Annotated in this window: 22 protein-coding genes and 1 pseudogene; 15 read left to right on the plus strand and 8 right to left on the minus strand. The window is 67.7% G+C overall.

Features of this window, described 5'->3' with window-relative positions:
• The 4 genes from PMI01_RS22630 to PMI01_RS22645 form a co-directional block, all read left to right on the plus strand.
• A partial coding sequence (locus tag PMI01_RS22630) for a hypothetical protein (RefSeq protein ID WP_007674763.1) occupies positions 1–464 on the plus strand: 464 nt, incomplete at its 5' end.
• Positions 465–606: 142 nt separating this feature from the next.
• The gene (locus tag PMI01_RS22635) at positions 607–6,609 is read left to right on the plus strand and encodes a YadA-like family protein (protein ID WP_162136411.1); all 6,003 of its coding nucleotides are present in this window, start codon (positions 607–609) and stop codon (positions 6,607–6,609) included.
• A gap of 38 nt (positions 6,610–6,647) precedes the next feature.
• Positions 6,648–7,097 (plus strand): outer membrane protein assembly factor BamE domain-containing protein, encoded by a 450-nt coding sequence (gene bamE, locus PMI01_RS22640; protein ID WP_007674769.1) that lies wholly within the window; start codon positions 6,648–6,650, stop codon positions 7,095–7,097.
• 16 nt (positions 7,098–7,113) lie between these two features.
• Positions 7,114–7,644: an OmpH family outer membrane protein gene (locus PMI01_RS22645; RefSeq protein WP_007674772.1), complete on the plus strand. Its 531-nt coding sequence runs from the start codon at positions 7,114–7,116 to the stop codon at positions 7,642–7,644.
• Between the two features lie 138 nt (positions 7,645–7,782).
• On the opposite strand, the pseudogene PMI01_RS22650 reads toward PMI01_RS22645, so the two are convergent.
• Positions 7,783–7,986: pseudogene (locus PMI01_RS22650) on the minus strand (helix-turn-helix transcriptional regulator); the annotation flags it as partial.
• Between the two features lie 427 nt (positions 7,987–8,413).
• Between PMI01_RS22650 and PMI01_RS22655 the strand changes: the two are divergent.
• A complete protein-coding gene (locus tag PMI01_RS22655; protein ID WP_007674777.1) occupies positions 8,414–9,091 on the plus strand; it encodes a FadR/GntR family transcriptional regulator in 678 nt (225 codons plus the stop codon).
• On the opposite strand, the gene PMI01_RS22660 is transcribed toward PMI01_RS22655, so the two are convergent.
• On the minus strand, positions 9,080–9,655 hold the full coding sequence (locus PMI01_RS22660; protein WP_007674779.1) for a gluconokinase: 576 nt from the start codon (positions 9,653–9,655) through the stop codon (positions 9,080–9,082). The two genes, PMI01_RS22655 and PMI01_RS22660, sit on opposite strands and share 12 nt — an antisense overlap.
• A gap of 176 nt (positions 9,656–9,831) precedes the next feature.
• Between PMI01_RS22660 and PMI01_RS22665 the strand changes: the two genes are divergently transcribed.
• From PMI01_RS22665 to PMI01_RS22695, 7 genes are all read left to right on the plus strand, one after another.
• Positions 9,832–12,840, plus strand: coding sequence for a glycosyl hydrolase family 28-related protein (locus PMI01_RS22665; RefSeq protein WP_007674782.1), 3,009 nt, complete (start codon positions 9,832–9,834; stop codon positions 12,838–12,840).
• Positions 12,841–12,989: 149 nt separating this feature from the next.
• Entirely contained in the window at positions 12,990–16,001 is a 3,012-nt protein-coding gene (locus PMI01_RS22670; RefSeq protein WP_007674786.1) for a glycosyl hydrolase family 28-related protein, read from the plus strand.
• A 186-nt stretch (positions 16,002–16,187) separates the two neighbouring features.
• Positions 16,188–19,202 (plus strand): TonB-dependent receptor plug domain-containing protein, encoded by a 3,015-nt coding sequence (locus PMI01_RS22675; protein ID WP_007674789.1) that lies wholly within the window; start codon positions 16,188–16,190, stop codon positions 19,200–19,202.
• Positions 19,203–19,415: 213 nt separating this feature from the next.
• Entirely contained in the window at positions 19,416–20,498 is a 1,083-nt protein-coding gene (locus PMI01_RS22680) for a LacI family DNA-binding transcriptional regulator (RefSeq protein WP_035037893.1), read from the plus strand.
• On the plus strand, positions 20,491–21,786 hold the full coding sequence (locus tag PMI01_RS22685) for an MFS transporter (protein ID WP_007674793.1): 1,296 nt from the start codon (positions 20,491–20,493) through the stop codon (positions 21,784–21,786). The genes PMI01_RS22680 and PMI01_RS22685 overlap by 8 nt, the downstream gene beginning before the upstream one ends.
• Positions 21,787–21,985: 199 nt before the next feature.
• Complete coding sequence (locus PMI01_RS22690; RefSeq protein WP_007674795.1) at positions 21,986–23,614, plus strand: ABC-F family ATP-binding cassette domain-containing protein; 1,629 nt, start codon at positions 21,986–21,988, stop codon at positions 23,612–23,614.
• A 279-nt stretch (positions 23,615–23,893) separates the two neighbouring features.
• A complete protein-coding gene (locus PMI01_RS22695) occupies positions 23,894–25,024 on the plus strand; it encodes a helix-turn-helix transcriptional regulator (protein ID WP_157223840.1) in 1,131 nt (376 codons plus the stop codon).
• Positions 25,025–25,123: 99 nt separating this feature from the next.
• Here the strand turns inward: PMI01_RS22695 and PMI01_RS22700 are convergent, their stop codons facing one another.
• The 3 genes from PMI01_RS22700 to PMI01_RS22710 form a co-directional block, all read right to left on the minus strand.
• A complete protein-coding gene (locus PMI01_RS22700) occupies positions 25,124–40,981 on the minus strand; it encodes a YDG domain-containing protein (RefSeq protein WP_007674799.1) in 15,858 nt (5,285 codons plus the stop codon).
• 35 nt (positions 40,982–41,016) lie between these two features.
• Complete coding sequence (locus PMI01_RS22705; protein WP_007674800.1) at positions 41,017–42,666, minus strand: ShlB/FhaC/HecB family hemolysin secretion/activation protein; 1,650 nt, start codon at positions 42,664–42,666, stop codon at positions 41,017–41,019.
• A 591-nt stretch (positions 42,667–43,257) separates the two neighbouring features.
• A complete protein-coding gene (locus PMI01_RS22710) occupies positions 43,258–43,677 on the minus strand; it encodes a recombinase family protein (protein ID WP_051990017.1) in 420 nt (139 codons plus the stop codon).
• 370 nt (positions 43,678–44,047) lie between these two features.
• Between PMI01_RS22710 and PMI01_RS22715 the strand changes: the two genes are divergently transcribed.
• The 3 genes from PMI01_RS22715 to PMI01_RS22725 are packed head-to-tail and all read left to right on the plus strand — an operon-like array spanning position 44,048 to position 49,399.
• Positions 44,048–46,087 (plus strand): ATP-binding protein, encoded by a 2,040-nt coding sequence (locus tag PMI01_RS22715; protein WP_007674805.1) that lies wholly within the window; start codon positions 44,048–44,050, stop codon positions 46,085–46,087.
• Positions 46,087–48,420: a Z1 domain-containing protein gene (locus PMI01_RS22720; protein ID WP_007674809.1), complete on the plus strand. Its 2,334-nt coding sequence runs from the start codon at positions 46,087–46,089 to the stop codon at positions 48,418–48,420. The genes PMI01_RS22715 and PMI01_RS22720 overlap by 1 nt, the downstream gene beginning before the upstream one ends.
• The gene (locus tag PMI01_RS22725) at positions 48,413–49,399 is read left to right on the plus strand and encodes a PD-(D/E)XK motif protein (RefSeq protein WP_007674810.1); all 987 of its coding nucleotides are present in this window, start codon (positions 48,413–48,415) and stop codon (positions 49,397–49,399) included. The genes PMI01_RS22720 and PMI01_RS22725 overlap by 8 nt, the downstream gene beginning before the upstream one ends.
• Before the next feature lie 9 nt (positions 49,400–49,408).
• Here the strand turns inward: PMI01_RS22725 and PMI01_RS22730 are convergent, their stop codons facing one another.
• The 3 genes from PMI01_RS22730 to PMI01_RS22740 all read right to left on the minus strand — a co-directional run bounded on the left by PMI01_RS22730 (position 49,409) and on the right by PMI01_RS22740 (position 54,630).
• Positions 49,409–50,905, minus strand: a complete 1,497-nt coding sequence (locus tag PMI01_RS22730) for a DNA cytosine methyltransferase (RefSeq protein ID WP_007674813.1) — start codon at positions 50,903–50,905, stop codon at positions 49,409–49,411.
• Positions 50,906–50,924: 19 nt separating this feature from the next.
• Positions 50,925–51,476 carry a very short patch repair endonuclease gene (locus PMI01_RS26615; protein WP_238537105.1) on the minus strand — a complete coding sequence of 184 codons (552 nt, stop codon included), beginning with the start codon at positions 51,474–51,476 and terminating at the stop codon, positions 50,925–50,927.
• 457 nt (positions 51,477–51,933) lie between these two features.
• Entirely contained in the window at positions 51,934–54,630 is a 2,697-nt protein-coding gene (locus PMI01_RS22740) for a TonB-dependent receptor plug domain-containing protein (RefSeq protein ID WP_202948113.1), read from the minus strand.
• Between the last annotated feature and the right edge of the window lie 514 nt (positions 54,631–55,144).

Raw genomic sequence — 55,144 nt, forward strand, 5'->3', positions numbered from 1 at the left:
CGGCGGCCACGGCGCCCGCCAATGCCGATGTCTTCCGCGATCAGGCCAACAAGGTCGGCGCGCGGAGCTGCGCGAACCTCTATGAGGCGCTCGGCCAGGGCCTGACCCGTGGAGCGGCCTACTCGGTAAAGACCGAGGCGGACAAAACCGCTCCCGACGCCCACATCGTCCAGGGCGTCCTGGGCATGACCTACGACCTCCCCGACCTCAAGGGATCCGCGGGCGGTGTCGTCCTCGCCGCGCCGGGAGAGGGCGGATGCGAAGGATACCTGGTGCGCGTGGCGCCCTTCCAGAAGCCCTGCGCCGAGGTCGTGGGTCTCCTTCCGGCCGGAAGCACGGCCGGCCAGGCCCTGTCGGGCGTCTGGCGATACCAGCTCGCCGGAACCCAGGGCCAGGCGCTGATGATCCCGAGCGGTTCCACCTGCGTGGTGGTGACCCTGTCCGGGATGACCCAGCGCCGGTGAACCCCGGCTCGCAAGATCGGTCGTGCGGATAGGCGGCCCGTCCGCGCGGGACAAGTGAAGTGGGCCCAGATCGCGGCTCTCGTCGACGCCCCAAGGGGCCGGCGGACCGACATTGAGGGGTAGCGTTGCCATGGTCAGAGACATGTCGAAAGATCGCCGCCACGCCGGCTTGGTCCGCAACGGAATGGACTGCGGCGATGGGCGGGGCTGGTCGCAACGCCGCCGGCTGATGGCGGCGCTCCGCAACGCCCATCGCGTGCTCGGGCTCAAGCGCGACCGGCTGGGCCTGGGAGCGTTGGGCGGCGGCGGCGGGCTGCGTCCGGCCAGCGTGATCGGCGGCTTGGCCGCGATCATGGCGCTCGGCCTCTCCGCGCCGGCCCAGGCGCAATACCAGGCTGGCGGCGGCACGGCGGCGGCCGCCAACGCCATCGCCATCGGCGCCAGTGTCCAGGCCAATGGCCAGAACAGCGTAGCGGTGGGCGCCTCCAACAGCGCGACGGGCAACGCTTCGATCGCCATCGGCTATTCGATGGGTGTCAACGGCCTCAACGCCATAGGCATCGGCGTCTTCGCGAATGCAACCGGTGTCAACGCCCTCGCCATAGGCGGGAACGCCCGTGCGCTCACGGACGGAGCCTCGGCCTTCGGTGTCAACAGCACGGCAAACGGGGCGAACGGGACCGCCATCGGCTCCACGGCCACGGCCGGCGCCGCCGCGACGGCCGTCGGCGTATCGAGCCAGGCGACCGCCGCCAATTCCGTCGCCATCGGCAGCCTCAGCCAAGCGACGAATAGCGCCGCCACCGCCGTCGGAAACGGCGCCCAGGCCACGGGAAACAGTTCGCTCGCGCTCGGCGCGCAGGCTGTCGCGATGGGCGGCAGCACGGTCGCCGTCGGACAGGGCGCCGGCGCCGGTTCAACCGTCGGCAACGCCAGTTCGGTCGCGGTGGGCGTCGCGGCTGGTACGCTGGTGACCGGCGGACAGAACACCGCCATCGGCGGCGGCGTTCCCAGCGTCCTGAGGGGCGCCGGCTCCGGCGTCTCGGGAACGCGCAACGTCGCCCTGGGAACCGGCGACGGCGCCGTCACCTACGACGGCGCCCTGCAGGCTTCCGCGGGCAGCCTCGTCACCGGCAACGACAATATCGCGATCGGAACCAACGCCGGTATCGGCGTCAGCGGCAACGCCACGACGTCGATCGGCCAGAACGCCATGGCGACGGGGACCAATGCGGCGGCGATCGGAGCCGGGGCCAAGGCGAGCGGGCTGAACTCGGTCTATTTTGGCGCGCGCACTAGTCCCGGATCAGGCGCCATCGCGGAGAGCGCCGTCGCCATCGGCACCGATGTGACGGCGTCCCAGACCAACGCCGTTGCGATCGGGCGCCAAAGCGTGGCGTCGGCGCTCAACAGCGCGGCCATCGGTCCTGCCGCCAATGCGACGGCGCAACACGCGGCGGCGTTCGGCCCGAGCGCCAATGCCTCCGGCGACTTCGCGCTCGCCTTGGGCAATCTGGCCGTGTCAGGCGGAGTCGGTTCCGTCGCGGCGGGCTCGGGAGCCCAGAGCGCCGGCGTCTCCGCCGTGGCGCTCGGCAACAACGCCGCCGCGTCGGCCACGAACGCCGTAGCGGTCGGCCTGGGCTCGATCGCGAACGCCACCGACGCCCTTGCGATAGGACGCACAAGCCAGGCGACCGCCAGCAGTTCCACGGCCGTCGGACTTGACTCCGGCGCCAGCGGAATCGGCAGCACCGCTCTCGGCCAGGGCGCTCGAACCACCGCCCTGCGAGCCGTCGCTGTCGGCGCCGGCTCGCGCGCGTCCGGGATAAACTCGGTCTATCTCGGCTCAAGCACCTTTGCGACCAGCGCCAGTGGAGAGAGCTCCATCGGCATCGGCACGGACGTGACGGCGTCTCAGGACGGCGCCATTGCGATGGGACGCGACAGCCAGGCGACCGCGATCAACGCCATCGCGGTCGGTCTCCAGTCCTTCGCGGACACCGCCGACGCCGTCGCCATCGGCACCAGCTCGACCGCGACCGGCGGCAAGGCGGTGGCCATCGGCGCGGGGAACTTCGCCAGCGGCGACGGCGCGGTGGCGATCGGCGATCCCAACACCGCCACCGGCGACGGGGCGGTGGCCAACGGCAAGGACAACACCGCCACCGGCAACGGTTCGGTGGCGATGGGCAACACCAACATGGTCGGCGGCGGCGGCCAGGCGGTGAGCACGGCCGGCACGGCCGCTCAGGGCGCGGTCGGCATCGGCTACCAGAACACCGTCGTCGGCCAGGGCAGCGTCGCGATCGGCAACACCAGCAGCGCGCTGGCGGCCGGCGCCGTCGCGTTCGGCGACACGGCCAAGGCCAACAACGCCCGCGACGTGGCGCTGGGCTCGGGCTCGACCACCCTGGCGGCGGTCGGCACGGCCAGCACGGTGCTGAACGGCACGACCTACAATTTCGCGGGCACGACGCCGACCAGCACGGTCAGCATCGGCGCGGCGGGGACCGAGCGGACGATCACCAATGTGGCGGCGGGACGGATCAACGGCGGCTCGACCGATGCGGTCAACGGCTCGCAGCTGTTCGCCACCAACCAGGCGGTGACCACGCTGGCCAACACGGTCAGCACGACCGCCATTCACTATGTCAGCGTCAATGACGGTGGCTCGACCCAGAACAATTTCACCAACAACGGCGCGACCGGGGCGAATTCGATCGCCATGGGGGTGAACGCGGCTTCGCAGACGGCGAACGGCATCGCCATCGGCAATAGCGCTTTCAACCAAATCACGGGCGGCGCCGACCAGGCGGCGATCGCGATTGGCGTCTCGGCGCGCACCGCCCAGACCAGATCGATAGCGATCGGCGCCCAAACCGCCGCGACGGGAGTCAACTCGATCGCATTTGGCGCGGGGGCGTCGGGAACCACCTCCTATGCCATCGCCATCGGCGGCGGACCGACGACGGGGGCGGGGGCCAGCGCAACGGGTCTCGGGTCCATCGCCATCGGCGGCGGCGGCGGAACCGTGCCCACCGGCGCCCCGGCCTCCGCGACCGCGGCGCGCGCCATCGCCATCGGCCAGAACACGGTCGCCGCGTTCACCAATTCGGTCGCCCTGGGCAACAAGTCCACGACCGGCAGCGCCTCCTCGGTCGCCTTGGGCGACACCACCAGTACTGGCGCGACCGGCGTCAACGTGGCCATCGGTAATCTGAGCACGGCCAACGCCGGCACCGCCGGTGGCGGCGCGGTGGCGATCGGGCGCTCCAACACCGCCTTCGGCGACGGCGCGGTGGCGATCGGCGATCCCAGCTACGCCAGCGGCACGGGCGCCTTCACCGGCGGCGCCAACAACATCGCCAACAGCGACGGAACCACCACGGCCACGGCCGCGAACCAGGCCAATGGCGCGGTGGCGATCGGCAACGCCAACCGCGCGGTCGGCCAGGGCAGCGTGGCGCTGGGCAACGGCTCGACCGCCGGCGCGGCCGGCCTGGCCGGGAATGTCGCGATCGGCAACGGCGCGACGGCGACCGCCCGGGCCGGCGACGTGGCGCTGGGCTCGGGCTCGACCACCCTGGCGGCGGTCGGCACGGCCGGCACGACTATCAACGGGACAGCCTACAGCTTCGCGGGCACGACGCCGGCCAGCACGGTCAGCATCGGCGCGGCCGGGGCCGAGCGGACGATCACCAATGTCGCGGCGGGCCGGATCAGCGGCGGCTCGACCGACGCGATCAACGGCTCGCAGCTGCTGGCCACCAACCAGGCGGTGGAGGCCGTGGCGGGGCTGGCCGGCGATGTCGGCGAGCGGGCGGTCAAGTACGACTGGACCGACATCAACGCCAACGGCCTCGTCGATCCGGGCGAGGTCAACTACAATGTCGTGACCCTGGCGGGCGCCGGCGGCACGACCATCACCAACCTGGCCGACGGGGCGGTGAACGCCGCGTCCAGCGACGCCGTCAACGGCTCTCAGCTCCATGGGGTCAGCCAGAGCATCGCCACCACGCTGGGCGGAAGCTCGACGGTCAATCCCGACGGCACGGTGACCGGTCCGACCTACGTCGTACAGGGCGGCAACCACACGACGGTGTTCGACGCCTTCACCGCGGTCGACGGCAACCTGACCACCCTCAACAACGCGCTGACCACCATCAACAACGGCGGCGGCATCAAGTACTTCCACGCCAACTCGATCCTCGCCGACAGCCTGGCGACCGGAACCGACAGCGTGGCGGTCGGCCCGCGGGCGGTCGCCAACAACACGGGCAGCGTCGCGTTGGGCGACAACGCGGTCGCGAGCATCGACGGGGCCCTGGCCCTGGGCTCCGGTTCGCTCGCCGATCGCGCGATCGCGCCGACATCCGGCACGATCGTCGCGGGCATCGGCTTCGTGCCGTACAACACGACCGACGCGACGCTGCTGGGAGCGGTCTCGGTCGGCAACGCCACGACCAGCCAATACCGTCAGATCACCAATGTCGCCGACGGCACCCTGGCGCAGGATGCCGTGACTCTGCGCCAGCTGCAGGGCGCCATCAGCTCGGTCTCGGTGACCCCGGTGCAGTATTTCCACGCCAACTCGACGGCCCCCGACTCTCTGGCGATCGGGCTGGACTCGGTCGCGGTGGGTCCGACCACGGTGGTCAACGGCGACAACGGCATCGGCATCGGCAAGGGCGCGATTGTCCAGATGACCGCGCCGGGTGGAACCGCGATCGGCCAGAACGCCCAGGTTTCCCAGGCCGACGGCATCGCCCTGGGGACCAATTCGATCGCCAACGGCATCCAGTCGATCGCGATCGGCCCCGGCGCCAACGCCAGCTTCTCGGGCAGCGTCGCCTTGGGCGCAGGGGCGACGACGGCGGTGGGGTCGCGGACCGGTTACACCGGCTATGGCCTCGCCGCGCCGCAGAACTCGGCGGGCGAGGTGTCGGTGGGCAGCGCGGGCGCCGAGCGGCAGCTCACCAACGTCGCGGCCGGCTCGGCCCCGACCGACGCCGTGAACGTCAGCCAGCTGAACCAAGTGGCCCAGAACACCGCCAGCGCGCTGGGCGGCGGGGCGTCCTACAACCCGACGACCGGGGCCTATACCGCGCCCAGCTATACGGTCGCGGGCAATACCTACAACAACGTCGGGGACGCGCTGGGCGCCCAGGCGACGGCGGTCAACAATCTCGACGGCCGCATGACCACGGTCGAGAACCGCGTCACCACGGTCGAGAACAACGTCAGCAACCTCGGCGGCAGCGTGGCGGCCGGTCTGGGCGGCAATTCAAGCTACAACGCGACGACCGGCACGGTGACGACGAGCCTGAACGTCGGCGGGAACAACTACGGCAGCGTCAACGACGCGCTGCAGGCCCTGAACCAGACGGCGGCCGCCGGCTGGAACATCCAGGCCAATGGCGGTCCGGCCACCAACGTTCCGTCGAACGGCACGCTCAACGTGACCGGGGGCTCCAACACCGTGGTGACGCTCAGCGGCAATCAGCTGCAGATCGCCATGGCCGACAACCCGACCTTCAGCGGCGTAATCAACGCCAACGGCGGCCTCGCCGTGGGCCAGAACACCGCCGTCGACATGGGCGGCAACGTGGTCCGCAACGTCGGGGCAGGGGCGGTGACAGCCACCTCGACCGACGCGGTCAACGGCTCGCAACTGCACCAGGTCCAGCAGGTGGCCAGCAATTCGGTGCAGTATGACGCCGGCGGCCGGTCGGTGACGTTCAACCCCGGCGGCCAGGCCGCGACGCTGCACAACGTCGCCGCCGGCGTCGCGCCGACCGACGCGGTCAATGTCCAGCAGCTCAACGACGGGCTTTCGAACGCGATCTCGACGGCCAACGCCTACACAGACGCGCGGCTGCAGGGTTTCGTGGTCGACATGTCGAAGGCGCGGCGCGAGTCCTTTGCCGGGACCGCGGGCGCGCTGGCGGCGGCGGGCCTGCCTCAGGCCTATGAACCGGGCCGCAGCATGTTCGCCCTGGGCGCGGGCGCCTATGGCGGGCAATCCGCTTTCGCCATGGGTCTTTCGCGGATCATGGACGACGGCCGCACCATCCTCAAGGCGGGCGCGACCTACGACACCCAGGAACGCACGGGCGCCAATGTCGGCATCGGTTTCCAGTTCTGACCCGCGTCGTTCATTCGATCATTCCTAAGGAGGACACGATGAAAGCCCAGCGCCTCGCCCTTGCGATCCTGTCGGGGCTCAGCCTCATGGGGCCGGTCGCCGCCGTCGCCCGGGACGCTTCGACCCCATCCCCTTCGGCCGCCGCCTCGATCTATGTGGCGTCAGTCGATCCCACCGCCTTCCATGAAGTCCCGGGCGAACGCGAGAAGCTGGGCGTGACGGTCAGCCCGGCGTCCGTGCGGCTGATCACGCCGGGGGTCGACAAGTTCAGCATCTACCCCTTGCTGGGGCCGCCGCATTTCGCGGAGAGCGTCAGGCGACGGTGGAACTACGTCCTGTTCTTTCCGACCGCGCCGGGCAGCGTGGACCGGGTGCGCTGCCGGATGGAGATCCGCTTCACGCGCCCGCGCGGGCGCTACAACGTCACGGTGTCCGAAGTGGTCTGGCAGGAGAAATCCTGCGCGGACCGGGTCGCGGCGGCCAGCTGACCGGGCGAGGGGTGACATGCGATTGATCGGGGTGTTGACCGCCTGCCTGGTGATGCTTGCCGGCGCGCCCGCATCCGCCCAGACGTTCGGGCCGCCCATCACGGGCATGTGCCTGTTGTCGCGGACGGGCGCCATCAGCGCCTCGCGCGCGGGGCAGTCGATGCAGGCCCAGTTGCGCCAGATGCAGGCGTCGCTGAACGCCGAGCTGGCGCAGCGTCGCGCGTCCCTCGACCTGCAACGCCGGGCGCTCGAGGGGCGGCAGGGCGCGATCGCGCCGATCGAGTTCCAGCGGCAGTTGGCCGGCCTCAACCAGCAGGCCCAGGCGCTCGACCAGCAGCAGAACGCCCGCTTCATCGCCGCCCAGACCCGCGGCCAGCAGCAGGTCGACCGCGCGCTCAATGACGCGCTCACCCGCGTCATCACCCGCAGCGCCTGCAGCGTCGTGATGGAGCGCGACAACGCCTATGGCTGGAACAACGCCATGGACATCACGCCGGCGACTGTCCGCGACATGGACGGCGTCCTGCAAGCCGTCACGATCCAGTAGGGCGCGCGGATGCGGAAGTGAGCCCACCAACGCCCTTCGGCTAGCGCCATTGACTCTTTAGGTCGCGACCAATGTGGCGTGAGGAATATTTTCCTAGCAGCCTATTGGTTTGCGACCGGCGCCTCGCCGCGTCGCCGCCTATCGGGCGACGGACCTCAGCCCATGCACCAGGGCCTGGGCCGCGATCGCGGCCTGGGTTCGGTTGTGAACGTTGAGCTTACGCATCAACGCGGTCATATGGGCCTTGACCGTGGCTTCCGCGATGCCGAGGTCGAAGGCGATCTGCTTATTGAGCAGTCCCGAGTTGACGCCTTCCAGAACCTTCATCTGGGTTGGCGTGAGCCCGCCAAACGCCGCCTCCAGATCCCGGTCGATAAGGCGGATTTCCGTCGTGGTCATTCCTGAACCCCTCTGTTTCATCCCTACGCAGCCGCCTTGGGTGGTGCGTCGCCCGTTTGTTTTGTCCGCCGATCATGGTCGGCCGATTCAGGTCGTGTTTCCCGATGGTAACGCTATCTGTTGGACAAGTTCAAGTGCCATGGGCAATGTGAGCGTGAACATTCTGCATTATTGAGCGTCGCGCCGAAATCTGTCGTACAGGTTTAGCGGCGGACGGCGACTTGCCGTCTCGGCGATCATGTGGCGAGGATCACGCTGGCGTCATGAGGGCCGGTCGCTGTCGGCGCCATGGACGGGTGCTGACCGACAGCTGCTTTCTATGGGGAGCGAACAGCGCGATGATGGCGTCAGCCGATTTGGAGATCGATGGATGAGCGAAGGCCGCTTGGCCGACCGGGCGTATACGGGCATCGTGGAGATGATCAACGCCGACGGATTGGCGGTCGGCGATCGCTTGCCGTCCGAGGCTCGCCTGGCGGAGATTTTCGGCATGTCGCGCACCGTCGTGCGCGAAGCGCTGGTCCGACTTGCGGCCGACAGCATCACCGAGGCGCGGCGGGGGGCGGGGTCCTTCGTCAAGAACCGCCCATCCGACAAGTTGGGCGCCTATATGCCGCTCTCCGAACTGCCTTCCACGCTCGGGAGCTACGAGGTGCGCTTCGTGCTCGAGGCCGAAGCGGCGCGGCTGGCGGCGGCGCGGCGGTCCGCCGAGGAGATGGCCAGCATCGAAGAGGGCCTCCTGCAATTGCGCGCCGCGCTCCTGTCGAATGCACCGGCCCATGCCGAGGACATGGAGCTCCACCGCCGCATCGTGTTGGCCACCGCCAATCCCGCCTTTCTGATCGCGTTCGAGGCGCTTCAGCCCGACGTCGATCGAATCATGCGCGCCGGCGTCGGCATTTCGCGCTCACGACCGCCCGAGGCCATCGGCGAGATGATGCGCGAGCATGAGATGATCGTGGAAGCGATCCGCGCGCAGGACGGCGACGGGGCGGCCCTGGCCATGCGCTGGCACCTGTCACAAGGCCGAAAACGGCTAATGCCCTGACGGGCGCTCCATGCCGCCGGTTCTACCGTCGCTCGCTTCCAGCCAGGTCAGCGTGGCGTCGCGCAATTGCCTGGGCGAAGCGTCGGCGGTGAACAAGGCAGCCGCTTCGTCCGCTCCTGGACGTTCCAGCGTGGCCAATTGGCTACCCAGCAAGCTGGCTGGCATGTAGTGGCCAGCCCGGTGATCGAGGCGGCGCTGGAGCTCGTCCGGGCTGGCGTCCAGCAGGACGAACCGCGTGGGGGCCGATATCGCGGCTCGAAGACGGTCGCGATAGCTGCGTCTGAGGGCCGAGCAGGCCGCCACGGCCGTTCCGCCCGACACCAGGGTTTGGCCCATGGCGCGGCCCAACCGATCGAGCCACGGCCAGCGGTCGTCATCAGTGAGCGGCTCGCCGGCGCTCATCTTGGCGATCGCGGCCGCGTCGTGAAAATCGTCGCCGTCCAGAAACGGGCAGTTGAGCGCCTGGGCGAGAATGGCGCCGAGCGTCGATTTTCCGCTTCCGCTCACCCCCATGATGATGATGGCGACGGGCGCGAGGCTGGCGTGGCGAGGGGGCGACTGCAAGCGGCGTCCTTGGGCTGATCGGCGACAAAGGCTGTCGATAAGGTCGGCAGGCCAACCGAGCGATTGGAGATGCGGTTCTAGGGGCAAGCCGAGCGAGCGAGAACTACGACCATGGTCGTGGATGGCGGCCCGTTTCCAACGCCCTATCCGTAGTCGAAGTAACTCAGGGGAGCGGCATGAGAGTAGTCACACTGGCGGCGATGATCCTGGCATCCGCGTCCGCGGCGATGGCCGAAACCCAGTCCGTTCTTCTCGTCGCCCCCGATGATCCGCGCGCGGTCAGCGTCAAGGCCGTTGGCGACGGCCGGGCCGACGACACCGAGGCCGTTCAGCGCGCCATCGACGCCGCCCGTGACAAGACTGGCCACGGCGTGGTGTTCCTGCCGTCGGGCCGCTACCGCCTGAGCCGCAGCATTCTGGTGCCGCCGGGCGTGCGCATTTTCGGGGTCGGAGCCAAGCGGCCCGTCTTCGTTCTGGCCCCGAACACCCCCGGATTCCAGAAGGGCGTGGGCACGATGATCGTGTTCACGGGCGGCGACCAATACAGCGTCGGCCGAATTCCCGTGCCGGTTCCGACCGTGGTCGGCGCCAAGGATGAGGTGCGCGACGCCAATTCGGGAACCTTCTATTCAGCGCTGAGCAATGTCGACATAGAGATCGGCGCCGGCAATCCGGCCGCGGCTGGGGTTCGGTTTCGCATGGCCCAGCACGCCTTCCTCAGCCATATGGACTTCCACCTGGGCTCGGCTTTCGCCGGCGTCTACCAGGCTGGCAACGTCATGGAAGACGTCCACTTCCACGGCGGCCGCTACGGCATCGTCACGGAAAAGACCTCGCCGGCCTGGCAGTTCACCCTGATGGACTCGACCTTCGACGGCCAGCGCGACGCGGCGATCCGCGAGCATGAGGTGGACCTGACGCTGGTCAATGTCGCCATGCGCGACACGCCCGTCGGCATCGAGATCGATCGCGGCTACAGCGACTCCCTGTGGGGCAAGAACGTGCGCTTCGAGAACGTCTCGAAGGCCGCCGTCGTCATCTCCGCCGAAGACAACGTCTTCACCCAGGTGGGCTTCGACAACGCCGTGGCGACCAATACGCCGATGTTCGCCCGCTTCCGCGACAGCGGCAAGACCGTGGCCGGCAAGGGGCGCGCCTATCGGGTGGCCTCGTTCACCTACGGCTTGACGCTGCCGGGCCTTGGCCAGATGGGCGAGTACAAGACCCAGGCCGATATCACCGCGCTGCCGGCGCCGCCGGCGGTCGCGACGCCGGCCATCCGCCCGCTGCCGCCGGTGAGCGCGTGGACCAACGTCAAGACGCTGGGAGTCAAGGGCGACGGCGAGACCGACGACACCGCCGCGCTGCAGGCGGCGATCGAAACCCACCGCGTGCTCTATCTGCCGATCGGCTTCTACAAGATCACCGACACGCTGCGGCTTCGCCCGGACACCGTGCTGGTCGGTCTGCATCCGGCCATCACCCAGCTTGTCCTGCCCGACAACAATCCTCGCCATGCCGGGGTCGGCGCCGTCACGCCGATGATCGAGACGCCGCGGGGCGGCGACAACATCCTGTCCGGGATCGGGCTGTTCACCGGCCGCGTCAATCCACGCGCTTCGGCGCTGCTCTGGCGGTCGGGCGAGCGCTCGCAGGTCACGGACGTCAAGATCATGGGCGGCGGCGGCACGCCGACCATGGACGGCAAGCCGCTGGGCGCGGCCCAGGCGCGCAGCGGTGACCCGGTGGCGGACGGTCGCTGGGACGGTCAATATCCCAGCATCTGGGTGACCGACGGCGGCGGCGGCACGTTCGCCAATGTCTGGAGCCCCAACACCTTCGCTTCGGCCGGCTTCTACATTTCCGACACCAGCACGCCCGGCCATATCTACGAGGTGTCGGTCGAGCACCACGTGCGCAACGAATTCGTACTCGACAACGTCCAGAACTGGGAATTCCTGGCCCCGCAGACGGAGCAGGAGGTCGGCGACGGGCCGGATGCCGTCTCGCTGGAGGTGCGCAACTCGCGCAACATCCTGTTCGCCAATTATCATGGCTATCGGGTGACGCGGTCGTACCATCCCGCCGAGACGGCGGTGAAGCTGTTCAACTCGTCCGACATCCGTTTCCGCAACGTACACATCAACGCCGAGAGCGGCGTCGCGCTGTGCGGCGCGAGTGGCTGCGGGACGTATCTGCGGGCCAGCAAGTATCCCTTCGAGAACGCGATCCAGGACAAGACCCGCAAGCTGGAAGTGCGGGAGCGTGAGTTCGCCGTGCTCGACGTTTCCAGCCAGCCCACGCCGGCCGCCCAGGCCAGCGACGGGAAAGTGCAGAAGCTGGAGACCGGCTTCTGGTCGATTTCGGGCGCGACGGTGGGCGCGGACGGCGCGCTCTACTTCGTCGAGAAGCGCTTCCAGCGGATCTATCGCTGGACCGAGGCCCGCGGGCTGGAAGTGGTGCGCGACCACGCGCTGGATCCCGTGAACCTGGCGGTCGACCGGTCCGGCAAGCTGCTGGTGCTGTCCTCGTACGGCCCGCAGGGAACGGTCTATTCGATCGATCCGAACGGGCCCAAGGACCAGATGACGACGATCGCGGCGACCCCGTCGGCGCCCGTTCCGGACGCCAAGACGCTGTTGCCGGTCAACTGGTGGAACAATGGTGAGTTCAAGGATCAGTACGATCCGTCGACGGACCACTTCACCACCCTGGCCGAAATGTTCGCCCGAGACGCCGGCGCGCCCAAGGCCCAGGCGTACGTTTCGCCCGATGGCAGCCTGGTTCTGCCGGCCTTCCGCGTATGGGAGCAAGGCCCTCCCGACCATGTCGGCTGGCGCTGGTCCGACACCTTGCAGACCCACGGCCTGATCGGGGCGGGACTCGGCGAGCGCGTATTCGTCACCAACGAGTCCGAAGGCAAGACCTATAGCGGCAAGGTCGGTCCCGGCGGCGCCCTGACGGACCTGAAGGTGTTCGCCAACCGGGGCGGGGAGAGCGTCGCGGTCGACGGCCAGGGGCAGGTGTTCGTCGCCAATGGCCAGATCTTCAAATACGCGGCCGATGGCCAGCCTGCCGGGCGTATCGACCTGCCCGAGCGGCCGCTGCAGCTGATCTTCGGCGGACCAGACCGGCGCACCTTGTTCGTCCTGACCCACCATTCGCTCTATGCGGTGACGCCCTGACGCGCGCCAATCAGACACTTCAATGAGTCCCATCGCGGATCACCGGCGCCATCTCCGGTGAGACGCCCACAATCCACCCCAGACTAGTCCCGGCCTCGCGCCGGGACGCTTTTGTGAGGTTCGAAATGCAAGGCTGGGCTGGAACATGGATGGCGGCGTTCGTCCTGCTGTTGGCGACAGGCGCTCCGGCGTCGGCCTCGGTTTCAGCCTTCGCGGCGGCGCCTGACGATCCTCGCGCGATCGTGGCGCAGGGCAGGGGCGACGGCCGCGCGGACGATAGCGCCGCCCTCCAAAGCGCGATCGATGCGGCCGCGGCCAAGCCGGGCGGCGGCTTGGTGTTTTTGCCCTCGGGCCGCTACCGGATCAGCAAGACGATCTTTCTGTGGCCGGGCGTCCGCGTGTTCGGGATTGGCGCGACCCGCCCGCTGATCCTGCTCGGCGACGCCACGCCCGGGTTCCAGAAGGGCCTGGCCAACATGGTGATCTTCGCCGGCGCCAAGCTGGACCCGGCGCGGCGCGTCCCGTTCCCACCGCCCGGGAGCGTTCCCTTCAACAAGGATGTCGCCGACGCGAACCCGAACACCTTCTATTCGGCGATGAGCAACATCGACTTCAAGATCGGCCAGGGCAATCCAGCGGCGACGGCGATCCGCTTCCACGCCGCCCAGCATGCCTATCTCAGCCACATGACGTTCGACATCGGGTCTGGCCTGGCGGGCCTGTATCAGGTCGCCAACGAGGCCGAGGACCTGCACTTCAAGGGCGGTCGCTACGGCATTCTGGCCGAGAAGACGTCGCCGGGCTGGGGGTTCGTGCTGCTCGACTCGACCTTCGAAGGCCAGCGCGACGCGGGGATCCGCGAGCATGAGGCCGGCCTGACCTTGGTCAATGTGGCCTTGCGCGATACGCCGGTGGGGATCGAGATCGACCGCGGCTACGGCGATTGGCTGTGGGGCAAGGACGTCCGGTTCGAGAACGTCTCGAAGGCCGGGGTCGTCATCTCCAATGAGACCAGCGTCTATACCCAGGTCGGTTTCGAGAACGCGGTGGCCGTCAACACCCCCGTGTTCGCCCGCTTCCGCGACAGCGGCAAGACGATGCCGGGCGAGGGGGGCGCCTATCGGGTGGCGTCCTTCAACCATGGCCTGACCCTGCCTGGCCTGGGCCAGATGGGCGTGACCAGGACACAGATGAAGGTGAAGGCCGTCGCGCCGCCGCCCGGCGCGCCCGCGCCGGCGATCCGCGCCCTGCCGGCCGTATCCGAGTGGGCCAATGTCCGCGCGCTCGGCGCCAAGGGCGACAACGTCACCGACGACACCGCCGCCATCCAGCGCGCCATCGACAGCCATCGGGTCGTCTATTTCCCGACCGGCTTCTACGTCGTCACCGACACTCTACGGCTGCGGCCCGATACGGTGCTGATCGGGCTGCACCCGAGCCTGACCCAGATCGTGCTGCCTGATCGCACCCCAGGCTATCAGGGTGTCGGCGCGCCCAAGGCGCTGGTGTTGTCGGCGGCCAAGGGCGACAACGTCGTCTCGGGGCTGGGCCTCAACACCGGCGGCGTCAATCCACGCGCCACGGCTCTGCTGTGGACCGCGGGCGAGACCTCGATGGTCAATGACGTCAAGTTCCAGGGCGGCCACGGCACCACCCTCTACGACGGCGCGCATTTCAACCCGTACAACGCCAACGCCACGGCCGACGCCGATCCGGCCAAGCGCTGGGCGGGCCAGTACCCCAGCCTGTGGGTGACGGACGGCGGCGGCGGCACATTCGCCAACATCTGGAGTCCCAGCACCTACGCCTATTCGGGGATCTACATTTCCGACACGCAAACGCCCGGTCATATCTACCAGGCCTCGGTCGAACACCATGTGCGGTCCGAGATCAGTCTCAACCGGGTCGCCCACTGGGAGCTTCTGGCGCCGCAGACCGAGGAGGAGGCCGGCGAGGGCGAGGACACGGTCTCGCTGGAGATCCGCGACTCGCACGACATCCTGGTCGCCAACTATCACGCCTATCGCGTCACCCGGACGCGCAAGCCGGCGCCGGCGGCGGCCAAGATCTACAATTCCCACGACATCCGCCTGCGCAACGTGGCGGTGAACGCCGAAAGCGGGGTGGGGCTATGTGACGAGAACGGCTGCGCCACCTTCCTGCGCCTGAGCAAGTATCCGTACGAGAACGCCGTGCAGGACGTCACCAGCGGACTGGAGGTGCGCGAACGGCAGTTCGCGGTGCTGGACCTGCCGGCCAATCCGCCGCCGGTGGCGGCCTCGGTCTTCCCCGCCGGCGCCAGCGTGGAAAAGCTGGGCGACGGCTTCCATTCGTTGGGCGGCGGCGCCGTCGACGCGGCCGGAACGCTCTACTTCACCGACCGCCGCCACCAGCGCATCTACAGCTGGTCGGGCGAGCACAAGCTGTCGATCGTGCGCGACAACGCGCTGGATCCCATCAACCTGGCTGTCGACGGGGCGGGAAACCTGCTGGTGCTGTCGTCGGACGGCCGCGACGGCGCGGTCTACAGCTTCAAGCCGGGCAGCCCCGACACCGAGGTCACGGTGATCGCACCGACCCCAGCGGCCGACCACCCGGGCGCGGCGACCGTGCTGCCGGTCAACTGGTGGAACAACGGCGAGTTCAAGGACCAGCTGGATCTCCGGACCTATCAGTTCACGACCCTGGAGCAGATGTTCGCCCGCGACATGGCGCTCCCGAAGCCCAAGGAATACGTCTCGCCGGATGGCAGCCTGGTCTTGCCGGCCTACCGCGTCTTCCAGCAGGGCCCGCCTGACTTCCGGGGCCTGCGCTTCTCCGATGCGCTCGACACCTATGGCTTCACGACGACCAGGCCGGGGCAACGGGTGTTCGTCACCAACGGCTCGGAAAACAGGACCTACAGCGGCTTGGTTGGAAAGCACGGCGCCATCACCGACCTGCGGCCCTTCGCCAACCGCGGCGGCGAGAGCGTCGCGACGGACGGGGAGGGGCGTGTCTACGTCGCCAACGGCCAGGTGTTCGTCTACGCCCCGGACGGCCGGGAGTTGGGGCGCGTGGACATACCTGAACGACCGTTGCAACTGCTCTTCGGCGGCCCTGACAAGCAGACGCTGTTTGTCCTGACCCATCACGCGCTCTACGCGGTGCGGCGCCCATAGAACCACGACCATGCGGTCGCCGAGTGCTTCGGAGAAGGGCGCCGGCGCGCCCTTGACTCCGCCTGTGCCGGCGCCGGCGATCGCCCGACCTACGACCATGGTCGTAATGGTTAGCACCCCACTTGTCTGACAACTTCGCGCCAGGCCATCGCTGATGGACTCAACGAAAAACGGGAGGCTGCAGGGATGAGTGCTTTAGGTCGGACGCGACGGGGATCGCCCTTTTTGAACGTGTTGTTCGCGACGAGTGCGGTCGCGATGATCGCATCGGCTGGATCAGCCGGCGCACAAGCGGCGCAGGCTCCTGCGTCGTCGGAGGCCGCCGACTCGACCGTGGGCGAGATCGTGGTCACCGGCTCGCGGATCAGGTCCACCGGCTTTACCGCGCCCACGCCGACCCAAGCTCTGGGCCAGGCCGACCTGGAGCGTAACGCCGAGCCGAACATCTTCACGACCATCGCCCAACTGCCTTCCTTGCAGGGGTCGACGGGTGCGACCACGGGCACGTTCAGCACCTCGAGCGGTCAGCAGGGCCTGAGCTCGTTCTCGCTGCGCGGCCTGGGCCCCATCCGGACCCTGACCCTGCTGGACGGCCAACGGGTGGTTCCGGCCAACATCACCGGCGTTCCCGACATCAGCCTGTTCCCGCAACTGCTGGTCCAGCGGGTCGATGTCGTGACCGGCGGCGCCTCGGCCTCCTACGGCTCCGACGCGGTCGGCGGCGTGGTCAACTTCATCACCGACAAGCACTTCGAAGGCTTCAAGGCCAATGTCTCCGCCGGGGTCACGACCTATGGCGACGACAAGCAGTTTGTGTTGCAACTCGCGGGCGGCAAGGCCTTCCTGAACGACCGCCTGCACGTGCAGGTCAGCGCCGAATATGACGAGGAAGAGGGCGTTCCGGCCGGCGGCTTCGGCGAGGACGCGCCGGGCAGCCGCGACTGGTACACGACCGCCACCCTGGTCAATCGCGGCGTCACCAACGACGGCTCGCCGCAATACCTCTACCGCGAGCACGCCCAGGCCTATCAGTACACCAAGTACGGCCTGATCAGCGCCGGGCCGCTGCAGGGCACCGCCTTCGACAAGAACGGCAATCCCTTCCAGTTCCAGTACGGCTCGAACGGCGTGCCGACCAAGACCTCGGCCCCCTCTCCGACCGCTGGCCAGGTCATCGGCTGCTATTCGAACGGCGGTTTCTGCGTCGGGGGCGATCTGTCAGGCAACGTCGGCGTCGGCACCTCGCTGCAGTCCGAAATCACGCGGATGAACAGCTACGGCCGCATCGCCTACGACATCGACGACAACAACGAGATCTATGGAACGCTGAACATCGCGCGCGTCGAATCCGCCAACCAGCCCAATCCGGGCGGGGCGACGACGGGCCTGACGATGCAGTGCTCCAACCCCTACCTGCCGGCCTCGGTCGCGGCCGCCTGCGCCACCAACGGCATCACCCAGTTCACGTTCGGCACCAGCAACGCGCTGCTGCCGCGCAACATCTCGGTGCATCCGACGCGGACCCAGTATCGCGGCGTGATCGGCGCCGACGGCAAGTTCGCCGCCTTCGGCACGGACTGGCACTATGACGCCTACTACACGCACGGCGAGAACACGACGAACATCCACGTCAACGACATCATGCTGAACCCGCGGTATCGGCTGGCCGTCCAGGCGACCACGCTGAACGGCCAGATCGTCTGCGCCGACGCGACCGCCCGCGCCAACGGGTGCCAACCGATCAACGTGTTCGGCGGTCAGACGCCCAGCGACGCGGCCCTGGCCTACATCACCCCGAAGAACGGCCCGTATCAGCACTCGGTCCAGAAGCAGGACGTGGCCAGCATCAACTTCAGCGGCGAGCCCATCCAGGGCTGGGCCGGTCCGATCGCGCTGGCCTTCGGCGCCGAGTACCGCCGCGAGCAGTACCACGTCCAAGGCGACCCCTACGGCGACGGGTCGGCGGCCTCGCCCTATACCGCCGAGTATCCGGCCGACCCGGCTCTAAACACGGTGGGCAACAACTGGTTCGCGGGCAACTATCACTCGGGCGCCGGCAAATACAGCGTCAAGGAAGCCTACGCGGAAGTGAACGTGCCGCTGGTGGACTCCGAAGCCGCCGGCAAGGCCAACCTCAACATGGCTGGCCGCTGGACCGACTACAGCACCTCGGGCACCGTCTATACCTGGAAGGTCGGTGGCACCTGGGACACGCCGATCGACGGGATCCGCCTGCGGGCCGTGACCTCGCGTGACGTCCGCGCGCCCAACCTGTCGGAGCTGTTCGCCGCGCCGGTCACGACTACGCTGCCCAACTTCACCATTCCCTCGAACGGCACGCCCCCAGCGGGCCAACCCGCGGGACCAGGCGCGCTGACGCTCTTCCAGAACGTGATCGGCAACCCGAACCTGAAACCGGAAATCGCCAAGAACTTCACGCTTGGCGTCGTCCTGGCGAACCCGAAGTGGCTGCCGGGCTTCAGCGCCTCCGTCGACTGGTACAACATCGTGCTGGACGGCGGCATCTCCAGCCTGAGCGCTCAGCAGGTGGTCAACTTCTGCTATGCGGGTTTGACGCAGTACTGCGGCAACTTCAACCTCAACCCGGGCGCCCCCTTCGTCAACGCCCAGGTGTTCAACCTGGCCTCGATCAAGACCAGCGGCTTCGACATCGAGGCCAGCTACCGGTTCGACATCCCCAGCGTGCCGGGTCACTTCGACCTGCGCGGCCTGGCGACGAACACCCACAAGTACGTCACCAATCAAGGCTTCCCCGGCGGCTCCGTTATCGATACCGCGGGCCAGAACTCGGGCAATACGCCGGACTGGAAGGTTCTCGCCGTCCAGACCTGGAGTTCCGACCGGTTTAGCATCAGCCTGCAGGAGCGCTGGTTCAGCGACGGCGTCATCGGCGGCCAGTACATCGAGTGCGCCGCCGGCAGCTGTCCGGTGGGTAGAAGCCCGGCCGATAACAACAACTATCCGACGATCGACTACAACCAGATGAAGGGCGCCACCTATGTCGACGTGAGCGGCTCCTACGAGGTGAAGAAGGGACTGACGGCCTATTTCAAGGTCGCCAACCTGTTCAACAAGGATCCGACGCCGTCGCCGCAGACCAACACCGGTCTGGACGCCAACCCGGCGCTCTACGACCTGCTGGGCCGGTTCTACCACGTGGGCCTGCGCTACAGCTTCTAGCTTGAGCCGCCTGTTTCCTCTCCCCCTAGCCCGGGTCGGTTCGGCCACCCGCCATTCCGGCCCGGGCGCCTCTTTCTGGCCGGGCGCCCCAGGGCGCCCGGCGCTTGTGTTAGCGGGCGCGCCGCGCCCCTATTGCCGCGCGTCGGAGGCGAGCCTCCGACGATCGAACCAGCACCTCGCCGCGCCGATGGCGGACGTTGAGAAGGGTGTCCATTGAGCAGGCCAGACCGCGCCCGGGGCGCCACCATCGTCGATGTCGCGCGCTTGGCGGGCGTTTCGCGCATGACGGTGTCACGGGTGATCCATGACGCCGCCATGGTCCGGGAGGCGACGCGCATGGCGGTCCTGGCCGCGATCCGCGAGCTGAACTACGAGCCCAACCTGGCGGCCCGCAACCTCGTCATGGCCGGCGAACTGCGGATCGGGGTGATCTATTCCAATCCCAGCGCCGCCTTCATGAGCGACTTCCTGATCGGGGTGTTCGAGGAGGCCACCAGCGCCGGAGCCCGGCTGATCCTGGTGCGCGGCGAAAACGGCCAGGCCCCGGCGCCGCAGGAGTTGCAAAGGTTGCTGGGGTCCGGCGTCCAAGGCGTGGTCCTGGCGCCGCCTCTGGGCGACTCCGCCGCCTTGCGCGACATTCTCCGCGCCGCCAATCTGCCCGTCGCCGTGGTCGCCGCGGGGCGTCCGCCGACCGATGCGATCAACGTCCGCATCGACGACCGCCAGGCCAGCCGGGCCATGGCCCAGCATCTGCTGGATCTTGGCCATCGAAGGATCGGCTTTATCACCGGAAATCCCGATCAGTCCGCCAGCGCCGAGCGCCTGGAGGGCGCGCGCGCGGCGATCGCGGCGGTCGCGGGGGCTGAACTCGTCCTGGCCCAGGGCGCCTTCACCTACGGTTCGGGGCTGCGCGCCGCCGAGGAACTGCTCGATTCCCATCCGCCGCCCACCGCGATCTTCGCCAGCAACGACGACATGGCCGCCGCGGCCGTGTCGGTGGCCCACCGTCGACACCTCGACGTGCCTGGCGACCTGACCGTGGTCGGGTTCGACGACACGACCGTGGCCACCACCCTTTGGCCGCCGCTCACCACCGTGCGCCAGCCCGTGCGGCAGATGGCGGCCGTGGCCCTGGATCGGTTGATGCGCGCCCTGCGATCGGCCGGACCGTCGGCTCAAGCCGCCGCCGACTACGTCCTGGATCACGCGCTGATCGAGCGCGAGTCCACCGCCCCGCCACGACGCGTCTCCCCAATCGCGGGCGCGAAAGCTCACCAAAGGTCATCGCATGCCTGATCCGTCCCTCGACATGGAACGCGCCACCGTCGGCCGGGTGACGCGGCGGCTGATGCCGCTGTTCTGCCTGATGTATCTGATCGCCTATATCGATCGGCAGAACGTGTCGTACGCCAAGCTCGACATGGTCCACGCCCTTGGCCTCACCGAGGCGGCCTACGGCCTGGGCGCGTCGCTGTTCTTCATCGGCTATTTCCTGTTCGAGGCGCCGTCGAACCTGATCCTGGCCCGGGTGGGCGCCCGGGTCTGGTTCGCGCGGATCATGTTCACCTGGGGCCTCGTCACCCTGGCCCTGGGTTTCACCCAGAACGCGACGATGTTCTATGTCCTGCGGTTCCTGCTGGGTGTCACCGAGGCGGGGTTCTTCCCAGGCGTGCTCTACGTCCTGACCCTCTGGTATCCGCAGGCTCATCGCGCGCGGATGGTGGGTTTGTTCATGATCGCCAGCGCCGTCGCCAACGCCGTCGGGGCGGCCATCGGCGGCCTGCTGCTGGATCTCGATGGAACCCTGGGACTGGCGGGGTGGCAATGGGTGTTCCTGGTCACCGGCGTTCCGGCCGTGCTGCTGGCGCCCTACGTCCTGTGGCGCCTGCCTGATGGTCCGGCCCAGGCCCGATGGCTGCCGGAGGGCGAGAGGGCCTGGCTGGCCACGGTTCTGGCCGGAGAGCGGGGCGGGGCGGTCGACGATCATCGCGGCGCCTGGAAGGCGATCTTCGACCCGCGCGTGCTGCTGCTGGCGGGCCTCTATATCGGCATGCCGCTGGGCGCCTACGGCCTGAGCTACTGGCTGCCGACCATCGTCAAGTCGTTCGGCGTCTCCAACAGCGTCAACGGCCTGATCAATGTCATCCCCTGGCTGCTGGTCGCCGTGGCGCTGTGGTTCGTACCGCGCCACGCCGCGCGCCATGGCGCCAGCGCCTGGCACATCGCCGGACCCGTTCTGCTGGGCGCGGTCGCCCTGACCCTGAGCGTGATCGTGCCCGGCGCGGCGCTGAAGTTCGCCATGCTGTGCATCGCCGCCCCGGCGATCTTCGCGGCTCAGCCCGTGTTCTGGAGCCTGCCGCCGAGCTTCCTCAGCGGGCCGCGGGCGGCGGCCGGCATCGCGGCGATCAACGCGATCGGCAATCTGGGCGGCTTCATCGCCCAGAATCTGGTGCCGCTGGTGCGCGACGCGACGGGCAGCAACCTGGCGCCCATGCTGGCGCTGGCGGCCGTGCTGATGGTGACCAGCGTGCTGATCTTCCACGCCATGGCTCGGCTGGACAGGGCGCGGGCGAGCGCCTGGTGAGCCACCATCGTGTCGTCGCCAACGTCAGCGGTCACGATCGGCACGGCGGGAGGAATATTTTCCTAGTTCGGTGATCCAGGTCGTGGGGGCGGCGGGGCAGGGCAGGGATTTCTGTTGCGATGGCTCAATCCATCGCGCTTGGAATTGATATGGCTCTAAGGCTGGCGTTCTCCGTCCACCCGCGTTAGCAGACCGCCCCATGATCCGCCTCGACAACATCTCCAAGCAGAACGGCCACCAGATCCTGTTTATCGAAGCTTCGATGGGCATCCAGAAGGGTGAGAAGGTCGGGCTTGTCGGCCCGAACGGCGCCGGCAAGACGACGCTGTTCCGCATGATCACCGGCCAGGAGCAGCCCGACGACGGGCTGGTGGCGATCGATCCCGGCATGACGATCGGCTATTTCAGCCAGGATGTCGGCGAAATGTCGGGCCAGAGCGCGGTCGCCGCGGTGATGGATGGCGTGGGTCCCGTCAGCGCGCTGGCCGCCGAAATGGCCAGGCTGGAGGCGGCGATGGTCGATCCGGACCAGGCCGACGAACTGGACGCCATCCTCGAACGCTATGGCGAGGTGCAGGGGCGCTTCGAGGAGCTGGACGGCTATGCGCTGGACGCGCGGGCGCGCGAGGTGCTGGCCGGCCTGAGCTTCAGCCAGGAACGCATGGATGGCGATGTCGGCCTGCTGTCCGGCGGCTGGAAGATGCGCGTGGCGCTGGCCCGCATCCTGCTGATGCGGCCCGACGGCATGCTGCTGGACGAACCCAGCAACCACCTCGACCTGGAAAGCCTGATCTGGCTCGAGGCCTTCCTCAAGAATTACGACGGCGCGCTGTTGATGACCTCGCACGACCGCGCGTTCATGAACCGCATCATCGGCAAGGTGGTGGAGATCGACGCCGGCTCGCTCATTACCTATTCGGGCGATCTGGACTTCTACGAACAGCAGCGTGCGCTCGGCGAGGCGCAACGCCAGGCGCAGTACGAGCGCCAGCAGGCCATGCTGGCCAAGGAAATCAAGTTCATCGAGCGGTTCAAGGCGCGCGCCTCGCACGCCGCCCAGGTCCAGAGCCGGGTGAAGAAGCTCGACAAGATCGAACGCGTCGAGGCGCCGCGCCGTCGCCAGTCGGTTCAGTTCGACTTTCAGAGCCCGCCGCGGTCGGGCGACGACGTGATCAGCCTGCGCAATGTCCATAAGGGCTACGGCGCCCAGCCGATCTACGAGGGCCTCGATTTCCTGGTGCGCCGCAAGGAACGCTGGTGCGTCCTTGGCGCCAACGGCGCCGGCAAGTCGACGCTGCTGAAACTGGTGGCCGGCGACACCAAGCCCGACCAGGGCATGGTCAACATCGGCGCCAGCGTCAGGATGGGCTATTTCGCCCAGCACTCCATGGACCTGCTGGACGGCGAAGAGACGATCTTCGAATCCCTGGAGCGCTCGTTCCCGCAGGCGGGGCAGGGCGCGCTGCGCACCCTGGCGGGGTGCTTCGGCTTCTCTGGCGACGACGTCGAAAAACCCTGCCGCGTATTGTCAGGCGGCGAGAAGGCGCGTCTGGTCATGGCCAAGATGTTGTTCGATCCGCCGAACCTGCTGGTGCTCGACGAGCCGACCAACCACCTCGACATGGCGACCAAGGAGATGCTGGTCGCGGCCCTGGCCGATTTCGAGGGCACCATGCTCTTCGTCTCGCACGACCGCCATTTCCTGGCGGCCCTGTCGAACCGCGTCCTGGAACTGACGCCCGAGGGCGTCCATCAGTACGGCGGCGGTTATACGGAATATGTCACCCGCACGGGGCAGGAAGCGCCGGGGCTGCACCCGGGAGGGTAGCGGCATTATCGGAGCACCTTGATACCGATCGGTCGGGAAGGCCCAGATCGACCACGATCATGTCGAGCGGCGCCCGCCGAACAGACGATCGCCTGGGCGACGGGTGCGCGCGGTGCAGACGACCCCACGAGGCGTATGTCGCTACGAGTAGCGACATACGCACGATTTCTCCCGCTAGAGTTCGTTCCGCAACCGTGCTGACGTTTAGTATTCCGATCCTGGTCCGACAAAGGAATAAGCCGCGCCATGCCATGTCCGGAACCTCTCACTCCGATACTCGTGGCGGAGTTGGTCGGCGGCGTTTACGAGGCGGCGTTCAATCCGCGTCTGTGGCGCCAGTTCGTCGAGCGGATCGAGACGATCTATCCTGACCTGCGCATCACGCTCTTCAGCCATGACGGAAATGGGCCGGCGGCGGACCTCAACGTGATGGTCAATTTCCCCGAGGCGGCTTATCGCGACTATGCCGCTCACTACGTCTCCAACAGTCCCTATGTGAACTTCGTCCCGCGCAACCAGATCGGCCTGCCGACGCGCTCGGAGACGATCATCGACGACCGGGAGCTGTTTCGGACCGAGCACTACAACGACTATCTGCGGCGGCACCGGCTGGGCCACTACGGCGTCGGCATGGTGCTGGAACGCGAGCCCCAGGTCTGGACCGCACTGTCCTTCGCCGACCAGCGGGACGACGAGGCGCGCCGTGACCATCAGATGGCGCTGCTCGACCTGCTCGCGCCGCACCTGCGCCGCGCGCTCAAGCTCCGGCGTACGCTGATCGAGGCGCGATCTGCCGCCATGGCGTCCCAGGCGATGTTCGACGGATGGACCCAAGCGACCTTTGTGCTTGATCGTGACGGGCGGGTGGTGACGATGAACCGCCGCGCCGAGGCCCTGGTCGCGCATGGCGATGACATTTCCCTGAACCGCCTTGGCCGGCTGCGCAGCTTCGACGACAGGTGCAGCCGCGTGCTCGACGCCGCCATCGTCGCGTGCCATGCGATCCCCGGCGGTTTCGCGCGTGGGGACACCGATCTCTCCGGCGTGATGCTGCCGCGCCGTCACGGCGGTTCCCCGCTCCATGCGATGCTGTGGCCGATCGCTTCGGCCGCTGAACTCGGCCTGCCGATGGCGGCGGGGCAGATCTTGCTCGTCGTCTCGAACCCCGATGACACGCCGCCAACCGCCATCGCCTGGATCACGCGCCGCTTTGGCCTCTCGCCGGCCGAGGAACGACTGGCCGACGCCGTGATTGGCGGTGTGCCGCTGGCGGAGGCGGCGGAGCGACTCGGCATCCAGCTTTCCACCGCGCGGACGCGGCTCAAGAGCATCCAGGCCAAGACCGGATGTCATCGCCAGCTCGATCTGGTCCGGTTGGCGATGTCGGTGCCGCCCCTCTGGCTCGGCTAGCGTTTCGATCCGGCCAAGATTGAAACCTGGCGCTCAGTCGCAATCGCGTTGCTATGCGGATGGCCAGTCGTCCTTGGCGACGCCCGCCAAGGACTGACGTCAGCCCGGGGCGCAGCCTGAATCGCTGAGGCAGATCGGTTCGCGGTCGTAGGTGAAATTCAGGGTGGGATTCCAGTTGAGATCGTAGCCCCTGGATCCGCTCAGGTGCTTGAAGGCGTCGCCGCCATCCTGACCGCCGCTGGGCACGGGCCGGATGTCGAGCACGCCGGGGGTGAAGAGGATCTCGTAGTTGGCGCCCAGCGTCAGGGAGCCCTGGCCGATCGCGTAGGCGCCGAAACCCTCGCCCGCCGCGCGTGCGAGGCCGCCGGTGAAACCCTCGCCGGTGACCAGGGAGCCCGCGGTGATCCGATAGGTGAGGGCGGGGTCGAGCTGGCCGAACAGCTTGGTCTTGTCGTCGGCGCTGATCGCGACCTGACGGCGCAGGATGTCGGCCAGCAGCGTCGAGGGGACGCCGGCCAACTCATAATTGTCCGCGCCCGAGCCGGTCAGGGCGACGCCCGCGATGGCGACGGTCTTGCTCGTCCCGGCGTTGGCGTCGGCGAAGCTGTAGGAGCCCGCCGCCACCGAGGCGTCGTCGCCGGCGATCAGGCCGTTGAGGCTCATCGAGCCCGTGGCGGCGGTCGTGCCGTCATAGGTCTTGTTGTCGACCGCGATGCTGACGGTCACCGTCTTGCGCAGGATGCCGGCCTGGGTCGTTCCGAGCGGGGCGATCTCGTAGTTGTCGGCATCGATCCCGACCAGGGTGGCGCTGGCGGTGACGGCCTTGTTCAGGCCCGCATTCTTGTCGGCGAAGCTGTAGGTCGCGTTCACCGCGGCGTCGTCGCCGACGATCACACCGTTGATGGTGAGCGCGCCAGCGGTGGCGGTCGTGCCGTCATAGGTCTTGTCGTTGGCGACGAAGGTCCCGGTGAGCGCCTTGCGTGCGATATCGGCGAAGTCGGTTCCGACCGTGACGTTGTAGTTGCCGGCGTCGGCGCCGCTGATCTGCGCATTGGCGACGGAGACTACCTTCGAATGGCCGGCGTTCTTGTCGGCGAACAGCAGGTCGCCGGTGATCGAGAGGTCGTCTCCGGTCAGCACGCCGCTGAGGCCGAGCGTGCCGGTGGCCGCCGTGGTGGCGTCATAGGTCTTGTCGTTGGCCGTCACCATCGCGCTGATGTCCCGCCGGAGGATGTCCGCCCGGGCGGCGGCCAGCGGGTCGAGCCTGTAGTTGCCGGCGTCGTCGCCCGAGAGCGCGGCGCCTGAAGCGCTGACCACCTTGTCCGTCCCTGCGTTCTTGTCGCCGAAGCCATAGGACGCGGCGGCGGACACGTCATCGCCCGCGACCACGCCAGTCAGGGCGATCGCGCCGGTGGCTGTGGTCGTGCCGTCGTAGGTCTTGTTCTGGGCGTTGACCGTGCCGGTGAGGGTCTTGGGATCAATGACCAGCGTGCCGGTTCCGAAAGCGAAGGCGTAGTTGAGGTCCGACAGCAGCGAGCCGAGCGCAGCGCCGAGGCTGTAGGTTCCGACGTTTTTGCTGGCGGCGCCGGTGATCAGGGCCGAGCCCGACCAAGCGTCCGCCGCGGTGTCGCCGTTGATCAGGCCCAGGATGGTCGCCGTCAGGGTCGGGGTCTGGCCGTTGTAGGTCACCGTCCGGCTGTCCGGCGTCACCGTCAGGACGGGCTGGTAGGCGTGGACGAAACGGTTGTCGGCGTTGATCTGACGGCTGAAGCCGCCGTCGAAGTCGTAGCTGGTTCCGTAGAAGCTCCTGCCGCCCAGGCCACCATAGGTGTCGCCGGCAGTGGAGCCGGACGGATCGTTGAAGGCCTGGGTGTAGATCAGCCAGCGGCCGTTGGGCGCCTGCACCGCATCCGCGCCGCTCTGGTTGGTGAAGACGCCGTTCGAGGCGAGGACAACCGCATCGCCGGAGGCGCTGGAGCGGACCGTACCGGTCGAGGCGATGGTCATCGTGTCCGACTGGATCGTCACGGCCTTGGCGCTGTCCACCGTGCCGACGATGCTCAGCGCCTGGCCGACGTTGAGGAAGACGTCGCCGCCGGCGTTGGTGAAGTCGCCCAACTCGGCGATCCGGTTGTCGGCGCGCAGGTCCGCGCCGTCGTCGGAGGACCCGGTCAGCCGCTGGGCGACGATGACCCCCGCGCCCGACTGGGTGAGGCCGCCGTTGACGGTCCGCAGGTCCACGGTCTGACCAGCGGCGTTGATCGCCCCCACGATGTCGACGCCACCGGCGCGGACGCTGCGATAGCCGAAGCCGCCGGTGGCGACGTCGACCGCGCGGATCACCGCGATGTCGTTGGCGCCGAGCAGGCTGACGGCGTCGCCGGCGTTGAGGGTCAGGCCGGCGGCCTTGAGGCCGGCGTCGCTGGCCTGGGTGACGCCCCCGCCGGCGGTCAGCGAGGCCTCGCCGGTGACGTCGATCCGCCCATTCGGTCCGGCGAAGGCGATGGCCCCGGCGGCGTCGATGGTCAGGCCGCCGCCGATGAGACCGTTGGTGAGCGTGACGTCGGTCCCGAGGACCCGCGCATCCGTACCGGCGTCCAGACGACCGATGGTCAGTCCGGCTGCGGGCCCTTCGACATCGACGCGGCCGCTGGCGGCGTCGATCGCGCCCACGGCGAAACCGCCGTTGCGGATGGCGATCCCGACGTCCCGGGCGGCGGAGACCGAGGTCAGGGCGTCCGACGTATCGAGATGGACGAAGGCGTCGCCGCCGGCGCTGGCGATCCGGGCCGTGGTTGTCGATCCGGCGGAGGTGAAGACGTTCGCGGCCGTGACGTCGCTGGCTAGGACGCTGCCGAGGACGGCATTCCCGCTGGCGTTCACGAGCAGTTGGTTGGCGCCAGTACCGAGGAGGTGAGCCTCGCCGAGGACGGCGTCGCCACCGACGGCGTTGATGGAGATGGCGTCCTTGGCGGTGACGGAAGCCACCGTGACGCCGCCGGCGCCGGCGTCCAGATTGACGTCGCCGTTCGAGGTCAGTCGCGCATCACCGGTCAGGGCGCCGTCGCGAGCCTCGATCCGGATTTCACCCTGGGCCGCGATCGACCGGCCGGTCATGTCCAGGTCGCCGAGCGTGTCGATGATGGTGTAGTTCTGAAGCGTGGAAGGGGCGCCGAACTCGTCCTCGAGAAGCGGGTTGAGGACGTCGCCGAGGAAATCCTGGGCCGTGATGCTGTAGCTGCCGCCGGTGACCTTGGCGCCGACGGGGGAGACGCCCGCGCCGGTCTCGATGGACCCGGCGGCGACCTCGACGGCGATATTGCGGCCGGACAGCTCGCCGATGGTCAGGTCGCCGGTCCGAAGGTTGACGTTCACGTCGCCCCTGACGGCGCTGATCGCGGCGAACTGGCCGACGACGTTGTCGAGGTTGACCACGGCGTTGCCGGACACCGAAGTGACCACGATGCTCCCACAGCCGCAGACGCCGCTGGTCCCGGAATTGGCGCCGGTGATCAGGCTCTTGGAGTCAGCGCCGAACGTGGCGTTCAGGGCGGCGGCGAGGATGATGCCGTCGCCGCCTCTCGCGCCGCGCAGGGTGGCGTTGCCCGCTATGGCGCCGACTTGGAGCCGGCCGTCGGCGTCGGCGAAGTCGACATGGGCGTCGCCGCCGAAGGCAAAGAGTCCAATATCGCCATTCGCGGCGGTGGCGCTTCCGATCGTAAGGCCGCCGTCGAGCGTCTGGGCGTTGGCGTCGCCGTTCAGCGCGGTGAGCGTGCCGAGCGTCGCGGCGCCATTCGCGACCGTGACGTCGACGTTGGCGCCCCGCATCAGGGTCAGGGCGGTGTCGGTGTGGTCGAGATAGACCCCCGCATCGCCGTTGCTAGCGGTGACCGTGACAGTTCCGGCGCCGCCGGCCGCGCGGGTCAGGACGTTGTCCGTGCTGATGCTCGCATAGTCGACGGCGCCCAGGATCGCGTCGCCGCCAGTCGCCGAAACGGTCAGGTCGCCCGTCACGCCGGTCAGGGAGGCCGCGCCGAGCCGGGCCTGGTCGTTCGTCGCCGCCACGATGATGTCGCCGCCCGACGTGGCCGCGCCGACGTCGGCCGCCCCGTTCGTGGCCGTCACCAGGACGTTGCCGGAAGCCTCGGCGTAGCCTTCGACGGTCACCGATCCGCCCGTCAGGCCTATGGCGCCGCCATGGGCTGTCGCGGAGCCCACGGTCAGGGCGGAGCCCGAGGTGACGGTGACGTCGCGGGCGGCGTACAGGCCCTCGACGTCGATGTCGGAGCCGCCGTCGATCCGCACCGACCCGAAGATCGACTGCGCGCCGCCGCCGGTGATCGCATGGGCGGCGTTGATCTGGATGTCGCCGTTGTAGGTCAGCATCCGGCCGGTGAAGTCGAAGCCGCCGGGGCCGGCGCCGGTGATGGTCCAGGTTCCGGCCATCGCGCCGGTGGGGCTCAGCGCCCCCGCTGAGAACGTCCCGCCGCTGAGATTGTAGTCGTTCGTTACCACCAGCGTGCCGACCTCGACGAGGCCGGTTCCGGCGTCGAGCGTGACGTCGCCGTCGGCGCCGACGGCGTTGGCGGCGATGCCGGTGGCGTGGATGGTCAGGTTGCCCTGGCCGGTCGGGTCCGCCCCGGCGACCAGCGCCGCCGCGCCCGTACCGTCGACGATGTCGCCGACCGCGTTCAGGGTCAGGTTGCGCTGCGCCGTGACGTTGGCGTTGAGGGTCAGGGCGCCGGCGGTGTCGTTGATCAGGATGTCGCGCGCCAGGCCGGTGAAGCCGAAGGCGCCCAACAGGAAATCCCGGCCGGTCAGGGTGTAGTCACCGCCGCCGATGCTGACGGCGTCAGGGTTCACGTCGCCACCGGTCGCCTTCAGCACCACGTTGTGGCCGGTCACGGCCCCGGCCAGGATGTCGCCCGTGTCCGCCACGATCGTGGCCGTGCCGGTCGCGCCGCCCGCCGTGAGCGTGTCGATCTTGCCGCCGATGGAGGACAGGAAGACCCCAGCGTCGCCGCCGGTCGAGGTGACGCTGATGGTTCCCGCGCCGCCGGAACGGATCAGGCCGCTGGGGTGCAGGAGACCGATGCCGGCCTCGTCCCGAGCGCCCAGGAAGGCGTCGCCCGAGGCCGAGATCGCGACGTTCTGCCCCGTGCCTTCGCCGTCGCTGGCACCGGTCAGGATCAGGTTCCAGAGCTGCGCCTGGCCGTCGGTGGCCGTCACCGTGACGTCGTCGCCGGCGACGATGCTCCGGATCTCAATATCGCCCGCGGATGCGGACACGTCGACGTCCCCGTCCGTGCTGAGCGTGCCGCCGGAGAAGACGCCGCCGGCGCCGGCCAGGCGGATCAGCCCCCCGGTCGTGATGTGGTTCAGGGTCAGGAGACCGGCGGTGGTGCTGACGATCACGTCGCCCGTGCTCGTCGCTCCCAGCACGTTCAGCGCCCTGGCGTTGGAGAAGACGACCGCGCCGGTCGCGCCGTTGGCGATGGCCACCCGGTCGACCTGGTTGGCGCCGATGAGATCCAGGCCGGTCGCGGCTTCAAGATTCAAATCATGAGCGGTGATGACGCCGCCGCTCTGGGTGATCGCGCCGCCGTTCGACCGCAGCCCGGCGTGGCCGCCGACGCCGGTGACGTTGATGTCGCCGGTCAGGGCGAAATCGTTGTCGTCGGCGAAGGCGAAGCTGGACGGCGCGCTGACCGCGCCCAGGTGGTCGATGTCGTTGCCCTGGGCGCCGTCCAGGGTGATGGTCGTCCCGGCGCTGAGGTTCAGGGTCCCGGCCTCGATGCGGCCGACGCCTTGCCCGATGCCGCCGCTGCTGGTCAGGGTGACGCTGTTGGCGGCGCCTGTCTTCAGCAGCCCGTGCAGGACAATGTCGCCGGCGTTGCCGATGTCGATGTTTCCGGCGGTGGAGGCGATATCGCCCACGGCGCCGGTGAAGCGGGTCAGCCTGTAGTCTCCGGCCGCCAAGCCCTCCACCACATAGGCGTCGATCTGGCCCGCCGTCTGGGCGATGTCGCCATTGGTCGAGGTCAGCGAAACCACGCCCGATGCGTCCGTGACCGAGACGTCGCCCGTGATCTCCAGGTCGCCGCTGTTGACGAGGGTGAACATCGCGCCGCCTGCGGACGCGGCGCCGAGCACATCGATGTGGTTCTGCTGGCTAAGGACGATGTCCTGGCCGGCGCTGACGATCAGGGTCCCGGCGCGCAGCCCGGCGTTGGTCTGGCTGACGCCGCCGGTCGGGCCGGCCTTCAGGGTCAGGGTTCCTGGCGTCCAGATGTCGCCATAGCTCGCGGGATCGAGGGAGAAGCCGCCGACATCGACGTAGGTGATGTTCCCGGACTGCGACTTCAGCTGGGTGATCGAGTCCAGGTCGTTGCCCTGATCGAGGATGATGTCGCCATTGGCCTGGGCCGACAGGGTGGTCCCGGTGATGACGGCTCCGATCGACTGGGTGACGCCCGCGCCGGCCTTCAGCTCGACCCCGTTTGTCGCGGTCAGGTCGCCGGCGATGTTCAGGTCGCCGCTGCTGGCGAAGGCGATCCGGCTCGCGTTGATCGGGCCGACCTGGTCGACATTGTTGGCCAGGTCGCCGAGCGCGAAGGCCCCGCCGGCGGAGCCCTGGATCCGACTGGCGCTGATCAGGCCGATTCCCGATTGAGTCAGGTCGCCGCCGACATCGAAGGTCGCGACGCCGCTCATCGACACCGGGCCGCTGAGGCTGACCGAGTCGGCGTCCCGATAGGTGAAGTCGCCGGAGCGGACCGTGACGAGGTTGAGCGTGTCGACGTTGTTTCCGGCCTGCCCAAGGGAGACATCAAGCTCCGCGTCCACGGCCAGCGCGCCCGCGGTGATCGCGCCGCCGGTCTGGTTGATGCCGCCGTCGAGGGACGACAGCACGATCTGATCGCTGACGAGATTTCCGGCGATCGAGAAGCTGTCGGCGTTGTTGAAGAAGATCCTGTCGCCGGCCGACAGGTTTCCGAGCGTCGTCACCACGTTGGCGCGGGTGAAGTTGAGCTCGCCCGCAGCGCTGGCGTTGAGGGTTCCAGCCGTGATGACGCCGACGTTCTGGTTGATGTTTCCGGCGCCGGCGGAGAGCGTCATCACGCCGCCCGCGAAGATGTTGCCGTCCAGGGAGAAATCGGTGACGTCGGCGAAGCGGAAGTCGGTTCCGGCGAAGCCGGCGGCCAGGCTGCCGATGTCGTTGCCAGGCCCGCTGAGATCGATCCGGCCGTTGGCGAACAGGCTGAGCGCGCCGGCGACCACGGAACCGCTGCTCTGGGTGATGTCGCCGCCCGCCTGCAGCACGACGGCATTGCCCGAGGTGATCAGCCCCCCGATGTCGAAGGAGCCGCCGTCGCGGAAGTTGAAGTCGCCTGCGCCCGAGTCGACGGCGCCAAGGGTGTCGACGTCGTTCACGCGGGCCAGGCTGATGCCCTGCGCTGCGGTTCCGGAGAAGGCGGCGGCGACGATCGCGCCGCCGAACTGCTGGATCGACCCCGTGTCGGAGTTCAGGATCAGCCCGCCGCCGGCGTTGACGGTGTCCTGCAGGGTGTAGCTGGCGGCGCCGCGGTAGCGGATGTTGCCGCCGGCGGCGAGGGAACCGAGCTGGCCGACCACGTTGGCGCTGTTGAACAGCAGGTCGCCGGCCGAGGTCCCCCGCAGGCGGTTGGCGGTGATCACGCCGCTCGTCTGGACGATGTCGTTCCCGTCCGCGCCCGCGCCGTCGGAGACCAGCTCGACCGTCTGGCCGACAGCGTTGATGTCGCCGGTGATCTCGAAGCCGCCCATGTCGCGGTAGGTGACCCCGCCGCCGGCGCCACTGAGGCCCGCCAGGACCCGGATGTCGTTCTGGCCGCCGAAGAACTCCAGCCCCGTGGCCGCCCAGGCGGTCAGGCTGTCGGCGACGATCCGGCCGGTCGAGGCGGTCTGGGTGATCCTGCCGGTGTTGGACCTCAGGGTGACGGCGCCTGTAGCCGTGATCACGTTGGCGGCGAAGGAGTCGCCGTTGGCGAAGCTGACGTTCGCGCCGCTCAGGTTGATCGTGTCGACGTCGTTGTTCCCGTTGGCGGCGATGTTTCCGCCCGCGGCCAGGGAGAGCGTGCCGGCGAAGATGTAGGCGCCGGCGTCCTGGGTGATCGAACCCGCCCCGGCCGTCAGCGACACGCCCCCCGACGTGGTGATCACGCCGCCCAGGTTGAACCCGTCCGCATCGACATAGGCGATGTTGCCGGACCCGGTGAGCGAGAGGGACCAGATGGTGTCGATGTCGTTGGTGCTGCTGGTCAGGCTGAGGTCGTCTACGGCGCCGGCCCAGAGGTTGCCGGCGATGATCGCGCCGCTGCTCTGGGTGATGGCCCCGCCGGACGACAGGAAGAGATTCGTCGCGGTGATGTCGCCGGTCAGGTTGTAGCTGCCGCCGCTGTTGATCCTGACGGCGCTGCCCGACAACGTTCCGAGATCGCCGAAGAGGTTGCCGAGTTGCTGCAGCGTGACGTCGCCCGTGGTCGAGGTCGCGTTCAGGGTTCCGACCGTCAACGCGCTGGCGGTCTGCTCGATCGTGCCGCCAGAGGCGAGCGACAGCGTCCCGTCGACGGCGATGGCGCCCGTCAGGCTGAAGCCGTCGGCATCCCGAAGGCTCATGTCCCCGGTGACGTCGACGTCGCCGAGAGCACTGATGTTGTTCGTGCCGTCCAGCGCGACGGACGTCGCCGTCAGCGACAGCGTGCCGACATTCAGATTGCCCGAGCTCTGGGTGATCGCGCCGCCGGCGGTCAAGTCCGCCGCCTGGGCGTTGAGCATGCCGCTGATGTCGAAGCCGTCGATGTCGTTGAAGATGAAGGACGGGCCCGCGATGATCGTCCCCAGCGCATCGACGTCGTTGGCGCCGCCCAGTGTCACGCCGGTCCAGCCGCTGAGCGCGAGAATCTGGGCGGTGATCGTCCCGCCGGCCTGCTGGGTGATCCCGCCCGAGATCGAGGTCAGGCTCACGAACTGGCTTCCCCCGGCGGTGATCGCGCCGATCAGGTCGAAGCCGTCGGAGTTGGTGAAGCTGACCTGGCCGCTGGTCGTGTTGCTCACCGTCCCGAGGGCGCCGATGTCGTTGCTCAGGTTGTTGAGCGCAATGCCGGTGACCGCCGCGACGTTCAGCGTCGCGCCGGTGATCGCGCCGACCTGGGTGACGGCGCCCGTGTTCGAACGAAGGCTGATCGAGCCGCCCGCCGTGGCCCCGCCCACGCTGATCGAGCCCGTGTTGCGATAGACGATGTCGTCGCCAGCCGTGAGGAGGACGCCGCCGCTGACGAGGTTGGCGCGGTCCAGATCGAGGCCGCCCGTGGCTTCCGCGTCGAGGCTCGAGGCGGTGATGACGCCGCCGGTCTGGTTGATCGAACCGGCCCGGGCGTCCAGCACCACCGCGCCGGCGTTGACGGCGCCGGTCAGGTTGAAGCCGTCGACGTCGTTGAAGGTGAAGCCGCCGCCGGCCGTGACGACGCCGAGGTTGTCGACGTCGTTGTCGCGGTGGAGCGTGATGGCGCCGCCCGCCGAGAGGTTGAGCGTGCCGGCCTCGATCTGCGGGAAGAAGATGTTTCCGGTCTCGGAGATGCCGCCGGCCGTCGAGGTGAGGCTGATCGTCTGGTTCAGCGCCCGGATGGTGCCGTCGATCAGGAAGCCGTTGGTCTGGCCATAGGCGACGTCGCCGCTGCCCAGGTTCATCAGGCCGAGGATTCGGGTGGCGTTGTTGCCTGCGTTGGTCAGGTTGATGCCGGTCTCGGCCCAGACATTGAGTCCGCCGGCGGTGATGTCGCTTCCGGCCGTCTGGGTGATGCCGCCGGTGGCCGAGGTCAGCAGGACGTTCAGCGTCGAGGTGATGTCCCCGTCGATCAACAGGTCGCCCAGGGTGCGGAAGCTGAAGTTGTGGGCGCCGACATCGATGACGCCCAGTTCGGCGACCTGGTTCACCTCGCCCAGGATCGCGCCCTGGGTCGTCGTCACGCTCAGCCGTCTGGCGGTGATGATGTTGCCGGCGTTCTGGATGATCCCGCCGTTGGCGACGTTCAGCGTCACCCCCTGACCCGCCGCGCTGATGGCGCCGTTCAGATTCACCCAGCTGCTGTTGGTGAGGTTGATGCCGCCGCTGGCGGTGTTGGTCAGGTTTCCGAAATTGGTGAAGGTGAGGCCCTGGGCACCCTGCGAGATGCCGTTGGCGGCCTGGATGTTCAGGGTGTCGCCGGTCGAGGCGCCGCCGCCGTCGATGACGACCGCGCCGGTCGAGGTGATCGTGGCGGATCCCGTGGTGTTGACCCGGATGTTCAGGTCGCTGACCGCGTTGAAGGAGGCGTCCTGCGCGGTCAGCCAGGTGGCGCCGCTGACGCTGTTCGCGCCCGTCGCCGTCAGGGCGCCGTCGGTGTCGATGGCCAGGTTGGCGGCGGTGATGGCGCCGCCGGTCTGGGTGATGGCGCCGGGATTCACCAGCACCATCGTCCCGCCGACCGTGAAGTCGTCGGTCAGCTCCAGCGCGCCGGAGGACAGGCCGAGGCCGTGCACGGCGGTGAAATTCCCGCCCGCGTCGATCCGGCCCAGCCTGGAGACGAAATTCTGGCCCAGCGTGACGTCGCCGCCGGCGCCGAGCGCCAGGGTGTCGGCGGTGATCGTCCCGGACTGGGTGATATCGCCCGTGGTCGAATAGAGGCTGACCGTGCCGGCCGCGCTGATCGTCGGTACGACGAGGTCGCCGACCTGACGGTAGAGGAGGTCGTTGCCCGCGCTCAGGGCGCTGATGGCGTTGATCTGGTTGGCGCCGCCCAGCAACAGGTCGGCGCTGGCCATGGCGTTGATGTCGTTGGCCGTGATGATCCCGCCCGTCTGGGTGATCGAACCACCCTGGGCGAGCATCACGACCTGACTGCCGGCGGTGATGTTGCCTGTCAGGTCGAAGCCGGTGACGTCCCGGAACAGGAAGCTGCCGCCGGTGCTGATGACGCCCAGGCGGTCGACGTTGTTGCCCTGGTTCAGCGTCAGGGTGCCGGCGGCGCTGGCGTTCAGCGTGCCGGCCTGCAGGAACGATCCCGAGTTCTGCGTGATGGCGCCGTTCAGCGACGTCAGGCTGACGGTCTGACCGGCGGTGAAGACGGGGCCGCCGATCTGGAAGCCGTTCGTCTGACCGAAGGCGAAGCCGCCGCTGGCGCTCTGCGCCCAGGCGAGTTCGTTGACCGCATTGCCCGCGTTGGTCAGGGTGACGCCGTTCGCGGCGATCACCTGCAGGGAGTTCGAGGTGATGTCGCTGCCGGCGGTCTGGGTGATCGAGCCGGTGTTCGACCTCAGGGTCACATCGAAACCGTTGGCGGTGATGTCCCCACCGACGACGAGGGCCGAGTCGTTCCTGAGGAGGATGTGGCCGCCGGCGGTCACCGTGCCGAAATTGGTCACGGCGTTGGCGTTGTTGAACCAGATGCGGCCGCCGGCCGCCAGGTTGACGACATTGGCGGTGACCACGCCGCCGGTCTGCTGGATCTGACCCGTGTTCGAGGTCAGGCTAAGGTCGCCGCCGCCCGTGTTCACGTCGCCGGTCAGGTTCAGGTCGCCGACATTGGTGATGGCGACGTTTCCGCCGGCGGTCACCGCGCCGAGGCTGCCGAAGACGTTGTTGCGGGTCGCGCTGATCCCGCCGGTGGCCGACAGCGATAGGCTGTCGGCCGTGATGACCCCGCCGGTCTGGTTGATCGCACCCTGGGTGTTGGTGATCGACACCGCCTGACCCGACGCCGTGACGTTTCCGGTCAGGTTCATGTTCATGGCGTTGCTGATGGCGACGCCGCCGCTGGTCGTGTTGGTGATCAGGTCCAGATTGCTGATGTTGTTGGCGCCGAAGCCGCTGGCCGTCAGGTTGACGCCGGTGACCGCGCTGGCGTTCAGCGTGTTCGTCCAGAGCTGGGCGTTGGCCGCTTGCGTGATGGCGCCAGTCGAGGACAGCGAAACGGTGTTGGCCGAGACGGTGCCGTCCACCGACAGATCGGTGGTGGTGTTGAGCGTGAGCGCGCCGTTGCCGATGACCGTCGAGATCAGGCGCCGGATCACGTTGGCGCCGCCGAGCGTGATCGCGCCGCCGGTCACCCCGCGGAAATAGCCGACGTTGAGGACGCCGGAGGTCTGGGTGACGCCCCCCGCACCACCCGCGACAAGCATGACCCCGCGGAACGTGCTGTTGGCGGTGATGTCGCCCTGGATGTCTAAGCCGTCGACGTCGCGATAGACGATGTCGCCGGTGACGCTGCTCAGGCCGCCGATCGTCGAGACGTTGTTGACGCCGTCGGAGAGCGTGATGTTTCCGGCGGCGCTGGCGACGAGCCGGTTGGCGGTCATCGCGCTGAATCCGGTCTGGGTGATCGCGCCGGTGTCTGACGTCAGCGTGACGGTCCCGCCCGCGGCCCCGACCAGATAGTCCAGCACGATGTTGCCGACGTTGCGCAGGGTGATGTTGGCGCCGGTCCCGCTGGAGAGCTGGTCGGTTTCAAGCCGGCCGACCACGTCGATCTCGTTCGCCCCGGTCAGGCTGATCGCGCCGTTGGTGATGATGTTGAGGCGGCCCGTGTCGATCCTGCCGCCGCTCTGGGTGACGCCTCCGTTCGCGTACAGGCTGACCGACACGCCGGTGATGTCGCCGGTCAGGTCCATGCCGCCGCTGTAGGTGTTCAGCAGGATGCTGCCGCCGGCGGTGATGTCGCCGAGCGACGCGATCGTGCCGTTGAGATCGATGAAGCCCGCCGCGGACGCCGTCAGGCGCGAGGTGGCGACCCCGACGCCGGTTGTGCGGATGTTGCCGGTGTCGGAGATCAGGGTGAGCGCGCCGCCGGAGCTGTAGCCGCCGCTGATCACGGGGTTCATATCGATCGTGCCGAGGTTGCGCAGCGTCAGGTCGCCGGCCACGTTCAGGTCGTAGATCGTGTTGAAATTGTTCGCTTCACCTAACGACACATTGCCGCCGGCGGTCAGGGACAGGGCGTTGGCGGTCAGCGTGGCGCCGGCGGCCTGGCTGATCGTGGTTCCCGCCTCGAGGCTGATCCAGCCGGAGGTGATCGGACCGGCGTTCAGATTGATCGCGCCGGTGTTCGAACGGAGATTCACCGCCCCGCCCGCGACGGAGGCAATGGACCCGTTCAGATTCACGTCGCCGACATTGCGGAAGCTGACGTTGCCGCCGCTGCTCGTGAGATCGCCGAGACTGTCGACCGCGTTGCTGTTGTAGAGGGCGATGTTGCCGGTCGCGGAGGCGGTCAGCGTATCGGCGGTGATGATCCCGCCGGACTGGTTGAGCCCCCCCGCGACGTCCGTGATCGACACCGACTGGCCCGCCGCGGTGATGTTGCCGACCAACCCGGTGTTGGAGCCGCTGTAGTTGGCGATGACGATGCCGCCGCTCGTCGTGTTGGTGATCGTCCCCAGGTTCTGGACGCTGTTGACGAAGATCGGCCCGACGTTCGGCAGGCTGATGCCGGTGACGGCGCTCAGGTTCAGCGTGTTCGCGACGACGTAGCCGGTGCTGTCCTGGTAGATTCGGCCGCCGGAGGTCAGCGACAGCGCATGGTTGGCCGTGACCGGCTGACCCATCGCAAGGTCCGTGGTGGTGCGGATCGAGACGTCGCCGGCGCCCGAACTGGTCGCGACGAGGCGCCGGATCAGGTTGTTGGCGCCGTCGATGATGATCGAGCCATTGGCGTTCGCGCCGAAGAAGCCGACGTCGAAGGTCCCGGAGACCTGGGTGATGGAGGCGCCGGCGCCGACGGTGCGCAGCACCACGCCCGTGCTGGCGCCGGTGGTGATGTCGCCCTGGATGTCGAAGCTGTTGGCGCTGCGATAGAGAATGGAGCCGCCGGTGCTGGCCAGGCCGCCGATCGTCGCGGCGGCGTTGGTGGCGGTGTTGAGCTGGATGGTCCCCGCGGCGCTCGCGGTCAGCCGGTTGGCCGTGATCGCGCCGCTGTTCTGGGTGATGGCGCCGGACGTGGAATACAGGTTCACATTGTCGCCGGCCGCGTAGATGTCGTCGGTCAGGACCAGAGCGCCGGCGTTGCGGAAGGTGACGTCGCCCGTTCCGCCGACCGCCAGGCGGCCCAGCTGGCCGACCAGGTTCTCTCCGCCGAGGTTCAGGCCGGTGTCGGCCACGGCCGTGAATGAGGCGGCCGTGATGACCCCGCTGTTCTGGGTGATCGCGCCGTTGAAGATCTGGAACGACACCACCCCGCTGCCGGCGACATTTCCGGTGAGAGACAGATTTCCGTTGCTGATCAGGATGAGGTCGCCGGACGTGCTCGACAGGCCGGCGATTTCGTCGATCTGGTTGCCGACCCGATTGAGGTTGATCCCGGTCGCGGCCTGGGCGGAGAGCCGGTTGGTGTTGATGAGGCCGTTGGACTGGGTGATCCCCCCGGCGAGCGAGCTCAGGGTGACATTGTCGGCGGTGATGGCGCCGGCGAGGTTGACGTCGAGCAGAGAGCGATAGCTGAAGTCGCCCGCGCCGGCGGTGATCGTGCCGAGGTTGGTGGTGTTGTTGGCGGCGATGCCGAGATCGATTCCGCCGTTGACCGCGCTGACATTCAGCGTGCCGACCTGGATGACGCCGGAGCCGGTCGCGCTGATCGAGCCCGTCAGGGCGGTCAGACTGGCCGTGCGGGCGCCGCCGCCGAGGTGGAAGATGTAGTCGTCGATGACGAAGCCATGCCGGTCGACGATGTCGATGCCGTTGGCGCCCTGGGCCTCGACATAGCTCAGAAAGTTGAAGTCGTTGTCCGTATTGGTGAGGGTGACGTCCCCGCCGGCTTCCGCCCTGAGTCTATTGGCGGTGATCGCGCCGGTCTGGCTGATGCTGTCCCACTCCGAGTTCAGCCACACTCGTCCCGTGGCGTTGATCTCGTCGACCGCGATGTTGTTGGACGCCCGCATGGTGACGTTGTTGGCGGTCAGGGTCGAGGTCGTGTTCTGGGTGATGCTTCCGTCGAAGCCCATCGGCGTGTCGGCCACGCCGTTGGTGAAGCCCGAGCCGGCGCTCAGCACGATGTCGCCGTTCTCGCCGGACGCGGTCGTGGCCGTGACGTTGCCGCCCAGCAGGATGCTGGCCGCGATGCTGCTCTTGGACACGACGGCCGCGAACATCTGGTTGGCGTTGGTGGTCCCGTTCAGGGTCAGGCCGGGCGTTCCGGCCGAGCCGTCGCTCTGGGACGGCACCTGGAAAGTGATCAGGTCGAGGTCGTCCGCGCCCGTCGGCGCGAAGGTGACGTTGTAGTTCTCGGCCGAGCCGTAGACGACGTCGCCGCCGTCGGCGCCCGTAAGGGTCGAGCCGGCCGCGGTGTTGACGATCGGCGCGATCAGGGCCAGCGTCCCGCCGTGGGTGGTGATCTGGGCGCCGCTCGCGACGCTGACGGTGCTGTTCGTCGGCGCGCCGGTGAAGGCGAAGTTCATGTCGCCGTCGAGGAAGTCCGTGTCGGTCAGGCCGCCGGTCGAGGCCAGGAAGCCGCCGGTGTTGATCCGGGCGTTGGCGCCGATCATGACGCCGCCCGAGGACAGGATCCAGACGTTGCCGCCGGTGCTGCTGCAGGTGGCCATGCAGCCGTTGACGACGCCGTCGATCGAGGCCGAGCCCGTCACGCGGTTGAGCACGATGTCGCCGCGGTTGTCGAAGTGGAAGTTCAAGGTGTCGGCCGAGGTGACGCCGAGGCTGGTCCAGTTGACGATCGACCGGCTGGCGCCGAGCGTGATGTCGGTGACGCCGCCGCCCGAGGCCACGCCGACCGCGCCGCCGTTGCTGGCGGTGGAGGTGACCGTGCCGACCCCCGTGACCTGGGCCAGGGCGGAGGTTCCCCCGATCGCGACGGCGATGCCGAGGCCGGCGAGCGCGGAACGGCTCAGCAGGTGAAGGCGGCGGTTCCGGACGGTGGCGGACGGACGGGTCATGGCGGGCCTTTGGCGCGGAAACGGCGCCGGGTTGGCTAGAACAGAGCGGCGGAAAGCGAGACGAGGACGCGGGAGGAGGGCGTGTCGCCGTGGGCGAGCGGATCGTCGAAGGGCTTGGCCCAGGCGAGGTCGAGGCTGACGCGCGGGGTGATCTGGGCGCGGACGCCGACGCCAGCCGAGGCGAGGTCCAGCTTGTTCGCGCCGGGGCCGATGTTGGTCAGCTTGGCGGCGTCGTAGAAGGCGTAGGGCCGCCAGACGGCGCGATCGTGGAAGAGGCGTAGCGGCGTGGTGGTCAGCTCGAGCGAAGCGGCGATGGCGCGATCGCCGGACGCGGCGGACGGGTCATAGCCGCGTCCGATCGACAGGTTGCCGACCGAGAATTCCTCGTAGGACAGCAGCGGGTCCTGGGTGAACTGCCCCGAGAGGGTGGCGGTGGCGTAGATCGGTCCGATCAGTTGGCCGCCGGCCTGAGCCTCGGCCCGCCAGACCAGGGCGTCAGGCACGCCCTGGAAACGCGAGGCGGTGAGTTCGCCATATCGCGAGGCGCCCAGGCCCGTGGTTCCCTGGCGCACCTCGAAGGAGCCGGTCAGGGCCGCCGAGCGGTCGGCCAGCGCGCGCGGAGCCCAGTGGCCGTCGAGGCGGGCGAAGAAGACCCGGACATGGTCCTCCGTCAAGGTGGCGACGCCGCCGCCGAAATCGACCTGCTGGTCGACCCAATCGAGGCCGACACCAAGGTTGAGGTTGTGCCGCCGATGGCGGACGATCGGATAGCTCAGCCGGGCCGAACCGGCGAAGCTCTCGCCCTCCAGCTTCAGCGAGGCCACCGCGTCGCCGGGTCGGGTCCAGGCCCAGGAGCCGGACAGGTCCAGGGCCAGGCCGCCGCCGCCCAGCTTGACGTGCTCCGTGGCCTGGATCACCCGCTGCTCGTCGCTGCCCAGGGTCCAGTAGCCGACCAGGCTGGTGCGCTCGCCCAGCGACGTGAAGCTGTTGAAGTCGATGCGGGCCAGGCCCAGTTCGCGGCCGATGGTCCTGGAGCCGTAGTTCTGGGCCTGGACAGAGCCGTCGAACGCGTCGCGGCTGACGGCGATGTCCAGGTCGACGGCGCCCTGTCCGCCGGGCGCGGGTTTCAGCGTCGCCTGGACGCGGACGCCCGGAATGTCGCTGGCCAGCAGCAGGTAGCGCTGGGCGACGTTGAGATCGAACGGCGCCATGCCCTTGAGCTGGTCCAGATAGCGCGCGACCTGCTTCTGGGCCGGACCGACGTCGCCGTGATAGGTGACCGAGGCGATGCGGGCCTCGACGACCTCCAGCACCAGCCGGCCGTCGTTGATCCGCTGCTCGGGGATGGTCACCGAGGCCAGGACGCCGCGCCGCAGGTACAACGCCGAGACGCGGTCGCGGATGTCGCAGATCGCGGCGATGGGGATTTCACGCCCGATCTCGCGCGCATAGGCGGGGGACAGTTCTTCCGGGGTCAGGGCCAAGGCCCCGGCCACCGCGCCACGAACCTCCACGTTCCGGAGCGTCAGTTTCAGGTCGCTGCCAGCGAACGAGCAGGGCGTCTTCTCGACGTTGTCGAACAGGTCGCCGCGCGGCGCGGCCGGGATCGGCGAGGCTCGCGCCGGATCCAGCTCCTCGCGGGATGGCAGGGCCACCTGGGCCAAGGCGGGGGCCGCCAGCGCCATAGAAGCGGTAGCGCACGCGGCCGTTACGGCGCGGCGAAGAAGAAGCGATGCCACCTAGATCGGCCCCCAAAGGTTCGCGGGATCAAGCCACGTCCCTGATTCCGTCCCGAAACTACGGTTTCCGAACTTCGGTTCGCAGCCCCCATATGGGGGTCATCATCGGGCGTTTGGTGGACGCGTCCGGGAGGCCAACGACCGTTGGGAAACCGTCGTTCGTCATGGTGTGGTGAGGCATGGGGAAGGAGGCGTCGGGGCCACCGGCGGAGTGAGCGTTCCTGATGATCTTGTTTCGGAAGGCGGCCAGCGCCTTTGGCTACGATCGCGGCGGCGCCGCCGCCGGTATCGTTTACCTCAAGCAGCAAGCCATGAGTAGGAATATATTCCCATTCATGGCTTGAGTTGCGATCGGCCGTTTGTGAAAGTATTCAGAGGCTTATGACGCAAACGGGGTGGCGACTTTCATAAACCCCTTTCAAAATCTGGATGCCTAGAAAGCCGTTTTTGATGCCTCTGGGACGGATTCCAAAATTGACTTCAAAACCCGCGATTGTCCCCAAACTCGCGAAAACTGACTCCAAAATCCGCGACTAACTATTTCCCCTTTTTTGAGCTGCCGCGCCTCGAACTGGACCCACTCCACCTCGGCCATCGCCACCATGACGTGGAAGAAGAACCGCCCGCCGACGAGCCGGTGTCGATGCCGTCCGTCAGGTTCGCGAACTGAATGCCGAGCTTTTCCAGCTGCGCGGTGAATTCCACGAGCTGACGCACCGAGCGTCCCAGCCGATCCAGCTTCCAGACCATGAGGGTGGCACCAGCACGAAGATGCGAGAGCGCGTCCGTCATCCCGACCCGATCACCGCGACCGCCGCTCGCATGGTCCTTGAAGATCCGGTCGCAGCCGGTCTTGGTGAGCGCATCGATCTGGAGGTCGAGACGCGTGCATAGCCGATGATTATGTTCGGACAGCTTGAAGCAGGCCCTGGTGGTCCAGATCTGACTCAGAGGCAACCTTGGGAAGTTTCGCTTTCGAGCAGCGCCGGAGCATCGGATCCGTGCGGATGTTGTCAGCTTCACTGCGCCGGCCAACGTCATTCGAGCTAGACGCGGCGCAGTGGAACGGGCAGGAGCGGCCCAGGCGTGCTCTGTCCTTCAAGCGTCGTCGCTTCCCGTCGGATGTCTTTCGCTACACGATCTCGCTCTACTTCCGCTTCGTGACGAGCATCCGGAGTTTCGCTGTCATGTTAGTACAGGGACCGGAACGGCGTGGGTCCGGGTACTGGAAAAATGCAGTTTTTCATCGTGGCTGTTGCTTAGCCAAGGTTGAGCTGCCAGCTATGAATTTCAGCCGGCCGGCGCCGGACTGGGCGAAGAGGGCCTGATGCGATTTCTGATCCTGCGCGTGCTGACGCACAGCGAACTCGGGATGTTCCATGAGTACCGGCGGCAGGGCAAGGAAGGCTCAAAGCAGCGGGCCATCAATTTCGACGGCGAAGTTGTCGATCGCGTTTTTCCGTCGGCCCTCGACACCGACCGGATCGAGCTCGATCTGCGGCTGATCACCGACGACGGCGTCGCGGAAGTGCGCCAGTCTCTGAAGCGCCAGGACAAGAACTGGCGCCTGGAAGGGCATTGCCCGCGCGACGTCATCTACGACTTCGTGGAGCCTGGCTGTCTGTTCGCCATGGAGATCGATGCAGGCGGCCGGCCGGCCGCAGGGTCCTGGGCGGTGTTTCCGAGGGACAGCGAGGTCACTCGGGCCGTCCTGGGAGACGGTGCCGCGGGTGGACTGGCCAGCGCGGGAATGATTGCGCTCCATGAGAACGAAGGCGCCCACATCGGTCGCCTGCTGGCCAGCGCTGAGCCACGGTTGTTCAGCTTCTGGGCGGGGGAGGAAGTCATGAGCGAGCATGCCGAGATCGGGCGCGGGAATGTCAGACTGCCCCCCAACCCCAAGCGCCTCATCAGGGCCCTGGGGAGCGTCGGACACACGCTCGCCAGCGCGGTCGCCGACATCATCGACAACTCCATCAGCGCAGACGCCACGCGCATCGACATCACGTTCAGGCCTCCGGACGAAGGTCACGGCCGCTGGATGACCATCGCCGACAACGGCGAGGGCATGGACTGGCCGCAGCTGTCCGAAGCCATGCGGGTCGGCAGCGACAGTGAGTACGACGACAACGGCCTGGGCAAATTCGGGTACGGTTTGAAAGGGGCGTCGTGGTCCCAGACAGACATCTTCACCGTAGCCACCCGCAAGGCGGGCGGCGAGGCGCTGCATCTGACCTGGGACGCCGACAAGATCACCGACTGGGAGGCCAACAGCGATCCGCTCGAGCCCTGGGAGCAGGAGATCACCGCGATCAGGGATCACGGAACGGTCGTCTTCTGGAAGGACATGCGCCCCCCCCTGACCGCGCCGGAAGCCAAAGGCATTTCTCCGTTCTCCGCGGAGGAGGCCACGCTCGAGCGGCATCTGGCGCTCGTCTTTCACCGATTTCTTGAGGGAAAGGCGCTGGGCCGCAAGAAGATCGTGATCCAAATCAATGGCCGGGCGATCGAGCCCAACAACCCGGTCGGTCACCCGCTGGCCGTGCCCTATGATGCCAAGCCTCTGCGCGCGCACCTGCCCAACGGCGAGGATGCGCCGGTTCAGGTCCAGCCTTTCCTGCTGCCGACCGAGGACGAACTGACGAACTATCACCAGCCTCTGGGCGGCTCGGAAGCGGTCCGGCGCGCCGCCGACCTGATCGGACTGCACGGGCGACGCAACGACACCCAGGGCCTGTTCATCTACCGCAACGACCGCCTCATCAAATGGGGCGGATGGCACGACATCTGGACCACCAACGAGGAGAAGACGAAGCTCGCGCGCGTTGTGGTCAACTTCGACCCGCGTCTGGACGACGCGTTCCAAATCAACATCAGCAAGCAGATCGTGCACCTGCCGGCGACGCTGAAAGCCGAGATCCGCAAGCTTGCGGAAGTCGTTCGCAAGGAAAGTTTCGCGCGCTTCGGCCGTGGCCCGAAAACGCTGCCTCCGCTCGCCCCGCCCGCGCCACCGTCGGGCAATCCCACCGTCCCGGGCGCCCCCGGCGCACCGGCTGGTCCTACCAGAGATCCGGACGACACCGCAGGCGCGCCGGGTCCGGGTGTCAGCGCGCCGCCTCCTCCGCCTCCGCCGACACCGCCCCCCCGGGTCACGCTGCGGACCGTCACAACATCCAAGTTCGTCTGGAAAGTCGGTCTGGACCTGACCGGCCGCAGCCTGCAGGTCAGCGATCTGGATCCCAGCCTTTCGGCCCTGGCCAAACGCCTTGCCAAGGATCCGGAGGCCGCATCCATGTTGGCCGATTTCCTGGAGCGCCTCGACGGTCTCGACGTGCAGGCCGGGCTGATAGAAGCACAGGCCGACTGATGTCCTCCGTCCGGATCGTCGGAACAGCTCCATTCACGCCGAACTGGACCGACCGCCTCGCAGCGGAGCCGGGCCCCAACTGGCGCCGGCTGGAGGCGTTGCTTCGAAGCGATCCCAAATGGCGACCCCATCAGGTGGATTCGGTCGCGACCGAATCCCTGCGGATCCTCCGCCAGCTCCGCGACCCGGCCGCCACGGAAACGTTTCAGGGACGTGGTCTCGTCGTCGGTTATGTCCAGAGCGGCAAGACCGCGAACTACACCGCCGTGTCGGCCCGGGCGGTGGACGCCGGCTATCGGCTGATCATCGTGTTTTCGGGAATTCATGACGCCCTGCGCAGTCAGACCCAGCAGCGCCTGTCCCATGAGCTTGTCGGCGACGGTGAGGACTGGACCCTTCTGACGGCGCCCGATGCCGATTTTCAGGACCCTCCGATCGAGCTTCTCGACAATCCCGGCGCGTTTCTGATCGTCGCCAAGAAGAACGTGCCGGTCCTGGAAAAGTTGGATCGCTGGCTGGTGGCCGCCGGCGAGCGGCTCGGCGCCATACCGACCCTGGTGATCGATGACGAAGCCGACCAGGCCTCAATCAACACCCGCGGAAATCGGCGTGTGGATCCGGCGGTGTCCGAGGAGGAGCCGCCCCGAGAGGCCGCGCCTTCCCGAACCAACGCGATGATCCGTTCAGTCCTGAGCCGTCTGCCCAAGGCCACTTACGTCGCCTACACCGCCACGCCGTTCGCCAACATCCTGATCGATCCTTTCGCCGTGGACCGCGAGGTGGGAGAGGACCTCTTTCCCAAGGACTTCGCGGTCCAGCTTGCACGACCGGACGGCTACACGGGCACCGAAGAGCTCTTCGGCGTGACCGCCCAGGGGCGTGACGTGCTGCGGATGGTGCCGGATGCGGACGTAGCGGTACTGAAGACGAAGCGCACGCGCAGACCGGTCCAGATCGACCTGGTGGGCCGGAACGAACTGCTGCCCGAGTCGCTGGCGGACGCCCTACTCAGCTTCTGCATCGCCGGCGCCGTGCGTGAACTCCGACCGGGGTTCGCGGGCAAGCCCCACACCATGCTCGTGCATGTCAGTCCCCGCATCCAGGACCAGTCGCGTATCGCCGCCGCCATTCGCGAGCAGTTGGACCTGTGGATCGAGGCTGTTCGCCAGGGCCAGGATCTGAGGCCACTGCTGCGCCAGGCGCTCACCAGCCACATGACCGGCGTCGAGCTTCCGGCGGACGAGGATGCCGTCCTGCAGGGTGCGGTCTCGGTGCTCCGTCAGCTGGAGATCGTCGAGCTCAACAGCGCCACCGGCGAGAACCTTGAGTATGATATCCGGCCGGCGCGTCACCTTGTCGCCGTCGGCGGCAACCGTCTGTCCCGCGGTCTGACGCTGGAAGGCCTGACCATCTCCTTCTTCCTGCGCACGGCGACCATGGCCGACGCGCTTCTGCAGATGGCCCGATGGTACGGTTTCCGGACGGGATATGAGGATCTCATCCGCATCTGGACGACTGATGGCATCGCGCGCTGGTTCACCGAGCTTGCGCTCGTCGAGCAGTCGTTGCGGGACTCCATCGTCGCCCTCGGCCAGGCAGGACGCCGTCCTGACCAGATGGGCATTCGGCTGCGCGCGCACAGTGAATTGATGCTGACTGCCCGCAACAAATCGGCCAACGCCCTCAGTATCCAGGATTCCTGGTCTGGGGAGCACCCGCAGACGGTTCTGCTGCCTCTCGGTGACCCGGGTCGGCTGACCGCCAACCGCGCGCTGGCCGAGCAGTTCGTCTCGAGCGTCGTGCCGAACTTCGCCATTGCCGGGGGCTGGCTCGCGCAGGATATCCCCGCCGAGATGGTCTGCGGGTTCCTTCAGGCTTTCCAGGTCCATAATGAGGCCGTTGCGTTCCGGCCCGAACGGCTGGTCCCTTGGATCGCACGCCGCTCGGCCGCCGGGGAGCTGACCGACTGGAACGTGTTCCTGGCCGGCTCGGCCCAGGGGGCGGCAGCCCGGATCGGAGGCCAGTCTCTGGGTCTGGTCACCCGCTCGCGCGTCAGTCGCGAGAGCATCGGTATCCTGATCGATCCACGGCACGAGGGCGTCGACCTCCCCGGCGGACCGGACGCGTACCGGCGGCCGAGCGGCGCCTACGATGCGGAGCTGATGCGCGCGGCCCGATCCGAGACCCAGGGACTGCTGATCCTCTACCCTCTCGACCCCGCGCCGTTGGGCGTCGGTGGCGTCGACGCCGTCATCGGCCTAGCGCTGAGCCTGCCCAGAACCGCCGACGCCTCGACCGCTTGGGTGGTCAATCGCGAGCTGGTCGATGACTGAGCAGCCCTCCGCCCAGATCTGGACACAGCTGCGCGCCGATCGCCCGCACGTCGAGGACCGGCTGACGCTGCAGGCCGTGATGCATGGTGACGAGGAGACCGCGATCAGCATGGGCGTGGATCATGTCGGCGCGCTGCATTTGCTGATTCCGGTAAGCCGCGCCCCAAGCTCGGGCGAGCCGCCGGACCTGAACGGCCTTAAGGTCCGCCACCGACTTCTGGAGACCGGCCGCTATCTGGACCTGGTCGCCGCGCCATCACACGAGGCGGTGTTCACGCCGTTCTGTCGCCAGGTGATCGAGGCGGTCCATCTGCAGCGGCGTGAGCCCTGGGCGGCGGTGGCCGCCACGATCCGCGCGTGGCAGTCGGCTTGGCGGCAGAGCCGCGAGTTCATGGACAAGGCCACACAGGTCGGGCTGGTCGGCGAACTTTACATTCTGCGCCACCTGATGATCGCCTGCCTGGGCGCCCAGGCGGTCTATCACTGGAGCGGACCTGATCGTGAGCGGCACGACTTCGTCAGCGAGCAGCTTCATATCGAGGTCAAGACCACTCGCCGAAGCCGCCACGAGCATGAGATCTCGCGTGCCGACCAGCTGACCCCGCCAACCGGCGGGCAATTGCTGCTGGCCTCGGTGCAGCTGGAGGAAACCATCGGCGGCGATACGAGTCTGGCGACTCTCATCGACGACATCACCAGTCTGCTCCGCACCGACGCTGCGGCTCTGGACACGTTCCTGGCAAAGCTGTCGGCTCTGGGATGGACCGATGAGATGCGGCGCTCAGGCGAACTGGTGAGGTTCGCCCTGAGGCACGTCGCCATCTTCGAGGTCGATGAGGATTTCCCACGACTGCCGGACGACTTCGATCCGCCCTCGGGCATCGTCGCCATCCGCTACACGATCAGCCTCGCCAACCTGCCGACACTCGACGTCGGGGAGGTCTCGGAACTGGTACGCCTTTCCGCCCGTCCCGACTGAGTCGGCTTCTCAGTCTTTCTCTTCTGTCCTTGCCATCGTCGGAGCGGCCGTCCCGGCCGCCGCCTTGAGGTCCTCATGGATCACGGTGGCCAGCGCATAGGCCATCAGCGGGGGCACCGCGTTGCCGATCTGCTTGAAGGCCGGGTTCATCGTTCCGCTGAATTTGAAGCCGTCGGGGAAGGATTGCAGGCGCGCGGCCTCCCGCACCGAAATCGTCCGGGCCTGATCGGCGTCGTAATGGATGTGCGAGTAGGTGTCCTTGCCCAGATGGGCCATCAACGTGCGCACGGGAAAATCCGGCCGCAGCTTCCACCAGCGATTGGGGAACTTCGTGGTGTCGTAGGGCGGGACGATCTGACGGACGATCTCATCGAACGCCGTTGTGCCCTCGGCGACACCTTCGGCCTCGGCTCTACGCCGGGCGATCTTCATTCCGGTGGCGTGGGCTTCGGGATATTCCGCGCCGGGACGCATTTCGGCGAACACCAGATGATCCCGCGGCAGCGCCCGGATCACGTGGTCGGACACCCCCTCGGCGGATTCGAACCCAGGCCACTGGCGCATCGTCTGCGCATAGCCGCCGAGGCTGTCTGAACTGCGGTAGCTCTCGAACTGGTCGAAACGCCGGGGGCCACGCCTGACCGAGGACCCGAGGATCGGCGGCAGGTCTGAGAGCGCATCGGTGGCGGTCACCGGGAACGGCAGGCTCTCGTCGCCGAGGTCGGGCGCGACATAGCCGGCGCTGCCCTCACGATTGACGTAGCGCAGCGCCACCGCGCGGGTGCCGGCATACCCGACCGGCAAGTCGAAGTGATGCGTCGCCTTCGGGAAACGGATCGGAAGGCCCAGTTCCTTGCGATAGGCCACGATGAAAACCCGGTCGCGCATCTGGGGCACGCCGTGGAAGGCGGCGTTGATCAGCGAATAATTGGCCACGTAACCCAGAGCTTCCAGCGCCTCGACGATTTCCTCGGCGACGTTGTGATGGGCGTAGTGGAGAATATCGGGGACGTTCTCGATCAGCAGCGCTAGCGGCCGGAAGGCGCGGACATAGGTCAGGTAACGCAGATAGAGGTTGCCGCGGGGGTCGACCTTGAAGGCCTGTGGATGGTCAGCGACCTCGCGCAGTTTGGCCCGACCCACGCGAGCGTATGCCTGACAGGGCGGCCCGCCGACGAGCACGTCGACCGAGTTTTCTAGCGAGCCGAGCTGCAGTTGCTCGACTAGGTCACGCGGCTCGACCTTCGTCATGTCGCGCGGCGCGGCGTGCGCAGCCAGCAGATCGGTATCCAGGTGACCGTGGAAATTCAGAGCGTGGGTGAGCGCGGCCTGCGGGTCGATCTCCAGCGCGCCGTCGATGCGGAAACCCGCCTTTTGAAATCCAAGGCTGATGCCGCCAGCGCCTGAGAACAGGTCGAGCACCCGCGGAGCTTCGCCCCGCGCCAGCCGTTCGAGCTTGGACGCGAGGGCGGCTTCAGTCCCCGGCGATCCAATGATCGCGTTCATAGGCTCCGGCCTCTCGTTATCATCGAGACGTCGTCGACGAAATCTCGTCCGACTCAGCCCCCTCCTGAGCCTGACTACCACGTCCTGAAGGTCCTGCCTGGCTGCCTAGCCCCAGGAATATCATCAACCGCGAGGCCAGCGCCTCGCGATCGCGCATCTCGCATTCCCAGACCGTGAGCACAGACCATCCAGCGTCCTCGAGCAGCGAAAGGTTTCTCGCATCCCGGGCGATATTGGCCTCAAACTTGGCTTCCCACCAGGCCTGACGTGCCTTTGGCGTCGTTGTTTTCGAGCAGCCGTGCCGATGCCAGTAACATCCGTGGATCTGGATGATCTTTCGTCGCCCGGGAAAGACGATGTCCGGCCGGCCGGGAAGGCCGCGCCCTTGCAGGCGATAGCGATAGCCCAGGCCATGCAGGAGCCGGCGGACGATCATCTCAGGCTTTGTGTCACGGCCGCGGATGGCCGCCATGTTGCGACGGCGCGCTTCAGGGACATCGTCGAAGATTGCCGCGCTCATCGGGTTATTGGCCGGTCCGTTTAGCCCGTTCAGCGTGATGCGCCTGGCCATTGCCATGTCTTCCGAGTCTGCAACGCCTCAGGCGATGCGGGTGATACTACCTAACCTAGATCCTTTCCCGAAAGCGCGGTTGGTTAGGTCCCATCCGGACCAATAAGGTCGTAATGTAAGGTGTCGGCGCTGCAACTGGTGTAGGGGAGGACGGCGACCACGGCGATTAGGCCCTGGAGCTTGTAGTTGTAGATGACCGTTTATGAAATAATTCAACCACTTATGGCGTGAAAGAACCGCTTTTGAAATATGGGCGTCCAAGCAGCTGTTTGTGACGCCTGGCCGACGGTCTCGAGATGGTCTGGTCGGCGAAGGTCGTGTTCCCAGAGCCGGCCCAATGGCGGCTCTTGGCGCGACCTAGCCAACCACTCGGACGTCAGGATCGAGGGCAGAGTAGGGTCGATTACTACTTTCGCGGCCGCGCCAAGCGCTTGCCGACGTGCTGGCCTCCCGAGGCTCACTGGAACGCAAATCGCATCCCAAACCGGAGAAGGCGCCCCAGATAGTCGTAATAGGTCGGATTGGTTGACAAGCCGCCCGAGGCGATGATCACCGGATCCCGATCGAGCAGATTGGTGATATTCAGGAAGGCCTCCGCAGGCGTCGACGCCAGACGGACCTTCTTGGTTAGATTGAGATCGGCATAGACCGCGCCCGCCACCCTGTTGGCGTTGATCGTCGGGTGGGCCGTGGTCGAGGCCGGGCAGCCCGAGGAACAGACCACATAGCTGTTGTCGATCGTGCCGGCGCTGACGCCGCGCGCCACGGCGGTCGCCGTGAAGCCGTCGTTCTCGTAGATCGCCGCCAGCCGATAGATCCAGCGCGGCGCGCCGCTGCCGTGGGCGCCGGCGCTGTCGGTGGGCGCATCGATGCCGTTGTTGATGTAGTTCTTGATGTAGTGCGTGGCGCTGAAACGCAGGGTCAGGTCGCCCGGCAGCTTGGGCGCAATGGCGTCGAGCGGCGTGCGATAGGTCGCCGCGACGTCGAACGCCTTGGCGTGGGCCCGCGCGAAATTGAAGGGGCTGAGGTTCACGCTCAGCTCGGGCGACGCGCCCGGCGTGCGGGTGAAGGCCGCGCAGTATTCCTTCAGCCCGTCATGGCAACGGTTGACGATCGTCTGCGAGTAGACCTGCCCGATAGCGTCCCGGACCTGGATGTCGAAATAGTCGAACGACGTCGTGAAGCCGGGCATGAAGCGCGGCTGGACAATGACGCCGGCCGTCCAGGTGTCGGCGACTTCCGGCCGGAGATTGGGGTTACCGGTGGTGACCTCGATGAATGGCGTCGCGGCGTTGCCGTTGAACGGATCGTTGAGGCTATTGGTCCGTGACGTGCCGCGTTGATAGAGCTCGTTGAGGTTCGCCGCGCGAATGTCGCGCGAGCGCACCAGCCGGAACCTCAGATCATCGATCGGCCGATAGGACGCGCCAAGCTTCCAGGTCGTGACATAGCCGGACGTGCTGTAGTCCGTGCCGCGCACGGCGCCATTGAGGTCGATGCCCGCGCCCAGGGGCACGGCGACCTCGGCATAGGCTTCCTTCACCGTGTAGTGGCCGAACGTCGGCAGGAAGTTCCCGACCGACCATCCCGACCGATACTGCGCCTCCACGAAGCCCGAGACGGCTTCACGGCGATACTCCGCGCCGGTGGCGACCGACATCGGGCCCGCCCAGGTGGAGAACGGATCAAAGGAAAGATTGAAGCCCGCGGTCGTCTGCGCGAAGCGCTGGCGGCGATAGGGATCGCCCAGCACGTAGTCGATGGCGGCGGCCGAGGCGACGCCCACGCCGAGACGATTGAGCGGCGCGCAACCGTTCGTGGGATCGGTCAGGGTTGAGCGGCAGACGATCGCGCCGCCCGGCGCGACGACCGCATCGGTCGCCAGGGCCAGGCGCGAGGTGTTGAGGATGTTGCGCAACATCTCCGTGATGTCGGACTGGCCGTACTGGGCATAGGCGTCCCAGCGGACATCGCGGCCGAACGCATCGAACCGGCCTTCGCCGCCGACGGCGAAGCGCTGCACGCGCCGGGTGTTGTAGTTCTTGCGGTAGGGAAAGTCCTGCGCGGAGGTGCCGAGCGTCACGCTGGTGACGCCCGCGAGCGCCGTCGGCCCCAGCGCGGCCACCAGATAAGGATTGCTCGCCGACAGGGTATAGGAAGAGGTCAGCGAGGGGCCGGCGTTTGAGACGGAGCGGTTCCAGTTGTAGGCGGCCTCGCCGAACAGGGTCACCGTGTCGGTGAGCGCGAAGCTGACGCGACCGAAGACTCCGCGCCGGTCGTCCTGAGGATCAAGGCCGATCCGACGATTGCCGTCCGCCAGCGCCCAGTCGCCGCCGACGGTCGTGGTGGCGTTGGAGAGCGCGCCGTAGTCGTAGCGGTTCACGCTGCCGCCTGGACCGAAATAGAGGCCCCTCAGGCTGTTGGCCACGGCCCCGGCTGAGCTGTTGATGATGCCGCCCGGCAAGGTGTTGTTCGTACCGGCGTTCGTCACCACCAGGTACTGCGGCTGGCCGTTGGGCGCCGTGTAGTTCGGATTGGTGAGGAGACGGTCGCCGTGCTGGTTCCAGTCGCGATCGACGTTGAAGATCCCGTCGCGATGGGCGTACTCGCCGCTGACCATCACGTGACCGCGCCCGCCCGCGAAGCGTTTGCCGCCCGCGGCGCTGACCAGATAGTTGCGGCCGTCGCCATGCGTCGTGCCGCCGCCCTCGACCGTGGCTTTCAGACCCGTGAAGTCCTTGACGAGGATGAAGTTGACGACCCCCGACACGGCGTCCGAGCCATAGGCGGCCGAGGCACCGCCGGTGACGATCTCCACGCTTTTGACCAGCGCCTGGGGCACGTTGTTGACGTCGACGGCGCCCGTCACCGACGAGCCGACCGAGCGGCGGCCATCCACCAGCACCAGGGTGCGCTCGACGCCGAGATTGCGCAGATTGAGCGCGTTGATGCCCGCGAGGCCATTGCTCAGATAAAGGCGCGTGTTGGCCGGACGTAGGCTGCCGGCCACGGCCGGGATCTGGTTGACGTAGTCGGCCAGATTGTTGGTCGGGGCCTGGGTGCGGATTTCCTCCTGCGTCACGACGGTCAGCGCAGTCGGCGATTTGTAGCCGTCGCGAGCGATGCGCGTGCCGGTCACCACGACCTCGGCCACGGACCCGACTTCATCGCTCTCGGGCGCGGAAGGTTGAGCGGCGGTGGCTGGGGCCGAAGCCGAAACGGCAAAGCCTAGGGTCAAGGCGGCCACCACCACGCTCGAGGCGCAGGAAAGTTTCCGGTCCGTTGCACGCGGCCGCCGAGATCGCACGAGAAATCCCCTATTTGTTTTGCCCCAGCTGCCGCGACAGTAACGGATTCCGAAGCCGTCACCACCCGCCGTCGCCGCAGCGCGAGTGAAGGCAAGCACCCCTTCCCAAGGTCGACGAAGGGGCGGTCACGGTTCTACGCCTGATCGCCTGAATGTCGTGTTTCTGGAGCCCATCCAAGGGCAGTTCATGGCGCGACCCGGCCACCTATGCAGACCTAAGGATCGGCGGGGCAGGGTGGAAGGCGGCCAACTGTTCTTACCAGCGAAGCTGGTGGGTGGGGCTTCACCGCCGCAAGATGCCCTGCACCGATCCCCCACCCGACCCGCTACGCGGGCCCCCCTCCCCCCAAGGGGGAGGGAA

The sequence above is a fragment of the Caulobacter sp. AP07 genome (assembly GCF_000281955.1).
GTDB lineage: Bacteria > Pseudomonadota > Alphaproteobacteria > Caulobacterales > Caulobacteraceae > Caulobacter.

Excerpts from the sequence above, each read along its gene's own strand:
- PMI01_RS22635 (WP_162136411.1), top strand. The coding sequence starts at position 607 with ATGTCGAAAGATCGCCGCCACGCCGGCTTGGTCCGCAACGGAATGGAC.
- bamE (WP_007674769.1), top strand. The coding sequence starts at position 6,648 with ATGAAAGCCCAGCGCCTCGCCCTTGCGATCCTGTCGGGGCTCAGCCTC.
- PMI01_RS22645 (WP_007674772.1), top strand. The coding sequence starts at position 7,114 with ATGCGATTGATCGGGGTGTTGACCGCCTGCCTGGTGATGCTTGCCGGC.
- PMI01_RS22655 (WP_007674777.1), top strand. The coding sequence starts at position 8,414 with ATGAGCGAAGGCCGCTTGGCCGACCGGGCGTATACGGGCATCGTGGAG.
- PMI01_RS22665 (WP_007674782.1), top strand. The coding sequence starts at position 9,832 with ATGAGAGTAGTCACACTGGCGGCGATGATCCTGGCATCCGCGTCCGCG.
- PMI01_RS22670 (WP_007674786.1), top strand. The coding sequence starts at position 12,990 with ATGGCGGCGTTCGTCCTGCTGTTGGCGACAGGCGCTCCGGCGTCGGCC.
- PMI01_RS22675 (WP_007674789.1), top strand. The coding sequence starts at position 16,188 with ATGAGTGCTTTAGGTCGGACGCGACGGGGATCGCCCTTTTTGAACGTG.
- PMI01_RS22685 (WP_007674793.1), top strand. The coding sequence starts at position 20,491 with ATGCCTGATCCGTCCCTCGACATGGAACGCGCCACCGTCGGCCGGGTG.
- PMI01_RS22690 (WP_007674795.1), top strand. The coding sequence starts at position 21,986 with ATGATCCGCCTCGACAACATCTCCAAGCAGAACGGCCACCAGATCCTG.
- PMI01_RS22700 (WP_007674799.1), bottom strand. The coding sequence starts at position 40,981 with ATGACCCGTCCGTCCGCCACCGTCCGGAACCGCCGCCTTCACCTGCTG.
- PMI01_RS22705 (WP_007674800.1), bottom strand. The coding sequence starts at position 42,666 with ATGGCGCTGGCGGCCCCCGCCTTGGCCCAGGTGGCCCTGCCATCCCGC.
- PMI01_RS22715 (WP_007674805.1), top strand. The coding sequence starts at position 44,048 with ATGCGATTTCTGATCCTGCGCGTGCTGACGCACAGCGAACTCGGGATG.
- PMI01_RS22720 (WP_007674809.1), top strand. The coding sequence starts at position 46,087 with ATGTCCTCCGTCCGGATCGTCGGAACAGCTCCATTCACGCCGAACTGG.
- PMI01_RS22725 (WP_007674810.1), top strand. The coding sequence starts at position 48,413 with ATGACTGAGCAGCCCTCCGCCCAGATCTGGACACAGCTGCGCGCCGAT.
- PMI01_RS22730 (WP_007674813.1), bottom strand. The coding sequence starts at position 50,905 with ATGAACGCGATCATTGGATCGCCGGGGACTGAAGCCGCCCTCGCGTCC.
- PMI01_RS26615 (WP_238537105.1), bottom strand. The coding sequence starts at position 51,476 with ATGGCCAGGCGCATCACGCTGAACGGGCTAAACGGACCGGCCAATAAC.